We start from the raw sequence: 57671 nt of genomic DNA on the forward strand, positions 1-57671 counted from the left end.
CCGAGCTAAACGTGTCACTGCTTTTACGATTTTCTCATTCCTAATTGCTATCGTAGTTTGGGCTGCATTTCGTGACCCATACACCAGTCAGTTTGCTCGCTTAGCGGACCCTAGTTGGCAAGCGCCATTGGGTGCGGACGGCATTGGCCGAGATCTGTTAGCGAGAATCGGTTCAGGTATGGTCGCGACCTTCCAAGCCGGTATCTTGGCGACGTTTTTGAGTTTGGTGACGGGCATAATCATGGGTTTTAATACCCGCTTTAGCCAAGGCCTTATCGAGATCACTAAGGGCATTCCTTACATTATTGCAGGCCTGTTGGTTGCGGGCTTAACGGGGATGAATCCGAACAGTGCATTAATCGCGATTGTATTGGTATCTTGGGCGCCATTAGCGGCGCACTGCTCAAGCTTAATCGTGGAAGCAAAGGCTCAACCTTATACGCATCTCGCGCCATTGTGGGGTACCAGCAAGCTTCGAATCTTCCGTTTCTACTTGCTTCCTTATGTATTGCCACCTTTGCTAAGACACGCGATGTTGAGGCTGCCAGTAATCACATTGAGCCTGACCTCGCTAAGCTTCATCGGTTTAGGTGCGAAACCGCCTGCACCGGAATGGGGTTTGATGATTGCAGAAAACTTGCCCTACATTGAACGCGCGCCATTGGCAGTCATGGGGCCAATTGTTGGGTTGATTCTGTTAGGCGGGGCTATCAACATGATGTTTGATGATTAACGAAAAAGTGCAGGTTGCTTAAGTCCTTGATTGGGTGTTCGATAGAGTGTTCGATTTGGCATTTATGTTGTAACCTTGAGCCTGTTTTTTTGAATTGGCTTTCGGATCGGTTGTCGATCGGTTTTTAGCTTAGTTAAGTGTTCAGCGTTAAGGATTCAACATGTATCTTGTTTTGTATTGCCACAATATTGGTATGACTGACTTTTCTTTCTTTGAGACGGAAGATTTCGATAAAGAAGAGGGCTACATCGTGCGAGGTAAGTGGCCGAACGAGAAAGCGTTTCGTGATTACTTAACCAAAGAGTTTGGTGACATGAGCGAATTTCAAGTGATCGACTTAATCGCCAAAGGTGCAGAAGCAGAACACTACTCGCCAGAAGAGTTGATGCGCTTAGCTCTCTAACTGTTAGCTCAGTAGCACGTTTGAAATCGAATAAACAAATGGCAGCCTGATTGGGCTGCCATTTTTCGTTTTAAGCTAGAGCACGTCGCTCGCAGTATGAATGGGGCTATTGCGCCACTTCGTCAACCAAGTACAAGATTGATTGATACGGAATGCCACTGTGATGTGACAAACCGATCTCACAGGTTCGGCTGTTGCTGAATCCACGAGTGCAGTTGCTCGGCACTTGTTCTTTGAGTGGATGTACTGCCGCCTCATTTAGCTCTGGTGTGGTAAAGCCTTTATCACCTGCCCAACCACAGCATTGAATATGTTCAGGAACGATGACCTCTTCGGTACAGGCTTTAGCAAGGCTCAACATCGCGCCTTCCAAACCCATTCGACGAGAGCTACAAGTTACATGCAGCATCACGGTTTCTTGCAACGGCTCAAGTGTCAGGTGCTCAAGCAGGTATTGGTTCACAAACCCTGTCGGCTCTAGTACTTCTAATGGCTTGGTGAATTGCTCAATACTGCGTTTAGCACATGGGCTGGTATCCATTAATACTGGGTATTCACCCTGACGACTCGCTTGCCACAACACTTCTTCGAGCTGTTGAGCTTTAGATTGGGCTAAATCGGTCATCCCTTTGCTGTCGTAAGGCATGCCACAACATTGGTCGTCTAGCTTCTTCGGAAGAATCACCTCAAATCCGGCTTTGTTAAGCAAAGACATGGTCACTTCCGTTAGAGGACGTTGGTCGCCCGCATCGCTTTGTTGTCCCATGGTGCGACTTGCACAGGAAGGGAGGTAAACCACCTTCTTATGATTGCTTGAGGATTCTGCCGTCACTGGGGATGAGACTAGCGAGTGGCTATTGGATTGCGGCATCTCTGGCATCCAAACCGGTGTCGCGCCTTTAGTCATCGAGCGCAAGCCATTGGTTAGCTTACCGACGGTATTTGCGCCTAACACTTTGCTCGCCACTTGGTTGGTTTTGAGGCCAGCCTTAGTCAGCTTGGTGGTGGTCGAGAAGTGATCCGCTGTCCACTTAGCGATTGGCGTAAATTTCTCATACTTGGCAATACGAAGCTTCTTAATCAAATCACCGGTGTTGATTCCCACTGGGCAACGCTCGGCACACAGGCCGGTTGCGGCGCAGGTATCAATACCTTGATATTCAAAGGTTTTTTCTAGTTCGCTTGCTTCTATCTCTTCACCTTCAGCACGGCGGCGTTGTAACTCGCGGTACAGCACGATACGTTGGCGAGGCGATAGGGTTAAGGTACGAGACGGACAAACAGGCTCACAGAAGCCACACTCAATACAGCGGTCGACAAGGTCATCTGCCGCAGGCATTGGCTTCAAATTGGTGATGTGTGAATTCGGGTTGTCGTTGATGATAACGCCGGGGTTGAGCAGCCTTTCTGGATCGAACAGTGCTTTGATCTGTTGCATCAAGGCGTAGCCGTCTTTGCCCCATTCCAATTCCACATAAGGCGCCATGTTGCGGCCAGTGCCGTGTTCCGCTTTCAAAGAACCTTGGTATTTCACAGCGACTAGCTCGGCAACGTCATCCATGAATCCGCCGTAACGGTCGATCTCTTCTTGGCTATCAAAGCCTTGAGTAAACACAAAATGCAGGTTGCCTTCGAGGGCATGGCCGAAAATGATCGCTTCGCTGTAGTCGTATTTGTCGAACAACTCTTGCAGCTCTCGAATACCAGTAGCGAGGTTTTCGACAGGGAAAGCCACGTCTTCAATGATAACGGTCGTACCGACTTCACGAACCGCGCCAACGGCAGGGAACATGCCTTTTCGAATGCCCCATAGGGTTGCGACTGTCTTTGGATCGGAAGTGAAAGGGACAGATTCAACAATCGTGTAATCAGCTAATGCATCCAAAATTGATTTACATTGTAAATCTAAGTCCGGCTGGGAGCTGGCGTGTGATTCAACCAAAATAGCCGCAGCTTCTAAGTTTAGGCTCGACATAAAGGCAGGCATACCCGGCTTATCAGCCACTGAACGGAGTGCTCTGCCATCCATCAATTCAACGGCCGCAACCGGCGTTTTTGATAGCGTAGTCACGGCTTTACTGGCTTGTTCTATGTCGGCAAACACCAACAGAGCCGAAGCTTTGTTTGGGTGTTCGATAACCGTGTTGTAGGTGATCTCTGCGATGAAGCCTAGCGTGCCTTCAGAGCCAATCATCAAGTGTTTGATGATCTCAATTGGATCGTGGTAATCGACCAAGGCATTGAGTGCATAGCCTGTAGTGTTTTTAAGGCGGTATTTATGGCGGATTCTGTCTGCCAGTTCTTGATTCGAGCTAGTCTGTCTGTGTAAATCAACAATGCCTTCAAATAGCGCTTTGTGTGATTGCTTGAACGCCTCGACGCTAGCACTGTCTGCGGTATCAAGTAGGGAACCATCACTCAATACGATTTTCATGCTCTCGACGGTGCGATAAGAGTTTTGCGCAGTACCACAACACATGCCACTGGCGTTATTCGCCGCTATACCACCGATTTTACAAGTATTGATTGAAGCTGGATCTGGGCCGATTTTACGTTGGAAAGGGGCAAGGTATTTGTTGGCATCTGCGCCAATCACACCGGGCTGAAGAATGATCTGATTGCCGTTGTCTACGATTTCGTGGCCGCGCCAGTCGTCGGTCAGTGTGATGAGTACCGAGTCTGAAACGGCTTGTCCTGAAAGACTGGTGCCTGCTGCACGGAAAGTAAAATGGGTACCGAGTTCACGACAGCTTTGAATGGTGAATATCACTTCGTCTAAGTTCTTGAGCCTTAGAACCATTTTCGGCACCAAGCGATAAAAACTCGCATCGGTGCCGTAAGCCAAGCGCTTTGCCTCTTGCGTGACAATGCGTTCTGTTTCTATTTTTTGAGCCAGTATCGCTTCAAGCTGCTGATAAGCTTGTGCGTCTACTACTTGCTCATGGGATGTGTTTGTCTCCATCTTTGCTTCCTTGTGCTTCTTATTTGGCACTGATTAGGGCGTGTTGACCTTTCGTGGTTAAATTTTGTTCGAGATAAAAGCGTTTTAATCGCGGCGAGGGGGAAGTAGCCTAGTCACTCTAAGCAAATCCCCCTCAACAAAGAGTAAAACGCTTTTAGCCGAACCCTTCGGGCAGCGTTTGCTGGCCATTTCTACTACGTTATCGGCTTCTCATGTAGGCTAGCTACACATCGACGCCTCTGCCTTGTATAAATACCCAGCAACTCGCTGCAAAAATCAGCTCGAAAGATCAACACGCCCTAGCTTTTTATTTATTTTCCAGTGCTTAAACGGTGTCACAACGGCAGTGTAATTGCTGTGACACCGATTGAACTTCAGTCGAAGTAGACCAAAGCATTAGTCCGAATCCGAACCTAAGTCGTTGAGGTTTAATCTAGCCCCACCAGAGAATCACGGGTTAAGTCTTTGATTGTCTTGGCGCCAGTTAGAGTCATCGCAACGCGCATCTCTTTGTCGTAAAGGTCGAGTAGGTTCTCAACACCTGCTTGTCCTTGCGCTGCTAACGCGTAGACGAAAGAGCGACCAAGCAAGGTGCAGTCTGCGCCCATCGCCATCATACGAACCACATCTAAGCCAGTACGAATGCCAGAGTCGACCAGAATCTTGGTGTCGCCTTTTACTGCATCTGCAATTGCAGGCAAGGCTTTGGCACTCGATAGAACACCATCAAGCTGACGACCACCGTGGTTTGAAACCACAATGCCGTCTGCGCCAAATCTCACGGCATCTTTTGCATCTTCTTCATCAAGAATGCCTTTAATGACCATTGGGCCATCCCAGAAATCACGGATCCACTCTAGGTCTTTCCATGAAATCGACGGGTCGAAGTTGTCACCCAACCAACCGATGTAGTCTTCAAGTTTGGTTGGAGAACCGCGGTAAGTAGAGATATTGCCAAGATCGTGTGGTTTACCCAACAAACCAACATCAACAGCCCAACTAGGATGACGCATCGATTGAAATACACGACGCATCGCTGCATTTGGGCCGCTCATTCCTGAGTGCATGTCACGGTAGCGAGCACCCGGTACGGGCATATCAACCGTGAAGACTAGTGTGGTTACGCCTGCTGCTTTTGCGCGTTCAAGAACGTTCTTCATGAAGCCACGGTCTTTTAGCACGTAAAGTTGAAACCACATTGGGCGTTCAATCTTAGGTGCCACTTCTTCAATCGGGCACACCGACACGGTCGACATCGTAAAAGGGATGCCTTTATTGTCTGCGGCTTTTGCTGCTTGTACTTCACCACGTCGTGCGTACATGCCCGTTAGGCCAACCGGCGCTAAGGCAATCGGCATCGCTAGCTTTTCACCAAACAACTCGGTTTCTAAATTTAGTTCCGACATGTCATTGAGGACACGCTGCTTGAGCGCAATCTCAGCAAGGTCAGCCGTGTTACGGCGTAGGGTATGCTCTCCGTAAGAGCCGCCATCAATGTAGTGGAAAAGAAACGGAGGCAGTTTCGCTTTTGCTGCGGCGCGGTAATCAGTCGATGCGGATATGATCATAATTTCAGTCCTAAATTCTTGGGATGTTGCCCTTCTATGAGAGCTTAGCTTGGGCTGCATGTTTTCTTTATAAAATGGCGTTAATACCCGAAGGGTTGATGTGTTCTAGTGTCCATTCCGAAACTCATCAACTGTCTTATGAGACGGTGTTGCAGTCGGGGGAATTGGGTACTAACGCCAAGTGCTTTAGTAACGACTTATGGTTTACATAAGCACGTCTGTCATTTTGAATCCGTAGATAACTACGAGGCCGATGATTCCACTCATTACTAAGTAGTAGAACGTTGGGATAATTGTTTTACGCAGTGTTGCACCTTCACGCCCTAGTAGACCAACCGTTGCCGATGCGGCGACCACGTTGTGAATCGCAATCATGTTACCGGCGGCGGCACCCACGGCTTGCAGGGAGACAACTACAACGCTAGATATATTCAGAGTTTGCGCGACTTCGAACTGAAATTGGCTGAACATCATGTTCGATACTGTGTTCGAACCTGCAATGAATGCACCTAAAGCACCAACTGTTGCACTCAGCGCGGGGAATGCTCCGCCCACTAAGTCAGCCGCGAAATTCGCAGTGGTTACTGGCATACTTGCCAAATCAGCACCGTTCACGCCAGAGTTAATGAAGATACGTACCATCGGGATAGTGAACACCAGCACAAAGCCTGCACCAATCAGGGTTTTACTTGATTCACCAAAGGCTTTTACTAAAGGTGCTGCGCTGCGTGACTGTATTAGAACTGCAACTAATGCTACGAATACTAAGATACCGCCAGGTAGATATAGAGGTTGAATCGCTGTACTTACGCCTGTCTCGCCAAGGATGTTACTGAAAGAAAGGCTAACGCTCTTAAGTAGGCCTTTGAACTCAGGGCTCACACGGCTAGCAACTAGAATGACAGCGAGCAGTACATAAGGTGCCCACGCCATCGCCATGCTCATTTTTTTATGATCTTGCTTATTGTTTGAATGAGTGTCGTCTAAATCGACCTTCAAAGAACCTAGCCATTCAGCAGGCCATTTGTCTTCGCTTTCGAAATCCCACTTTGACTTTGGAACAAGGAAGCCACGTTTCGCTGCCGTTACTACAACCGCAAGGCCAACCAAACCACCAATTAGTGATGGGAACTCAGCACCTAGGAAGACACCAGTGAGTGCGTAAGGAATGGTGAAAGCAGCCCCTGCGAACAGTGCGAACGGCAGGATATCTAAACCTTCAGTCCAACTTTTGTTCTTGCCGAAGAAACGAGTCAGCATCATCGCCATCAATACAGGAATCATCACACCAACGCAGGCGTGGATGATTGCAACACTTGATGTGATCTGTTGTAGGTAAGCATCCCATGTTGAACCATTGGCAATTAGGCTTTCACCGATGTTGTGCGTATCCAAACCTTTGTTCACACCAACGATGATAGGTGTACCAACCGCGCCGAACGATACCGGTGTAGATTGGATCATCATGCCCATCAATACCGCAGCCAGCGCTGGGAAGCCGATAGCAACCAATAGTGGTGCAGCGATGGCAGCCGGTGTGCCGAAGCCAGATGCGCCCTCAATGAATGAACCAAAACACCAAGCAATGATGATTGCCTGAACACGACGGTCTGCTGATATGTCAGTAAATCCGTTGCGAATGGTGGTGATAGCTCCGGTGTGTTTCAAAGTGTTTAATAAGAAGATAGCGCCAAACACAATCCAGAGAACCGACACCGTAATGCCGAAGCCTTGGAATACGGAAGCCAGCACGCGAGTGCCAGACATATCCCAACTTAATAAGGCGATAGCAACGGTCAATGCAAATGCCACTGGCATCGCTTTTTTCGCAGGCCAATTCAGGCCAACCAGCAGAATCGCTGCAACAACTATTGGTGAAAAGGCCAATAGAGCCAGTAGAGTTTCACTCATGGGTACTTCCTCGTACTTGTTTTTCAAACGTTCATGTTTGAAGTGAATAACACGTCATTAGTTTTGTAGGTGTAATTTGAACCCTGTAGATTCAATTGTTGTAATTAGAGTGTCTTTATTTTTAATCGATCTGATTGCAAAAGCTGTTTTTGTAATTGTTTTGTTAATTTGGCGTGAATCTACCCCTTTATTTTTTATTGATATAGGGAAATAATGAAAATAATTAATTCCAAAATTGGCATAATCAGATGCGAGCAGATGATTTGATCCTGTTTTCACAGGTAGTGGAGCTGGGTAGTTTTAGTAAGGTTGCAGAGCAAAATAACCTTACAAATTCGGTAGTTAGTAAGAGAATTGCGCGTTTGGAAGAAGAGATTGGCGTGCAATTGTTATATCGAACAACACGTAAATTAACGCTTACCGAGGCGGGTAAGGCGATGTTACATAGCGCCAAAAATGTGAAGCAGGCGGCTCAAGAGGCTATGGATGCTGTTTCAGGCTTTGGTGAAAATGTCAGTGGTCACATCAAAATGTCAGTGCCTACTATCTCCGGAGATTTGATTCTCGCAGACGCTGTTGCTGAATTTTGTAATATGCACCCAGGTTTAACAGTCGACATGTCTCTTAATAATCGATTTGTTGATTTGGTCGAGGATGGCCTCGACTTGGTGATTCGAACCGGTTATTTGGAAGACTCAAGCTTAATTGCACGTCATATATTGGATTCACAATGGGTGGTGTGTGCTTCCCCATCTTATATAGCAAAAAACGGTAAGCCTATGCTGCCCAAAGAGTTAGTTGAGCACAATTGCTTGCAGTACGCTTACCAAACAACGGGTGCCAGTGAATGGCAATTTTTGCATAGTAAAGACGGTTTCACCGATAACGATAAATACATCGTGCGTGTCTCGGGCTCTTTCTCGACAGACAACGCGACCGCTTTACGCAAAGCGGCCTTGGGTGGTCACGGTATCGCGTATGTACCGCGTTGTTTGGTTTATCACGATATTCGCAACGGCCAGCTGGTGGATATCTTCCCTGACTTAGTCGGTAAAAAGCTGGGTATTTATGCGGTGTACCCATTTACTCGCCAGCCGCCAAACAAGATTAAGTTATTGATTGAACACATCAGAACTCGCTACCTGACGATTTCACACTATTTTTAAGCTATGAGTTTGAAGCTTAGGTTTCCAAAGTTACAGCTTCCAAACAACGTTATAGCGTTACCATCACTTTAAATAAGGATCACGATGAGCTATTTAAAAGAGTATCAATAATCTTGCTCAGATTTACTCGTTAAGTCGATAAACTTATTCTCCAATTATAAGAGTCCTTGAAGTTTGGCTTTTGGGGGGGAGTTTCTGCGCAAGCAATGCTGTTCATCCATGTTGTTAACTAATAATCTAGTTAACTGGAGTGGTAAATACTCGAAAGGTTCACAAAAGAAAGCTAATGCGAGTAATCGAACCTTCAATGAACACCAGTAAACTATCTACCATTCATACTTAGGTACCAAGCGACTATTAATACCAACGTTATAAGGCCTAATGTTGCAAATTGATATTTTTTTATCAGTTCTTCTGCTTTGTTCCCAGCAATATATACTACCAACGCGATACCAAAGTACCTAATGGCACGAGATAAGCCTGTAGCGAGTAGAAATAAAGGGAGTGAAAAATGAGTAGCTCCTGCTGCCAACATAGCAATTTGGAAAGGAATGGGTGCGATGCCCAAGGTCATGACAAACCAGAAACCCTCGGTTCTTATCCGTAGCATGGCAGTATCTAATTTTTGCTCTGTTACCCAATGAGTGACTACCCAGTCACGTAGTAGTTCGAAAATATAGTAACCAAACGCATACCCCAACAGTGCGCCGACAACACAGCCTAGAGTCGCCATAAGTGCAACTTGCCAAAGCTTATCGCGTCGTTTTTGCAACAACGGAATAAGCAATACTTCCAATGGAATAGGTACAATCGTAGATTCAAGAAGAGAGGCAGTGAAAACACCACTCAACATATTTTGAGACTCAATCAAGTCTTTGGCTTTTCGTTTTAGTATTTTAAGCATGAAATTTTCATCCTTCAAAGTGGTACGGATTGAGCCTTAAAAGCTAACTGCGCCTCTCTTTGTCAATAGATCATAATAACTTTCCTCTTCGTGCATCATTCAGGCTTATTTGATTAGCTTAGAAATAGCCCACCCTGCTATAAAACACATCCAGATCCTAACACCACTTTATTAAACTCAGTCTTATGAACCGCATTAGAATCGATATTCCACACCTAACGATACTTGGTTAAAATCTGTTTCTGTGCTTGCACCATTCGTAACATTCTCTGCATTGAGTTCTACGTCGTACCACATATATTCAGCATTGATTAAGAATTGATCTGTCATTTTGAAACCCACACCGGCGCCAGCGAATACACCTTCGTCGTCTTTACTGCCCCTGAAGTCCGCAATATTGTAGTCTGTCGTGTACCACATTTGACCACCTTTTGCGTAAAGATCAACACGCTTAGCAATAGGAGCTATAACTTTTAGAGCAGCGGTATAGCCGTCTGTTTCGGTATTAGCTAAATTATTACCATAGCTACCAAAATCAATATACCCCCCCTCTAACGCTAAGTAAGGGTTAAAACGATAACCGACTAAACCTTGAGTAGCATCGCTGTCATCATCAAAGTCATCTTGCCCATCAACTTTCAAATAACCATAGTTGGCACCCACATAAACACCATGCTCGTTGGAGTCCGCAGCGTGTGAAAGAGTATTAAAGGTTGTTAAAGTAAAAAGGCTAATCAAAGTAACAACATTGCTTTTCATTTCGTTCTCCTAATATAAGTTCCATTCAAATATCGATTTATATAGAGCAAAAGAAATGCCAACTTTAAAAACCACTAAAAGCATACTAAAACTAACATAACATTAACAAAATCCGGTTGAATATCGATAAAGGAACAAAAATTAATCTATTTATTACCTTATAAAAACATTTTAATATTAAGGTAAATACACATCGTGAAAAATATTCTTGTTGTTATGTAACTTTTTCAAAAAAATAATAAACATAGATTTTTCTAAACTCGATTCGAAACCACCTATTATTTAGTGAAATTTTAAAATAAATGTGATGACTCTAATTACCAGTTAAGGTGAGAGCATGAAAACGAAGCTATTAGTCGTTTGGGATAGGCTATGTTGCCCAAAGGGTTTATCATGGATACTCATTGCAAAGTACCCTCAGATAATGCGTTCACAACACAGGTATTTGCATGGTTTCATGCCTATCTTACTTCTTCGAATGGATTGAGTACTGCCGAAAACCAGAAAAGCCATCGCTTAACATCACAAGCACTGAAAATCAGGGTGATGGCAATGGCTTGGCTCAAACTGAGGTTAACAATGACAAGCAAACACCGCCAGCATCATAAGAGGCCGTGTGACGTGTGCTCATGAACAATTACATCTTAGCGACATTATTCGTTACTATGCTTGATAGGCTTTCTCCTCCTTTCTCCTCCTTTCTCCTCCTTTCGCCTCAAAGTCCAGTGTTCGGATAGGAAACGGAATCGTGATACCAGCATCCGACAGTGATTCCTTAATCGCTACAATGCTGTCATTTTGTGCTTCCATGTAACCAAAGTCGCCAGGGTAATCAATCCAAAACCATACCAACAAATTGATGCTACTATCGGCGAAACTAGCAGCATGAACCGCTGTGTCTTCGTGGTTGCTCACATAAGGTTTTTGATTAATAGCTTCTATTATTACTTTGGTCGCTAAATTAGGACAGTCCGCGTATGAGATACCGACAGGAATTTCTATTTTTCTGAGACCTTTTCGGCTGTAGTTCGTCAATATGTTACGAAAAACCATTTTATTTGGAATCATGACGTGCTGACCTGAAAACGTCTCTACAAGAGTATTGCGCAAATTAATTTGAATAACTTGCCCCATAACGCTGTTGGATTCGACAATATCGCCTATTTTAAATGGCTTGCGGATACTCATCGTGATCCCTGAAATCAGGTTTTCGGTCATATCTTGAAAAGCAAAACCAATAGCAAGCCCCAAAATACCCGCCCCTGCTAGGAGTGATGTAACCGTACCTTGCAATCCAACAAAGTCTAAAGCGACAAAAAAACCGACGGTTATAATGATCACTTTAACAATCGATGCTAATAAGTTGGTTGCTTCCTTTGAATCTACGACTCGGTTGCTCAAGTTCCTAAATAATCGACCGCCTAGGTTGGCGATAAAGATAAAAGCAAACAACGTAAAGAGCGCAACAATAAGATTAGGAATCAACTTGATGGTTTCAACAAGCCAATGCTCCAGCTTTTGCTCAATTAAATGGTTAAACTTCTCAATGTCGAAAGAGAGATTCATCTCCATGGTGATGTCCTTCATTCATGATTGGTCTTGTGATCAGTGACTATGGAATGCAAACGGATAAAGCTTGGCTTTTGATGCTTATCTCAAGTGATTCAGCGGAGAACTTTTCTCCATCAATGACATAGTGGATCGGTCGATTTGAGTCTATTTTGACTTGCTTTGCAGGCTCATAGTCAAAAAATGAGACTTGTTCTTTGAGGCCTAAGCTTGAAAGCAACACATCAGACAGCGCTAACGTTCTTTCTCCAAGCGAAGCGGTATTTTCTAAATAGGTAATATGCAATTGACCATCATCAGGTCTTGGCTCTTTCCCCCCTTGGGCAAGGACCGTGCTAAAAGGCGACGTGTTGGCAACCACTAAGCTTTGTAATTCAGCTTCTCGTGTTGGCCCCCCATCCTTAGTGACTTCAAACCACTGGCTTTCTCCTGCTACAACCGCAGAAAATAAACCCGACAAGTAAGCAAGTTGGCCATTTTTATTTTTCTGTTCACGATGAGCGTAATCAATCATCTTCTCTTCAAACCCAATACCAAGAATAAGCAGTATTGGCTGGTCGTTACAGTACGCCAAATCCATTTTTTTAGACTTGCCAGATAGAATAGCCTCGCAGGCCTTTTCAACCGGTGATACTTTTGTCGCAAAACCATAGAGCACATGGCATAAAGCATTTGCCGTACCCAATGGGATAACCCCGAGTGCCGTGTCTGTCCCCGCGATTTGTCTTGCCACCTCGCTGACGGTGCCGTCTCCGCCAGAGACGATGATATGAGAAGTATTTCGATCTTTTGCTTGTTCGGCTAGAGATTCCGCTGATACTTCTTTACTGGTGGTCACTATGTCTAAATTGAACTTTTGGGTAAGCTCTCGAATAACCTGCTGCTCACTCGTTTGCCATTTGCCTCCACCTGCAACAGGGTTAGCAATTAGGCAGCATTTGTCTTCAAGATTGAGCAGCCCCTTATCACTGATAGCATTCAGCACCTTTAGTTGCTTTTTGTTCAACTGTGCAGTGCTTCGTACATCATTGATATTTTTGAGCACTTGCTCCACGCTCAGAGATGGATTTTTCGCTAACAGGTATGCTGCAACCACAAACACAGAGCGACCACGGCCAAGTGCACAATGAACAACTACGGACCTTGATTGGCTTATCTGAGTATCTATCCAATTAAGGGCATGTTTAAGCTTGCGTAACTTAGGGGCTTGATGGTCAAGTACCGGGGTATTGAGGTAATGAAACTCTTCGCTGGTCATCGCACTCTCTAACCCCGAAAATTCTGCGGTGACATCAACAATACACGTTATGTTTTGAGATTGTAGAAATGACAAATCGGAGGGGAGTAGACGTCGAGAAACATATAAACCTTCTCCCACCTGCTGTATGGGATCGACTTTATCTCTTTTTATAGCCCAAGTATTGTATAAACGAATACCTAGAAAAAAAGGAATAAACGCCCACCTGATCCACCAGGCTATTTTGCCATCATTATTTTTTCTAAATATGGATGGCATCTCGAAGATATAAGCTGCACTAACGATAGACATCGATAGCCCTGACCAAACCAATAGTAAGCTGAATAATAAATTGGGAATAAATGCTGCTATAGAAAAACAAGCGATAGCAATGAGTATATAGTACTTAACGATAAACATAGTGAGGCCTTAATTTCTCTGTGTATAAAAAAGCGGGCCCATAAATGGGCCCAAGTTGTTAAACTAAAACCTACGCTTCACTATCCAACATAGGTGACACTTCGAATCAAGCCATCTCTTGCTCATATTTTAGAGCCAAAGTTTCTTTCTGATCTGAGTCTAAAACTTTGCCAGCCGTTTGAAAGAAATGCTGCTCTTCTTCTTCTAAATGATGCTCTACTTTGTGTTTAAGTGTCTTCATCAGTGTGAGCCAAGTTGGTGAGGACATTTCGGTGTCATCGAGCTGAGCAAGCACCTTATCAATACCGTGGTGTTCAGCAATACCGTGCCTAGTCATATCAACGGATTGATCACTCTCTATTAAAGGTGCGTAGAAGTGTCGCTCTTCCGCGACCGCATGCTTAGTTAATTCTTCTTTAAGATTGGAGTAGAACTCTTGCCTAGCCTGAGTATCTCCTGATGTTTGGAGTATCGCATCCATCAAAAGCCGTTGCTTCTCATGGCTGTCTTTAAGCACATCAAATATGTTTTTCATATCTAGCTCCTGCTTCAATTCTTTTTATGAGGATCAGATGATTTAATTCGTGAGTTAATGCCTTTTTAGCAGTCCGGATCTTCCGTACCAAGTTGCTCTTTCACGTTCTCACAGCCGTCCTCTATCTGATTTTGAGCTTCCTCTACCGCTTCATCAGCGCTTTCACCAGCTTTTTCTAAGGGGCCGTCGTCACTACATGCGGAAAGCGTAAAAGCAAAACCTGTTGCCAATAGGAAACGGAAAATAACTGTGCTTATATTCATAAAAACTCCTAACTCTTATCTTTGTTAACTAAACTCATTACCATCGATACAAGCAGCGAAATAGCAAATATATAAAACATAACTTTAGCTACTGTTGCCGCAGCGCCTGCTATACCACCAAATCCAAATAAAGCTGCTATGATGGCAAGAATAAAAAATATTAAAGTCCAGCGAAGCATAATGATCTCTCTTATATCTGTTGGTAAATTTATTATTGAATTACTTCAAGTTTATCAATGACCTTATCAACATCGGATGTATTACGAGCAATAGATAGCGCAAGGTCATGTTCCGTATCTGACGTCACTGAACCCTTTAATACCACAGTGTTTTCTTTAGTTTCCACTTCAATATCAGTACCACTGACTCCCGTATTCATTAATAGTCGAGTCTTAACAATGGTCGTTATTTTGGTATCCGTTAAGACCTGTGTTGATTCTTTATTTTTATCTTTTTCATTATCGATGACCGTAAGTTCATTCTTCACCGACTTAACATCATCAAAACTTAATACTAATTCTTCGGCAAGGGCTTTTTCTGTCTGGTTTTCAACTGAGCCCGTTAAAGTTACAACCTGGTCTTTAACATAAGTGTTAATATCAAAAGAGTTCAAATTAGAATTAAGTAATAGTGTCGTTTCTGCTTTACCATCAATCCAAGCATCTAGCGTATCTTCTTTCCACATGCTATCTGCAACCGCTGCAGAAGAAGAAGTAGCAATAACCGTTGTTAGTAGAATTTTACTTGCAAAATTTTTCATCATTTATCTCCTTTTTTGTACTTGTATTATCACTAAAGCAAACCATATGCCAAAAATTCAAGTGATTGAATTTAAAGGATTTAAATAAAAAGCAAAAATAGTCTTAATATTTTCAATGATGGAAATTGAATAATTTACAAGGAGTATTTGTAAAAAATATAAATATTTACCTCGTCCGAATTAGTGATACACCATAATAATATTGCCCGATTTTTATCTATCATTTAAAATACTCACTCAGTATTATTCACAAAAAATGCGGAAGAAAAGCAGGAAGAGGGGAAAAATATCCACAAGTGACTTAGACCAGTTTGATATGTTAGTCGGCTCATCAAAGACCAATGCATAACTTGTATCGCACCCTCAGAGCGGACGATACGATTAGAGATGAACACTCTTGAAGAAAATGAAGGCAACAAAAAAGAAACATCAGAGGATTTAGGAATAAGCGTAAAAACGCTCTACAACAAGCTGGAGAAGTATCAGAGTTAGATAAATTATTCACTGTTCTGAAGTAAAGAAAGCTCAACTCTGTTAAAGGTGGCGAGGCATATTACTTACTGCCAGATTCCATTTCCTGAATATAATTGTTGAACAAACCAAGTGCTTCTTCTCTATGCAAGCAAATTGTAGGATCTGTTCTAATAGAGTACCTGCCTGAGTCGTTTCTGCCGGGCGCTGTGATCAAAATGCCACTGCTTATGGGGTATCGAGTCTTTCTGTATGTCAAATGTGGCTGCTTGCCATACCAGTAGTTATTTACAACATTTCTTATGTTTAATTTTTCAAAACTCATTTTTGTCCAAAAACGTTTTCAAAGTTGATTAATATTTAATCCGACTTTACGTATTGGATGTCAGCTAACCCTGTTAAGAGCCGCCAATCTGAGCAAGCCTTCATAATCACGGAGTTGATTTTTCATATAAGCCAGAAACGAAAAATGTCGCATCCATGCGACATTTCTCTTTTGGCGGCCAAACCAGTTTTACTATATCCATTCTAGATTTCAATCCATTCTATTCTTCATATTTGGAGCTGCAACTCCAACTATTTTGAGTATAGATACTTATTCAGAATGTATTTATAAGACGTTGTTAATGTTGATTAGTTCCTTTTATGCGGCATTTTTTTTCGATTTATTTTCTAAGTCGAATGACGCTGCGATTAACTTCTTGGTGTAGTCGTTTTTCGGCGCATGGAAAATCTCTTCTGCAGACCCTTCTTCCATCACTTCGCCCTTCTGCATCACCAATACACGATCTGATAATGCTTTGACTACCGAAAGGTCGTGGCTGATGAACAGGAAGCCGATGTTGTGCTTGGCTTGAATGTCTTTCAGTAGGTCAATCACGGTCAGTTGTACCGATCGATCAAGTGCTGAGGTTGGTTCATCCAGCAAAATGAAAGAGGGTTCTAGAATCAGCGCGCGCGCAATCGCGATACGTTGTCTTTGCCCACCAGAGAATTCATGTGGGTAGCGGTTAATTGAATTTGGCTCTAAGCGAACCTCAATCAGTGCTTTGCGTGCTCTTTCTAAACGTTCTTGTTTTGACAAGTGAGGTTGATGCACCGTTAAGCCTTCGGTGATGATCTCCCCAACTGTCATGCGTGGTGATAAAGAACCATAAGGGTCTTGGAAAACCATCTGTACATCTTTCTTGAGTTTATGGCGTTCTTTATCGGTTAATAAGCTAACGTCTTGGCCTTTGTAGACAATACGTCCGCTACTTGGCAGCAAACCGATTAACGCTCGTCCAAGTGTTGACTTACCAGAGCCAGACTCACCCACAATGCCTAACGTTTCACCTTGTTTGAGGGTTAATGAGATGCCTTTTACGGCTTCGAAGTATTGGTTCTTGCTTTGGATGAAGTGAGATTTGATCAAGAACTTTACGCGAATATCTTCGGCACAAAGCAGCTCAGGTGCTGATGCCTCAACAGGAACTTTAGCGCCTTTCGGAATCGAGTTAATCAGCATGCGTGTGTAATCGTGTTTAGGGTGGTCAAATAATACTTGGGTCAAACCTTCTTCAACCAATTCTCCCTTACACATTACGAGTACGCGGTCAGCAAAGTGTTTCACCACACCTAAATCGTGGGTGATGAACAAAATCGCCATGCCCATTTTACCTTGAATTTCTTTGATCAAAGAAAGCACTTCAGCCTGAACGGTCACATCTAACGCTGTCGTAGGTTCGTCTGCAATCAGAATGTCGGGCTCATTGATCAGCGCCATCGCGATCATGATTCGCTGTAGTTGACCACCAGAAAACTCATGCGGGTATTTGTTGTACGCCTGCTCTGGCATTGGCAGATGAACGAGGTTGAACAGCGCTAACACACGTTGTTTTGCTTTCGATTTGGATACCTTACGATGGCACATTAGGGCTTCAGTCACTTGAATACCTACTCGCAGGTATGGATTGAGAGAAGTCATCGGCTCCTGAAAGATCATGCCGATTCTGTCACCACGAATCGACTGCATTTCTGGTTCAGTCTTGCCAAGAATCGATTGTCCCTCAAATTCGATGTCTGATTGCTCATCAATAATGGCGTTATCGGGAAGCAAGCGCATAAGTGCGTTAGAAGAGACGGATTTACCAGAACCTGATTCACCAACAATGGCTAAGGTTTCGCTTGAGTTAAGGGTAAAGTTAACCTTTTTCACCGCATCAATGATTCCATCATTGGTTCTGAAGCTAACGGAGAGGTTATTTACTTTAAGAATGGCCCGGTCCGACATGATATATCCTTATCAATTTAAGACATTAGGTGAAGATTGAACTTCTGACGTTGTTTTTAGTTGCCCAAAGTGATGATGAGCACGTTGAATTTGTTCTAGTTCGAGCATCCAGTGCGCGCTGCGCTGAGCAGTACAAAAAGCGATAAGGTGATTGAGTAGGTCTTCACTTTGTTGTTCCAATAACCCATAGGTACGTTGAATAAGTTCAGTGCTCTCAAGCGAGATAAACTGCATCAGTGCGTAAGACTGATTCAAGGTATCGAAGGCCTGTTGATGCTGCCCTAAACGGTTGAGAATCTCAGATTGAGCAACGCTCGCGTCTCTAAGCCCAGCAAGCAGGCAAGCAAACTGGCAGGGTTTGATGTCGCTTTGATATGCCGCATCTTGGATGTGATGAGGAAGAGAACTGAGAACATCACTGTAAAGACGCTGTGCTTCAGGCCAGTGACCTTGTTCCATTAACTGTTCAGCTTTTAGGTAGTGCATCCAGCATCGTTCAATTTCCATGTCCACATCCTCATTTTAGAATATTTTAAAATGTTAATGATATTTATTATCAATTGCAAATTAAAATCATTCACATGTTAAGTCGGTGAATTAAAACCCTCATTATTCTTAAAAATGCGTTAAATTGTACATTATTTGCCCGGTTGGGCGGCCGTGTAGCGTAAGTCACTAAATTTATAGGAAATTGCATCTACACTAATTTTATTTACCCCAAGTAATAAAGGACTAAGGAGGCGGCGATGGCGATGCAAAGACTTAATGCAGAACAGCTGTATCAGGTAGCAGAATTAGAGAAGCTACCATGTAAATCGACCAAAGAACTGGCTCCAATTGATGAGATTGTCGGACAGGAACGAGCACAAAAGGCCGTTGAATTCGCGATGTCAATCAAGGAAAAGGGTTACAACATTTATGCGATAGGGCGAAATGGCCTTGGTAAACGCACCATGATTTTGCGCTATCTCAACCGGCATCCTCAGAAAGCTGAAGAGCTTTTTGATTGGTGCTATATCGCGAATTTTGAAGATATCCGTACACCGAAAGTTCTCAAATTACCAACAGGCGTAGGCAGTAACTTAAAGCAAGATATTGAAAAGTTAATGCGTAAATTGCTTAAGGCAATGCCACTTGCCTTTGATAATGAGATGTACTTTAGCCGAGCGGATAGGCTTAAAAACCAGCTAGCGTCAAAGCAGCAGGCTGCGTTGGAAGCGATTAGTCAAGAAGCGAAAGACAAGGGCATCAACCTGACTATCACAACGCAGGGCGATTACCAATTCGTTGCAATGAATGGCGATGAGCTTCATACCGAAGAGAGCTTTGATTTGCTGTCGCCTGAGGAGCAGGACCAATTCGATAAAACCATCGATGCATTGGAAGTAGGATTAAGAACCATTTCTCGTGAACTGACGGAGCTTGAAGAAACCTATACAGAGAAAATTCAAAAGCTGAATGATGATACTGCGAGAGACGTCATTACGCACTTTATCAAACAGCTGAAGAAGGATTACAGTCAATATCCAGAGATCAAAAAGTACCTTACGTCACTTCGAAAAGATATTGTCGATAACGCGGATATTTTCTTAGAAGAAAGTACAGAACAAGCTGAAATAGCGACAGCATCTTTAGATAAGAAAATACCTCGCCGTTACAACGTTAACGTGATTGTTAGCCAGAAAAAGCAAACGCTACCGGTTGTAGTAGAAGAAAGCCCGAACTACCACTCTCTGTTTGGCTATGTAGAAACAGCGACTTTTAAAGGTACGGTATTTACTGACTTTTCTCTGATTCGAGCGGGTAGCTTACACCGAGCCAACGGCGGCGTATTACTGATTGATGCAGTGAAAGTATTGGAACAGCCTTATGTATGGGAAGGCTTGAAACGAGCTTTACGTTCACGTCAACTGAGCTTCACTTCGTTGGAAAAAGAGGTGACGTTGACAGGAGCGGTATCGCTTGATCCAGAACCTATTCCATTAGATGTTAAGATCATTCTTTTTGGTGATTATCGTACTTATCAACTGTTGCAGCACTACGATGCGGAGTTTGCAGAACTGTTTCGTGTAACGGCTGATTTTGAAGATGAGATGAAGCGTACCGCGGACTCGGAAATGCATTACGCGCGCTTCATTTCGAGCATCGTTCATGACAACAACATGCTGCATTGTGATCGTAAAGCGATAGCGCGAATCATAGAACATAGCTCTCGTCAGGCTGGTGACCAAGGTAAATTGTCCTTGCACTCAGCACATATTGCGAATTTGCTTCGTGAATCAAACTACGTGGCGAGAGGAGCGAAGTCGAATTTGATTCGCTCGACACATGTTGAGCAAGCGTTATCGAATCAGCAAATGCGTGTCGGCCGGTTGCAAGACAGCGTGATGGAAACGTTCATCAATGGTACGACCTTACTTCGTGTTGATGGCCTAGCGGTGGGACAGGTCAATGCTCTGTCTGTATTGAGTACGACAGATCATATGTTTGGTGCCCCGAACCGAATCACCGCAACCACGGCTTACGGTGACGGTGAAGTGGTTGATATAGAAAGAAATGTAGACCTAGGTGGCAGTATTCACTCGAAAGGGGTAATGATATTATCTGCGTATCTTTCTTCGGTCTTCGGTAAAACGGCGAAAGTTCCACTCACCACTAATATTACTTTCGAGCAATCGTACGGTGGCGTAGATGGTGACAGTGCGAGTATGGCGGAGTTTTGTGCGGTGGTGTCGGCATTTTCGAAGCAGCCAAACCGTCAAGACATTGCAATTACCGGTTCCATGAACCAGTTTGGTGAATCTCAGCCAATTGGGGGTGTGAATGAGAAAATTGAGGGGTTCTTTGATGTATGCGAGATCAAAGGACGTTCAGGTGAGCAAGGGGTGATCATCCCGCGTTCGAATGTTCATAATTTAATGCTGCGTAGCGATATCGTTAAGGCGGTTGAAAAGGGCGAGTTTAATATCTGGGCTATCGATCATGTGACGGAAGCGATTGAGTTGTTCACTGGCAAAGCGGCGGGTGAGCTTAGCGATGAGGGGAGTTATCCAATCAATACTATCTTTGGTATCGCTCAAGCTAAACTTAACGCGCTTCGTAAATAGCTTATCGCCTTACATAAATTCGCTAAACGACAGTTAACTGTAAACGAAACAGCCATCGACATTATCCGATGGCTGTTTTTTATTCTTACAATCTCGAGTGCTCAAGCATTCCGTAAACGGAGCTTAATACCGTCGAACTTCAATTTCCCGAGTAAGTTTTTGGCGTTGGCTCTACCAATATCATCAAATTCGATGCCATATCGCGCGTAATGTGTCGATTTTTGTAGATTGCAGACAATCCCTCTAAGCGGAGGGATCAATGGTCCGTTGTAGTTTTCTGGCGTGATCTCTATGGATACTCTATCGGTGATCTGAATTGGTCGAGCAGTGGGTGATGTCACAAAGCGACAACCACTTTTCGATAAATCCCTAATTTCGCAATTCATGCGTTGGTCATTTAAGATAATTCTCGAACTGAGGTTTACCTCATAACGTGTTTCTTTACGAAGCTGAGTTACTTGCATCGTACTTGGCGTGGAAAGAACCAGTAGGGGGAAGGGGTCACCAACATGATGGTGAATCTGGCACCTAAAGTGGATCAGTGCGCCTTCTCCTCTTAGAGAATATGCACGAGCTGTCATCCAAAAACCTTCTTGGAAGAAAAAATTAAGGTCGTTGTTTGAGACTTCTGGAACCTCAATAAGGATACAGTTCTCACTGTGAGTACCGATAAACTTTGTCGTGGCGAGAAACTTTGTGCCAACGGGTGTCGAGACATTCAGCGTAAGCTCACTCCCGTGTTCGATCATGGCGAGTGCATCAGTGCTGTTAATCGTGGAAACGGTACGATTACGAGGGTCTTGAAGGGCCTGATTATGCTCCAAAGGCTTCTTCAGTGGTGCGTTCATTCTCTACTCTCCATGTGCCAACATGCGTTTGTTCGTTATATGAATAACTTTCTAACAATGGGTTATTACGTGCTAGATTTTATAGGTGTACGTTACGATGATTTAGAGAGTGTTATCATTGGTTGATAATTTTATATTAAGCCGCGAACTCTAAAAACATTTGCTTTGATTGTAAGTACTTAGTTCTATTTCTATGCACTTGCGTTAGTCTATTACAAGGAACTAATACTTCAAACTTTAATTGTTTGGTGTATCAATTATTTGTTGGAGTTGAGAATGAAGACCATAAAATGGGATCAAAAAGAGAATCAGATCACAGTTGAGCTAGAGCCTAACCAATTTGCTGTTGTTAAGTATCAGAGACAGGGAGATGTGCTGCATATTACCTCGACTCGCATACCTGATGACCTACAAGGTAAGGGCTTTGGTAAGGTGATGATGGAGTACGTGTTACCTGAAATTGAGCAAGCGGGCTTCAAAATTGTCCCTGTTTGTAGCTATGTGGTGCATTACATGAATAGGCAGCAACAATGGTCACACCTTTTAGCGTCTGAGGCATAAAACAGCAGTTATGTCTCGATCAATGGTGTCTCAATCAATATCGTCAAAAAATACCGTTCAACCCGAAGTCAGTTTGAGTATCGATCAACCTGAACTCTATCAAAAAATTGCCACCTCACTTGGGTGTAATCGAGGGTTTGATACCCAAGTGATTCAACGTTTGTGGGGCGGATATGGTGAGTTGGTCCGTTTGGTTTTTTCTAAAGAAAGCAGTGCTCCATTCAATAGCCTCATCGTTAAACATGTCGCGTTGCCGGATAAAGCGAATCACCCAAAGGGTTGGAACACCAGATTATCTCACCAACGTAAAGTGAATTCTTACCAAGTGGAGACGGCTTGGTATCAATCCTTCACTCAACAGTGGGATGAACGTTGCCCTATGCCTGTAGGGTTGCATTGTGAACTAGAAGAGAACGAGTGGCTCATCGTGATGCAAGATCTAGCGGGTGTCGGCTTTCCGTTGACCTCTCAGTTTGATGTACTCTCCGTTTTTGATGAATTGGCTGCCAAAGATACTCAACCTGAGTTAGCACTCCGTTATACATCTTTGGAGGTTAAACAGCGCAACGCTTGTCTAAAGTGGCTCGCTAATTTTCACGCGAAGCACATCCATATCGATCAAGAGCAGTCTGCGTCATTATGGAAAGTTGGCACATACTGGCATTTAGACACGCGTCCTGATGAGTTAAACGCGCTGACAGACTTACCATTAAAGAACCAAGCACAACACATCGACCGTCTACTTAGAGAGTGTCCGTATCCAACTTTAGTGCATGGTGACGCTAAACTTGCCAACTTCTGTTTTGATTTAGCTGGAGAAAACGCGGCTGCCGTCGATTTTCAATATGTTGGAAACGGGTGTGCGATGAAAGACGTGGCTTTGTTCATGAGCAGCGCGATTAGGCCGCAAGATTGCGTTGAGCTTGAATCACAGCTCTTAGACATTTACTTCCAACACTTGAAAGAGGCACTGGCGCACTATCAACCACAACTCTCGTTCTATGATGTCGAAGCTGCATGGCGACCTATGTTTTATGTGGCATGGGCTGATTTCCAACGTTTCGTAAAAGGTTGGAGCCCAGAGCACTGGAAGATTAACCCGTATACTGAGCAGTTGACCTTACGAGTGCTCACTCAATTAGACGAACAGGAGTCCGTCAATGTTCGATAGAACCGCGAGCTGGAAAACGCCGCAAAATTTTTTATTACTGATTTCGATTATTGTACCTATCGCATTTTCGAGCTGGATGGTTCTGCTGAACAACTTCGTGATTGAAAAGGCGAACTTTGATGGTGCTGATATTGGGTTGCTACAAAGTGTTCGTGAGATTCCGGGCTTCTTGGCATTTACTGTCGTGTTTGTGTTGGCGTTCATTCGCGAGCAACGTTTCATGTTGGTATCGCTGGCAATGCTAACTGTGGGGACAGCAATTACCGGTCTCTTTCCGTCATTAACCGGTTTGTTGATGACCACTATTTTGATGTCGACCGGTTTCCATTATTTTGAGACGCTCAAGCAGTCTTTGTCGTTACAGTGGCTAAGCAAAGAAGAAGCACCAGAGATGCTGGGCAAAATGATCTCGGTTGGGGCGCTGGCTTCACTGATCACTTATGGCTCAATCTGGGTGATGTTGGAGCTGCTTAACTTCAGATTTTCTTGGGTGTATGGCATCACCGGAGGGATCGGTTTTATTCTTGTACTGGTAATGACCTTTGGTTTTCCTGAGTTTCAAACTAAGACCCCACAAAATAAGAAACTGGTACTTAGAAAGCGTTACTGGCTTTACTATGCGCTAACGTTTATGAGCGGAGCAAGAAGACAAATTTTTACCGTATTCGCGGGGTTTCTGATGGTCGAGAAGTTCGGCTACTCAGCCGCTGACGTAACGCTACTGTTCTTAGTTAACTACCTATTTAACTTCTTGTTCGCAAAACGTATAGGTAAATTTATTGGTGTAGTGGGCGAGCGTAAGGCATTGATTTTCGAATACGTAGGCCTAATTGGTGTGTTTGTCGGTTATGGTTTGGTACAAAGCGCCGAGTGGGCGGCTGCGCTCTATGTGGTTGATCACTTATTCTTTGCACTCGCTTTGGCAATTAAAACCTACTTTCAGAAAATTGCTGACCCAGCGGATATGGCATCAACTGCCGGTGTCTCATTCACTATTAACCATATTGCAGCGGTTGTGATTCCAGTCGTGTTTGGTGTGATTTGGTTATCATCTCCTGCAACGGTTTTCTATATTGGTGCCGTTATGGCGGCAATGTCTCTTGCACTTTCATTGAATATTCCCAAGAAGCCGGAAGAAGGAAACGAAGTTCGTGTCTTTAGCTGGCGCTAACTCGGTATCGTTCTGATGAGATACGCAAAAGCTCCAATAGTGATACTGGAGCTTTTTGTAAGTACTAGAGCGGGCTTATCAGTAAAATTTACTGTGTAACGGGCTTGACCGCTTTGGGTTGTCGGATTGCAAGAATCAACTGAGGTAGCAGTGACATCACGATCATACCTGTCATCAATGAGTATTGAACCGCAGTGAACGATTCGCCCATCAACACCATTCCTGTCACGATACCAGCCACTGGGTTGGCGATACCACCGAAGGTGAAATCAACCACTGACATACGTTGCAGTAACCACACATACATACCGTAACCCAGCGCTGTGTTTAGTCCAATTACCCAAACTAAGCCCATTGCGTTGCGAGTATCGAAATGAGTCACAGCATTCACATAAGGTTGCGGATCGATGAAGGCATGAACGCCAGACGCAACAGACAAAATCATACCACCCAGAATCAGCTGCCACGTTAATACCTTCCACCAATGCATGCGATTACCCAGTGACTTGGTAATGCTGCTGCCGATAACGATACACATGATTGCTGCAAACATGGCGCCTAAACCGATTGGGTTCAATGCTATCTGACTCGGGTTAAATAGCACCCAGGCCAGCGTGATTAAGCCAATACCTGACAAGGCTTGAATCAAATGTGGGCGTTGCTTTTTCACTACCCAGTGGAAGATCATCGCGAACACCGGTACAGAGATCATACCCACGCCAGAGATAGCCGAAGGTAGCGTTAGCGCCATCACGAAGATCAAGCCAAAGAAGGTCGCGATATTAATAAGGCCCAATGTGAAAATGATCTGCCACTCGCCTTTTTTAGGCAGCGTTGGTTTTACCGCTAGCAATAACAAACCAGCAGGCAACGCACGCAAAGCACCCAATAATAATGGTGGCCACTCCTGTAGCGTAAATTGCGTCACTGCATAGGTTGTTCCCCAAAAGAACGCGGGGATCATTGCTAATAATATGTTCATCTGAAATATCTTTACGTTAAGATAAGTGTTGTGTGAACTGTATACTGAGAACTAGTGGTTGTAAAGTATCTTTATGTTAAACTAGTTTGAAGTAATCAGACTAACAACGGAGCGAGATTGCAAATGGATGCTATCGACCGCGTAGTAGAGCAATGGGCAAAGGAAAAGCCCGAACTAGAAACTGAGCCTATGGCAATGATGGGTCGGATTATGCGTATTGCCAAGTATATGGAGACGCAAGTTGCCGAGCTTCATAAAAAATACGACATGAAACTTGGCGAGTTTGATGTGTTAGCCACCTTGCGACGTTCTGGAAAGCCTTATCGATTGACTCCCTCGGAGCTGATTGGTTCTATGATGCTAACATCGGGTGCGATGACCAACCGTCTTGATAAGCTAGAAGCTAAAGGGCTAATCAGTCGTGAACACAGTAAAGAAGACAGACGCAGCGTGAGTGTCCAGTTAACCAAAGATGGTCTTATTCTGATTGATCAAATGATGACAGAACATGTCGAAATGCAGAAAAAACTGGTTAAATCATTGTCTGCGAGTCAGAAGAAGAACACCAACCAACTTCTGAAAACATGGTTGAGCGCGTACGAGTAACGACGTGAGTTAACTCGAACTCATTTGAAAACCGAAGTGATGAGCTTCGGTTTTTTTGTGTTTGTTAAATGGGTTTACTTCTCTGACTTTTTCAAAGCAAGTGTTCAATGAATTTCAGCTAATGGTAACAGCATAGAAGCTGGTCAATCTTCGCATTTAGTCAGTAATTTGTATGCGAGTATGTCTACTAAAATTTCAAACAAGTTGTTCTATTTTTCTCGTTATCATCTTAATGCTAAGTCGAATAACCTATCGGCAATGAAACTTATCAAGGCTTAGAACTATGAACACTAGATTGAACGACACACTGATTTTTTTCGCTCGCATTTTATTGGCTTACTTGTTTATTCAAGCGGGTTGGGGAAAGCTATTTAGCTATGAAGGAACGGCAGGATACATGGCATCTCAAGGCATCAGCGTTTACTTGTTGCCTTTGGTTATCTTGCTTGAACTCGGTGGTGGACTTGCGATTTTAGCTGGATTTATGACTCGCTTTACTGCGTTGTCGATAGCGTTTTTCTCTTTGGTTTCCGGTGTTATGTTTCACTTCGACCCAAGTTCGTCTGGTCAAATGATTCATTTCTACAAAAACGTCTCAGTTGCTGGTGGGTATTTGGCGTTAGCGGTACTTGGCGCGGGGTCGTTTAGTGTTGATTACTGGCTGTCTAACAAGCTGAAGCAAGACACCAAATGGACGCGCTTAATGGTTCTTGTTCGTTAGTGCTCTTTGTCTAATCACACGTTATTCGTTAGTGTTGTTGGCGCAACTTATGAATAAAAAAACCGAAGCTCAGGCTTCGGTTTTTTATTCTTGTCTCAGAACTTCAAGTACAGCGAATTGGCGAATTAAGCTTGCAGCATCTCGTCACTGAACAGTTCTGCACAGCCAATACCATTAATGGCGCAGCTCTCATCGATGTCTGAGATGTCACCGCTGACGCCAATCGCACCAAGTACTGTTTTATCCTTATCTCGAATCAGTAGGCCCCCTGGTACTGGCACCATGTTTCCGTGTGCGAGTACGTTTACGGCGGAGATAAATGCTGGTCGGTTGTCAGCATCTTGGGCGAGTTTTCTAGAGGAACAACCCAGTGCGAGTGCTCCCCACGCTTTAGCAATCGCGATGTCTGGTCGCATCATGCTAGAGCCGTCTTGACGTTGCAAAGAAATCAGCTTGCCACCGCTGTCTAAGACGGCGACCGTCAAAGGTTCTGTGTGGATCTTGTTTCCTGCTTTTAAGGTGCCATCAATGATGGTTAACGCTTGTTGTAGAGTCAAACTTCCCATGTTATCTCCTAGTTTTTCAAGGGACTGTGTACCAAGCTAAGTCAGCCGAACATTACTCTTGTTGTGAATATCATCGACTGATTCAGCTTGGTACAAGAGTCCTAACTGGACTCTTGTAATAGCCCATAGCTGGGTAAAGTTAGGAAGGCAGCGAACTCTTCGGCTGTAGAAAGTTGATAGAAAAGATCGGCTGTCTCTTCAAATCGACCTGCTGAATAGCGCGAGTCTCCGACTTCATGTTTTATGGTGTCTAGCTCTTGGTAAAGCCAAGAGTGGAATAGTGATTTGGTAAAGGTTTGGCCATCATCGAGTGTTACTCCGTGGTGGATCCATTGCCAGATATTGGCTCTCGAGATCTCAGCGGTGGCGGCATCTTCCATAAGGCCGTAGATAGGTACACAGCCGTAGCCTTGGATCCAAGCCTCAATGTAATACAGCGCAATGCGGATATTCTTACGAACGCCTGCTTCGTCGCGGCTGCCTTCACAAGGTTTTAGCAGAGAGTCTGCATTGATCACATGGTCTGGGCTTTGGAAGTCCATTTGGTTTACTTTGCCATCGAGGTGCTTATCGAAGATCGACATCGCTAAATCAACCAGTGCAGGGTGCGCGACCCAAGTCCCATCGTGCCCGTTTTGAGATTCTCTCTGTTTGTCTTCAATGACTTTGGCCGTCACTCGCGCCATCTCTTGCGGGTCTTTCGCTGGAATAAAGGCTGACATACCACCCATCGCCAGTGCGCCACGAGCGTGACAAGTACGCACCAACAGTTGGCTATAGGCGTTGAGGAATTCTTGATCCATGCCGATGCCGTGTCGATCTGGCAGGATGCGATCTTTATGGTTCTTCAGCGTTTTGATGTAGCTGAAGATGTAATCCCAACGGCCGCAGTTCATCGCTACGATGTGATCACGCATTGCATACAAGATCTCTTCCATCTGGAACACGGCTGGTAGCGTTTCGATCAATACTGTCGCGCGAATGGTGCCTTTGGGTACTTGGAAATAGTTTTCGGTGAAGCTGAAAATATCGTCCCACCATTGTGCTTCTTCCATGCTTTCAAGTTTTGGAATGTAGTAGTAAACCCCTAAATCTTGTTGTGCACGTGATTGATAGTTGTGGAAAAAGTACAAGGCGAAGTCCATCAAGCAACCGCCGATAGGCTGATTGTTGAATTGGATGGATTGCTCAGGAAGGTGGATCCCTCGTGGGCGTGCGATCAGCAGTGCTGGATCGTCGTTTAATTGGTAACGCTTCTGCTTCTTCTCATCGAAATAACTAATGGTGCCAAGGTTGGCATCTCTTAGGTTGATTTGCCCTTCGACCATATTGGCCCAAGTAGGAGAAGACGCATCTTCAAAGCAGCACATGAAGACTTTCGCGCCTGAGTTTAGCGCGTTGATCACCATCTTTCTTTCGATAGGCCCGGTGATCTCTACTCGGCGATCGAGTAACTCTGGCGGCGGTGTTGCCACTTTCCACTCTTTATTCTGGCGAATGGAAATGGTGTCTTTTCTAAAATTGGGTAACTCACCCTCGTCATATTGAGCTTGTTTTACGTCACGGTCACTTAGCAGGGTATGACGGCGATCTCCAAACTTATTGACGAGAGCTTCTAAGAATTTTAATGCATCTTTAGACAAGATCTCTTTGTACTCGGAGTTGTCCATCTTCCCAAGTACCTGCATACATTGTACTTCTTCTTTCTCTTTTACGTCATTCATCATTGTTGTCTCCTTTAAACAATACGATATAACTTTGTATACAAAATGCTCTTTTTAAGTATATTTATATTGTAGAAATTGTAAACAAGCAAACGGTATTTAACATTTATTTATCATTTGATCTTTTTGTAATTTATTTTTACGTAAAGATATTTTATGTAAAACAATGAATTGTAAGCTTTTCAGGGTGAGTGCGTACTTAATGTGATGGGTCGATGTAACAAAATTGTTTCATTCTGGGGTTGATAAATAGCGAGGATGGTTCATAGTGCACAAAAGTTAGTTTAATTGTATACAATCTGAACTGGAGGTTCGAATGGCAATTATGAAAGCGATTGAAGCAGCGGTAGAGGTGCTTAAACGTGAAGGTGTAGACATCGCATTTGGTGTTCCCGGCGCAGCAATAAACCCTATGTATGCGGCTATGAAAAAGCTCGGAGGAATCGACCACGTCTTAGCTCGTCACGTAGAGGGTGCATCCCATATGGCTGAAGGGTACACGCGTACTAATCAAGGCAATATAGGTGTGTGTATTGGTACCTCTGGTCCTGCGGGAACGGACATGATCACGGGTCTTTATTCTGCGTCTGCTGATTCGATTCCAATTCTATGTATCACAGGCCAAGCGCCCCGATCTCGTCTTCATAAAGAAGATTTCCAAGCGGTCGACATTGAATCTATCGCTAAACCAGTCACTAAATGGGCAACCACGGTGCTGGAACCTGCACAAGTGCCACGCGCATTTCAAAAAGCCTTTCATTTAATGCGTTCGGGTCGTCCGGGTCCAATCTTGATTGATCTACCGATTGATGTTCAGCTGGCTGAGATTGAGTTTGATATCGATACCTATGAACCGCTAGAACCTTACAAACCGCAAGCAACTCGCGCGCAGGTTGAGAAAGCATTAACTATGATGTCTCAATCGGAAAAACCGCTGATTGTATCGGGTGGTGGCGTGATTAACGCTGGCGCATCTGAATTGCTCCAACAGTTTGCAGAAATCACCGGAGTTCCTGTGATTCCAACCTTGATGGGTTGGGGCTCGATCCCAGATGATCATGAATTAATGGCAGGCATGGTAGGGCTACAAACTTCCCACCGTTACGGCAACGAAACCATGCTCAACTCTGACTTTGTGTTTGGTGTCGGTAACCGATGGGCTAACCGTCATACCGGTTCTGTGGATGTTTACACTGAAGGCCGCAAGTTCGTACATGTGGACATTGAACCGACTCAAATCGGCCGTGTGTTCTGCCCTGATTTAGGCATTGTCTCAGATGCGAAAGCAGCACTAGAACTAATGGTCGAAGTGGCGCAAGAGTGGCGTGATGCAGGCAAACTGCCGAACCGAAATGCTTGGGCAAGCGAGTGTCAGGAACGCAAATCGACCATGCTGCGTAAAACCAATTTCGATGAAGCGCCAATGAAACCGATGCGTGTTTATGAAGAGATGAACAAGGCATTTGGCCGTGACACTTGCTATGTGAGCACCATTGGTTTGTCGCAAATCGCTGCCGCTCAGTTCCTGCATGTTTATAAGCCGCGTAACTGGATCAACTGTGGTCAAGCTGGCCCACTAGGTTGGACAACACCAGCCGCATTGGGTGTAAGAGCAGCTGATCCAAATCGCGATATCGTTGCCATCTCTGGTGACTACGATTTCCAATTCATGATCGAAGAACTGGCCGTTGGCGCGCAATTTAACTTGCCATACATTCATGTGTTAGTGAACAACTCCTACTTAGGATTGATTCGCCAAGCGCAGCGCCAATTTGATATCGATTATTGTGTACAACTGGCGTTTGATAACCAGAATGCGCCAGAGCTTGAAGGCTACGGTGTTGACCATGTCGCGGTTGTTGAAGGTTTAGGTTGTAAGGCGATTCGAGTTCGTGAACCAGACCAAATTGCCGCTGCGTTTGAACAAGCCAAAGAGTTGATGAATAAGCATAAAGTACCGGTTGTTGTTGAGCTGATTCTTGAGCGAGTGACCAATATTGCGATGGGCGTAGAGATCAACGCCATCAACGAATTTGAGCCACTTGCCGAAAGCCGCGGCGACGCTCCAACGGCGCTGGCGTACAAGTAATCATTAAGTAATGTGTATCCGTAGAGCTGAGGTTTAGCTCTACGGAAAGTCTCCAATAGAGCGAGGCTTTACTACAACTAACCAGATTTTTACAGATAAAGAATAAGGACAGAGTCATGGCAAAATTTGCAGCAAACTTGTCAATGTTATTCACGGAAGTTGATTTTATGGATCGCTTTGAAGCTGCCGCAGAAGCAGGTTTTCAGGGCGTAGAATATCTTTTCCCTTACGCCTTTGATGCTCAGGCAATCAAAGCAAAGCTCGACGCTAATAACCTAGAGCAAGTGCTATTTAATTTGCCCGCGGGTGATTGGGACGCTGGCGACCGTGGTATCGCGGTAGACCCAGCACGAGTTGAAGAATTTCAAGCGGGTGTACCTAAAGCCATCGCTTACGCAAAAGCACTCGGTTGTACTCAAGTGAATTGTTTAGCCGGGATTGTTCCGCAAGGTGTGACCCAACAAGATGCGCAATCGGCGTTTGTGATTAACCTGCATTACGCGGCAAACGCGCTAGCAGCAGAAGGCATCTGCCTAGTGATAGAAGCGATCAATACCCGCGATATTCCGGGCTTCTTCTTGAACACGACTGAGCAAGCTAAAGCGATCATCAAAGAGGTAGGGAGCGATAACCTTTCTATTCAATACGATATTTATCACATGCAAATTATGGAAGGCGATCTTACGCCGACCATGCAGCAGAACATTGGTCAAATCGCACACGTGCAATTGGCGGATAATCCAGGTCGACACGAACCGGGTACCGGAGAAATCAATTACCCATTCGTGCTCAACTATCTTGATGAGCTTGGTTATCAAGGCTGGGTGGGCTGTGAATACAAACCTAAAACAACAACGACAGAAGGCCTTGGTTGGCTGCACCAGTACCGTTAATTGCGTCTGGTAACCCTCAAACGTTAAGGAGAACAACATGTCTAAAATTGCATTTATCGGAACTGGTATCATGGGTAAACCTATGGCGAGTAACCTTCAAAAAGCAGGTCACGATTTGATTCTGTCGGACCACTTTAATGCAGCACCTGCCGATCTTGTGGCAGCGGGTGCAACGGTCTGCCACTCACCAGCGGAAGCGGCTGAAGCAGCAGATATCATTATCCTAATGGTGCCGGATACCCCTCAAGTTGAAGATGTCCTGTTTGGTGACAACGGTGTTGAGAAAGGCCTAATGGCAGGCGGAGCAGCTGGAAAACTGGTTATCGACATGAGTTCGATCTCGCCAATCGCGACCAAAGCAATTGCAGCGCGAATTAACGAAGGCGGCGCGTCATACCTTGATGCTCCGGTTTCGGGTGGTGAAGTAGGCGCGATTAATGCAGCGCTGACTATCATGGTGGGCGGTGAGCAAGACGCGTTTGATAAAGCTCGTCCTCTGTTCGAAATCATGGGTAAGAACATCACGCTGGTAGGTGGTAACGGTGCAGGCCAAACGTGTAAGGTCGCAAACCAAATCATCGTGGCTCTGAATATTGAAGCCGTGTCTGAAGCGTTAGTCTTTGCTTCGAAAGCCGGTGCTGATCCAGCACGCGTACGTCAGGCGCTATTAGGTGGCTTTGCTAACTCTAAGATCTTGGAAGTGCATGGCGAGCGCATGGTTGAAGGCACCTTTGATCCAGGCTTTAGAATCTCGCTTCACCAGAAAGATCTGAACTTAGCGCTAACGGGCGCACAAGAATTGGGTGTTGCACTGCCGAATACGGCTAATGCTCAGGAGTTGTTTGGCGAGTGTGCCGAAATGGGCGGCGAAGGTTGGGATCACTCTGCGCTTATCCAAGCGATAGAGAAACGTTCTGACCACTCGATTCGTTAATCTAGTTAACGGTTTGTCCGTTTAGTGGTTAATCAATCAACCGATTATCCGTTAATTAATTAGGGCTGCTATCGATTCGTAGCCCAACAGTTTCAAACAGTTTGTTTATAAATCGCGTAGTTTCGTCTCCTTTTATACGCGTTCCTGATACGAGGCAGAGGTTGAAGTTGTTCCTTTCCAACTTGATCTTAGCAGGCACCCTTTGGCCTTGTATCGGGGTTCTTTTTTTCTCCGTCAACTAAGGAGTGGCTGATGGACATTGATGCTAAGCAGTTTCTGCAAACCCTTTTCTCAAGTGCCGTTAACGAGGCGCTACCTAAAAATCACATCGAACCTTTTCTTCCTCAAGACATTTTTTATCGCTCTGCTAACCAAGCTGGGCGAACTGTGGTGATAGGAGCAGGAAAAGCAGCCGCATCAATGGCAGCAGAGCTTGAAGCGGTTTGGCAGGCAAAGAAACAACAAGACCTTGCACTGCGTGATCTTGAAGGCTTGGTGGTGACTCGTTATGAACACACCGCCCCTTGCGAACATATTGAGGTGATTGAAGCCGCGCACCCCGTGCCAGATGCGATGGGTTTAGAAGTGAGCCAACGTATGCTGCAATTGGTGAGTGGCTTGAGCGCTGACGACACAGTGATTTGCCTACTGTCTGGTGGAGGCTCTGCATTACTAAGCTTGCCCGGCGGCGACATCAGCTTGGCAGAGAAGCAACAAATCAATAAGGCGTTGCTTAAATCAGGGGCCGCTATTGATGAGATGAACTGCGTGCGTAAGCATCTATCTTCAATCAAAGGTGGGCGATTAGCGAAAGCTGCTTACCCAGCAAGAGTGGTCTCTTTGGCGATTTCAGATGTGCCGGGCGATGACATCAGTGTGATTGCATCAGGTCCGACTGTACCAGACACCACCACTCGCTTTGATGCGATGGCAATACTGGAACGCTATCGAATTGAAACACCACCTTCGGCATTCGAATGGTTGAACAACCCAGAATCAGAGACAGTGAAACCGGATGATGAGTGTTGGAAAAACGCCGAGCACCATATTATCGCCACCCCGATGTCGGCATTGGAAGCTGCGGCTGCAGAGGCTGAAGGCTTGGGTATTCCCGCTTATGTGTTGAGTGATTGCATAGAGGGGGAAGCGCGAGATGTCGCGAAGGTTCACGCTGCGCTGACTAAGCAAGTGGCCAATAATAAGCACCCATTTGAGACGCCTTGTGTATTGCTATCTGGCGGTGAAACCACGGTAACCGTTAAAGGCAATGGTCGCGGTGGGCGTAATTGTGAGTTCTTGTTGAGTTTATATAATGAGCTTAAAGGCCAAGACAATATCTTCGCTCTAGCCGCCGATACCGACGGGATTGATGGTGTGGAAGACAATGCGGGCGCGTGGTTCACACCTCAAACATGGCAACAAGGTTCGAGCCTGTCGCTTAAAGCGCAAGGCTATCTCGATGCGAATAACAGCTACGATTTCTTCAAGCAAGTCGATGTGCTTCTTACCACTGGGCCGACGTTGACCAATGTGAATGACTTTCGTGCGATATTGATTCTTTAATTTGAACAGTTCAAAAACACAGTATGGAATGGTCGCTTCTTAACAAATAGAGCGGCCATTTTATGGTTATCAATGCGGTGACCTTGAGTTCTGAAATTATCTTCTGGACTAATCAAGCACGTTGATTACTATGATTTCAGTAACGAGCTGTAAAGGGTGTAATATGTCTAGGATCAGACAAAAGAATCAAGATTTAATCATCGAAGTCGCGTGTGAACAATTCGCCACTCATGGATATGCCGCAACAAAAATGGCCGATATCGCGAAAGCGGCCGACATTCCCAAACCTAACGTATTTTATTATTTCAGCTCTAAAGATAAGCTCTACAACGCTGTGCTTGAAACCGTCACTCAACCCTTACTAGAAGCATCTCGTCCGATTGAAGAGCTGAGCGATCCTGTTGAAGCTTTATCTCAATATATTCAAACCAAACTGATTATTTCTCGTGACCATCCACATGCCTCTAAAGTATTTGCCAATGAAGTGATGTCGGGCGCGAAAGTGCTGCCGAAAGAGATTGGTGACGAGCTGTATAAGCAATCCCAGATGATCCTTGATAAGTTCTCGACATGGTCGGCGCAAGGCTTAATGGACGATGTTCCTGCACATCACTTGATGTTCACCATCTGGGCGGCCACTCAAACTTACGCCGATTTTGGCTGGCAGATTTGCAGCGTGATGCAGAAGGAACAGCTCGATGATAAAGACTATGCCGATGCCGCTGAGTTTATTACTCAATTGGTGATTAAAGGCTGTGGTGTGAAAAGCTAATGTTGTTTGAACGTTTATCTAGGTGTGTGAGTGACTATAAGCACAAAACCTCTTTTGTGACCTGTTGTGCAATAACTCATTTATCTTGAATTTGGCTCGATTAGGTATACCATTTTATTTAAAGGTAAGGTTATAGTGTCGCAAAAATTTAGTGGTGCTCTTTTTTTAAAGGAAAAGACTAACCTGCTAACAATATTACACGCACAACATATAGGTTTAGTAATGACGCTTAAAAGCTTGGCATGCACCATCAGCGCAGTTCTACTGGCTGGCTGTGGTTCGACGGTCGCGACGCAAACATACAACGCCGATCTGATCATCACCAACGGACAGGTTCTCACCATCAATTCAGAAATGGATGTCATTGAAGACGGTGTGGTAGTGGTGAAAAACGACCAGATCATCGCAGTCGGTAACGAGGATTTGATCACTCAATACCGCGCCGAAAAGGTGATTGATGCTCAAGATGGAATCGTCATGCCGGGTATGGTGAACGCGCACAACCATTTACCTATGATTGCGTTTCGAGGCTTAGGGGAAGAGGGTATTTCGAACCGCTTGTTCGCTTACTTCTTTCCTCTAGAAGCAGAAAAACTGAGTCGTGAACTGATTTACAACGCGACTAAGCTTGGCTCTATCGAATTGGCACAAAGCGGTGTGACCACTTACGCCGATATGTACTACCACATGGACGAAATGGCCAAGGCGACCAAAGAAGTTGGCTTGCGCGCCGTGCTCGGCGAAACCGTGATTAAATTCCCGGTGGTCGATGCCAAAGAACCTTACGGCGGCATTGAATACGCCAAAGGCTTTATCGAACAATACAAAAACGATGAGCTAATCACGCCAGCTTATGCGCCACATGCGGTGTACACAGTTAGCAAAGATAAGCTGCAAGAAATCAACAAGCTATCTGCTCAATACGATGTGCCGGTGTTAATTCATGTTGCTGAATTCCCGAATGAAGAAAAGCGCATCAAAGATGAAACCAAAGCGACATCGCCAGTTGAATACATGGATGAAATCGGTGTGCTAGACGAGCGCGTAGTGATTGCTCACGGTATCCACCTTTCAGAGAACGACCAAAAGCTTCTCAAGCAAGCTGACGCGGGTATCTCATACAACCCAATGGCGAACGCTAAAGGCGCGACAGGCATTGCACCTGCTTGGGAGATGTATCGTGCCGATATGCGCATTGGCTTAGGAACCGACGGCCCAATGAGCTCAAACCAAGTCGATATCATGCGTACTCTAAGTTACGCAGCTAACATGCAGCGCTTAAAGCATTCAGACCGCACCATCATGATCCCTGAACAAGTGATTGAGATGGCGACATTAGGTGGTGCAAAAGCCCTACACATGGAAGACCAAATTGGTTCTCTTGAAGTGGGTAAGAAGGCGGACATCGTGATTGTAGAGACACAATCGGCGAACATGATGCCAAGTTACGATCCATACGCGACTTTGGTTTATCAAGCGAACCCAAGCAACATCGACACCACGATTGTTAACGGCCAAATCGTAATGGAAAGCCGCGTAATGCAGACGGTTCAATTGGATGAAATCCGCCAAAGCGTCGATGAGTTTGAAGCTGACATCACTGAGTTCGCGAAAGAGCTTTCAAAGAAAGCGATTAAGTCTAAGAGCTTGATGGATTAGAGCGTAAACCGGATTCTAAAAATCGAATAGAATGAATAAACAAGAAAGGCCGACATCATGTCGGCCTTTTTGTTTTCGCTTTTCTAGTTGGCGTGTACCTAGTTATTCATCGCCAGCTTGCCGAGCTTCATTGCAGCAGCATGGTGTCGGTGCATTAATTGCTCCATGTCTACGCCAATTACAGCCCCATCATTAACTCGCCATTTTCCGGCTACCATCACCTTATCCGCTTGTTGAGCTCCACAAAGTAGTAGGGCAGCCAGTGGATCGTGGCTGCCAGAGAAACGAATATCATCGAGTTTGAACATCGCGATGTCGGCTTGTTTACCGACCTCTAGCGTACCAATGTCGGTTCTGCCCATTGCGGCGGCAGAGCCTGACGTTGCCCAGCGCAGTGCGTCAAAGTGCGACACATTCGCCGAACCATACTGTAGGCGCTGTAAGTACATTGCCATGCGCACTTCGGCAATCATATTAGAGCCATCGTTAGAAGCGGAACCATCGACACCCAGTCCGACTTTTACGCCAGCGGCTTCAAGATCGTTGTTCTTACAAATACCGGAAGCCAGCATCATGTTGGAAGTTGGGCAGTGGCTAATACCAATCCCTGCTTTACCCAAGCGTCTAATTTCTTCTATGTTGAAGTGAATACCATGAGCAAGCCAAGTGCGTTCGTTAAGCCACCCTACATCTTCTAGGTAATCGACAGGGCGTAGACCAAACTTCTCTATACAGAAATCCTCTTCATCCAGCGTTTCGCAAAGATGCGTGTGCATCATCACGTTCTCACGCTCACTGATCTTGGCGGTCTCTTTCATTAGATCGGTGGTGACCGAGAATGGCGAACAAGGCGCGAGTGCGATTTGAATCATCGCCCCTTCATCACGCTGGTGGTAATCACGAATCAAGCGTTGGCTGTCATCAATAATGGTTTGTTCGGTTTGAATGGTGTGTCGTGGCGGTAGCCCACCTTCATCTTCCCCTAGACTCATGGAACCGCGAGTGAATATCGCCCTTACACCCAGTTTCTCTGCGGCCTCGACTTGTAAATCGATGGCATGTTCTAGTCCGTTTGGCAGTAAGTAATGGTGATCTGAAGCGGTGGTACAGCCCGACATCATCAGCTCAACCAGAGCCAGTTCTGTAGCAAGACTCATCATCTCAGAATCGAGGTTTGCCCAAACCGGGTAGAGGCTTTGCAGCCAATGGAAGAGCTCTTTATTGAGCGCGCCGGGGTAGGCACGCGTTAGAGTTTGATAGAAGTGGTGGTGCGCATTGATAAGCCCAGGAATTACAACATGACGAGAGGCATCGACGCTGTAATCTACGGGCAAAGTCGGCTCTTTGTGTTTGCCAACCAATTCAATGATTGTATTACCTTTAATGACAATACCGCCTTCTGCATCAGCTAGTGAGCCAGTATAGATTGCGAGAGGATTCTTAATCCAGATGGTTTCCATTCATAGTAGTCCTTAGCCATCTCAGCCTTTTCAGGGAAGAGGGTCTTTGTTGGTATTTGCTGTTGATAGATAAATTCGAATCAGGGGCGTTAAAACGTTCAATGTTCTAATCATTCCCTGATTCTGTGAAAATCGGCTTACGTTAGTCAGTGAACCAGTTAGTTCGTTTTTGGTTCAGGGTCATCTGATGCTGCTTGAACGTCTGCTTCTGTACTTGCTTGCTGAATCTCTAATTGCTCGTCTGAGTGTCGTTCTTCTTCAGCTTGCTCTTTCATTTCTAGCTCAACTTGCGCTTGGCTTTCGGCCAGTGCTTCTTGCTCTTCTGCTCGTGAAGACTTTGGTAAAACAAGGTTCAATAGCACCGTCATGATAGTACCGGTAGTGATGCCTGAGTGAAGAAAGTTCGCTAGATCATGCGGCAAGTGTTGCAGCAATCTTGGTTCGAAAGTGACGGCTAAGCCAGACGCTAAACCAACACAGATTACCAAGGCATTTCGCTTGGTGTCTGCGGCCTTGATCAACATGCGGATACCCGCGTAGGCAATCATTCCGAACATCACAAAACCCACACCACCTAGAACAGGTTTCGGAATTGTGACGGCAATAGCGGCTAATTTCGGGAATAAACCGCCTAAAATTAGTAAACCACCGGTTGCAGCCACTACATAGCGACTTGCTACACCTGTGATACCTACAATGCCGACGTTTTGACTGAACGATGCCAGTGGCATTGCCGTTAAAATCGAGGATAAGGTACTACCAAGTCCATCGCCTAATAGACCACGTTTTAAGTCTTTACCGCTGACTTGGGTTTGGCAGTTGTTGCCTAGTGCCATGAAGTCACCTGTTGCTTCGGCGATAACCACGATGTACACCAAGCTCATGCTGATGATGGCACTTGCAGAAAAGGTAAAGCCATATTTGAAGGGCTCAGGTCCGCCAACCCAAGCGGCAGAGCTGATTTGCTCAAGGTCGACCATGCCGAGTGATAGCGCCACAATATAACCGCCCGCTAAACCAATCACGATGGCCGAAGCGGCAACCGCGCCTTTACAGTAAACCGATACGCCAACCACGATCCCCAAAGAGACCAGTGCTAGAAACAGTTTAGGTAAGGTGGCGAATTGCTCTGTGTTGGCTGGAGCGTCGCCGATCCAATTCATGGCAACCGGTAAAATGGTTAAGCCGATTAAGGTAACCACCACACCACTTACCACGGTTGGGAACAGAGTACGCACCTTGTCCATGTAGAAGCTGGCACCTATCACCACAAACGAGCCGATTAGCGCTGAGCCCATGATCGCGGCGACACCGCCTTCGTTGCCGATTGAAATGGCGACGCCCAAAAAGGCAAAGCTCGAACCCATCACAACGGGCAGTCGAATACCAACAGGGCCAAAGCCGAGACACTGAGCGACGGTCACGATGCCTGAGGCTAATAGTGCCGCATTGATCAGTGAAACGATTTCCGTGTTAGGCAGGCCAATCGATGCTCCAACAATAAGGGGTACTGCGACAATGCCACCGATTGAGGCGAGCATATGCTGCAGCGCGAGTAGGAGGGTTAAGCTATGCGGCGGTCTTTCATTAAGGGTGTAAAGAAGTTTCATTTGATATTCCTTTGCCTGTGTTTCCGTTTACAGGCGATTGGCGGTCAAACATTGACTTCTACAAACTGCGTAGGGTCATAAAAATGGTGTTGTAACCTGTTTCTTGATAGCTCGGCCTGCGAGCAGGCCAAGCGATAGTTACGTTTGGTGATTAGCCGATGAATACGAGCTTGGCGATGAAGATAGCCGCTAGGAAGTACATCGAAATTGAAACGTCTTTTGTTTTACCTGTTGCCAGCTTCAGCACTGTGTAGGTAATGAAACCCAGTGCGATACCATTGGCGATAGAGAACGTTAGGGGCATCATTAGCGCCGTAATGGCAGCAGGAGCACCGTTTGTGAAGTCTTTCCAGTCGATGTGCTGCATGCTGCTCATCATCACGAACGCTACATAGATGAGTGCTCCAGAAGTTGCGTAAGCTGGGATCATGCCTGCAAGTGGTGATAGAAAAATCGCCGCTAAGAACAATACGCCAACCACAATCGCAGATAGGCCTGTTCGTGCGCCTGCTGCAACACCGGCGGCACTTTCTACATAACTGGTGACTGGCGGACAACCCACACACGCACCTGCCACACTTGAGATACTGTCGGCTTTAAGCGCTTTGCTCAGGCCTTCAATTTTTCCCGTTTCAGGATTGGTTAGGTTTGCACGCTCAGCCACGCCCATCAAAGTACCAGCGGTATCGAACATGTTTACAAAAAGGAAGGCCAAGATAACGCTGATCATTGAAACATCGAGAGCGCCCATAATGTCCATTTTTAGGAACGTAGGCGCTAAACTTGGTGGCGCAGCAAAGAAACCGTTGTAATGCACTAAGCCAAGCATCATGCCGACCAAAGTCACACTCAAAATACCAATTAACACTGCACCAAATACTTTGCGCTCACTCAGAACCGAAATAATGAGGAAAGCAATAGCGGCCAGTAGCGCTTCAGGTTTGGTGAAGTCACCTAAAGAAACCAATGTTGCTGGATTTTCCACTACAATACCTGCCGTTTTTAAGCCAATCAGACCCAAGAACAAACCAACACCCGCTGTCATGGAATAACGCAGACTCACTGGGATACTTTCAATTATCCATTGGCGTACTTTGTAAAAACTCATCCCGACAAACAAAATACCGGAGATAAACACCGCACCCAGTGCCACTTCCCAGCTATAACCCATTTCACTCACAACAGTGAACGAGAAGAAGGCGTTCAAACCCATGCCCGGTGCAAGTCCAACTGGCCAGTTGGCAAATAGCCCCATTAACAAACAGCCGATCGCAGCACCAATACAGGTTGCGACGAATACCGCACCTGAATCCATGCCTGAAGCGGCCATGATTTGTGGGTTAACGAAGATGATGTAAGCCATGGTTGCGAAGGTAGTGACACCGCCGACTAACTCATTTTTTACGCTACTTCCGTGGGCCTTAATTTTAAAAACTTCTCTAAAATTCCGTTGTTCGCATCTTGGTTGAGTATTTCTGTTTTACTCTCACTCATGTCAGCAAGTCCTTTTATGTTGTGATCCATTTATTGAATACAGCGAGATTTCAATATTAAGTTTTAAGGTTTTTTCCTAGCCGCTATTTCTTTAGTTATCTGTTGTTTAGTCATCAACTTCTAACTAATAACGTTGTTAGTATTTTTATATGAGCGTGTTTAGTGGGTGCACACCTTTTGGGGTGTACACGTGAATCTGTTCAATATTTGTCGGTTGAGCCTAGTTCGAAGTTCTAGGTCACGGGACTAACTGCCCCGATAGGTTGAGAAACTGTAAGGCGAGACGAGAAGAGGAACGTGATAATGCGCGTCTGGATTATCTAGACCAAAGCGAATAACCACATCATCTAGGAAGGGCACGCCATCCAGCTCCACGCCTTTGCTTCTGTAGTAATCAGCGACGTAAAACACCAATTGGTATTTCCCCGGTCGGAAATCATTCCCTGCCAGTATCGGTGCATCGGTTCGGCCATCGGAGTTAGTGACTACAGTCGCCAGCTTTTCTGTTGAGTCTTCATTGACCTTATAAAGCTCTACCTTGATCTCTGCACCCGGTAAGCCGTGAGTTGTGTCTAATACGTGTGTTGTTAGTCTTCCCATAGTCCTTTAATAGCGCTTTTGGCGCTCCTCTGTTCCGTGGTTTATCTGTGTAATTCGACCTTGCAAAGAATGCAACTGGTCACTTTGTTATCACTAACTATGTACGAACTGTACACAATTAGTAAAGTTAATTGTTATAAAAATGTTGGTTAATCTGTCGTTTTTTCTGACTTTATAGATCTTTATTATCGTTTTTTAGTGAGCTTGGGTTTTATTAACCTGTTGTTTTTAAATGGTTTAAATAAGAGAAATTAACTTGAATAACAAAATCTTTACATTGAGATAAATAATTGTATACAATAAATGTACAGGGGTAAGGTTGCTCGGTTTTTGGAAAATCCATTCACTGATTCATTTTGATGAACCAGTGAAAGAGCGGCTAAGCCAACCACTTATGTTAGGAGTACTTGGATGAATAAGGATTATTCAAGAAATTTGATCGGTTACGGAGCTAACCCTCCAAACCCTCAATGGCCAGGTAATGCGCGCGTCGCGGTTTCTTTTGTATTGAACTATGAAGAGGGCGGTGAGCGTTGTTTGTTACATGGAGACGACGAGTCTGAAGCTTTTCTTTCAGAGATCCCGTCAGCACAGCCGATCAAAGGCGAACGTCACATGAGCATGGAATCCATTTATGAATATGGCAGCCGTGCGGGTGTATGGCGTGTTCTTCGCTTGTTCGATGAATATGAAATCCCACTGACCGTCTTTGCGGTCGCAATGGCGATTGAGCGTCACCCAGACGTTGCCAAAGCTATGGTCGAAGCGGGGCATGAAATCTGTAGCCACGGTTATCGCTGGATCGACTATCAATACATTGATGAGTCTGAAGAGCGCGATCACATGACCAAAGCGATTGAGATCATCCAACAAGTGACGGGTCAGCGCCCACAAGGTTGGTACACAGGACGAACGGGTCCAAATACGCGTCGCTTGGTTGCTGAAGAGGGCGGTTTTCTTTACGACTCTGATGCCTATGATGATGACCTACCTTATTGGCACACCGAGACTGGCCATCCGCAATTGGTGATCCCATACACACTCGATGTGAACGACATGCGCTTTTCAACCGCGCAAGGCTTCAACTCGGGTGAGCAGTTCTTCCAATACCTAAAAGACACGTTTGACACCCTTTATATGGAAGGCGAAACCGCACCGAAAATGATGTCGGTTGGGCTGCATTGTCGTCTGATTGGTCGCCCCGGTCGTATTGCTGCATTGAGACGTTTTTTAGATTACGTAAAACAGCACGACAGCGTGTGGTTATGTCGTCGAATCGATATTGCCAACCACTGGCACCAACACCACCCATACCATCCAAATAACGCTAACCATCAACAGCGGAAGTAGCAGTGAAGCAAGGAGGCTTAACGTGACTGAATTTCGATCTTGCCAACCAACAACCATGAGCCGCGATACTTTTGTCGCGCACTTTGCTGATGTTTACGAACACAGCCCATGGGTTGCTGAAGCGGTCTATGACCAAGGTTTGAATGCCGAAGATGACCATATCGAGAATCTTCATTTAAAAATGGCATCGACCTTGTTAAGTGCAGACCAAGGCAAACAGTTGGCTTTGATCAATGCTCACCCGGATTTAGCCGGTCGAGCTGCAGTAAACGGCGAACTTACCGAGTCGTCGACCAAAGAACAAGCGGGGGCGGGCATTGAAAAGTGCAGCGCCGAAGAATTTGAAAAATTCACTTCTTACAACAACAGCTACAAAAGTCGCTTCAATTTCCCTTTTATTATGGCGGTGAAGGGAGCCAATCGTTACCAAATTCTTGAGTCGTTCGAGATGCGATTAGGAAATGATAGTGAAACTGAGTTTGCTACGGCGATTCAAGAGATCAACAAGATCGCGATGTTTCGTCTCTGGGATATGTAAGTTAACGGAGTTAACAGCTATCTCAGTCCAGTCTTAGTGCGCTAAGAGCATGCTTTATAAGCGAATAAGCCACTAAGTTCTCATTTTATTATTACTTGATTAATTGGATAGGATTACACGGACATGACCCAAACATTTGAACAATACATAAACCTTGCAGACGAAAAACTCGGCGCAGAAGCTATCTTCGTAACAGACGATTTTTTTGCAGATAAAAGCCGTCTGCTTAGCCATGCAGCACCAGAGTGGAAAGATGACTTCTTCGACGACAACGGTAAGTGGATGGACGGCTGGGAAAGTAGACGTAAACGCGGTGAAGGTTACGACTACTGCGTGGTTCGCCTTGGATTAGCTGGCACCATTGCTGGTGTTGATATTGATACTTCATTCTTCACAGGTAACTTCCCACCTTCGGCATCCATTGACGCGTGTTATTCACCACAAGGTGAGCCAACAGACTCAACAGAGTGGCAAGAAATCCTGCCTTCAATGGCACTACAAGGTGATCACCATCATCTTGAAGCAATCGAAAGTGACCAAGTATTTACGCACCTACGTTTGAACATCTACCCAGACGGCGGTGTTGCACGCTTACGTGTTTATGGCCGACCAAGTGTTGATTGGGACGCGATAGATTCTCAACAACAAGTTGATCTAGCAGCCGTTGAACACGGTGGTCGAGCGTTGGCGTGTAGTGACGAACACTACGGCAATAAAGCCAACATTTTAGGTCCAGGCCGCGGTGAAAACATGGGTGATGGTTGGGAAACCGCGCGTCGTCGTACACCGGGTAACGACTGGGTAATTGTGGCACTCGGCCACCCTGGCAACATCGAGCGTATCATAGTTGATACGGCACACTTCAAAGGTAACTATCCAGACAGCTGCTCAATTCAAGCGGCTTACGTGAAAGGCGGTACCGACGACCAAGTAGAAACACAAAGTCTCTTCTGGCGTGAACTGTTGCCTGCACAAAAGCTGCAAGCGCACGAGATTCACGAATTCATTTCTGAGGTTAACGACCTTGGTGCGATTACCCACGTACGTGCAAACATATTCCCAGATGGCGGTATCAGCCGTTTGCGTTTGTTTGGTACGAAAGCGAAATAGGTAAGGAAATGAGTATGAGTAATGGAATACGTCGTTTATCCATCGAACCGTTAACCAAGCAGGCTTTTGCAGAGTTTGGCGATGTTATCGAGTCCGATAATAGTGATTTCTTCATGATCAACAGTGGATCAACACGTCGCTACCACAAGCTAGCGACAACGGATGTACAAGACCAAGACGGAGAAGCCATCATCAGCATCTTCCAAGCCACACCGTTAAGCTACCCACTGACCATCAAAATGTTAGAGCGTCATCCACTTGGCTCTCAGGCATTCATTCCATTACTCGGTCAACCCTATTTAATTGTTGTGGCGCCAAAAGGCGATGACCCAGCGCTAGCTCAGAGTCGAGCCTTCTTGAGTAACGGCCGTCAAGGAGTGAACTATCACAAAGGGGTGTGGCATCACCCTGTTCTTGCCCTCACCGATCAAGACCAGTTCTTGATCGTCGATAGAGGCGGCGAAGGGCACAACTGTGATGAAGTTTATTTCGACAACGATCGAGTGGCATTGCATTTGGACGATCTGCCAACGGACGACAATAAGGAAGAGCAATGCTTAGCTAAAGTGTTGTGATACAGGAGTTTATTATGGATCCGCATATTACAGAGTGGTTGAATTTAGCGATTCGCTGGATTCACATGATTGTTGGTGTTGCGTGGATAGGCGCATCATTTTACTTTGTTTGGTTAGAGAACAACCTTAACCGAGTTAACCCTAAAACTGGCCTTTCAGGCGACTTATGGGCGATTCACGGCGGTGGTATTTATCACCTAGAGAAGTACAAACTCGCGCCACCAGAAATGCCAGAGCATCTGCACTGGTTCAAGTGGGAAGCCTACTTCACGTGGATCACCGGTGTGTGTCTACTGGGTGTGGTTTACTACCTTAACGCTGAAATTTACCTGATTGCACCGGGTTCTGGCCTTGATTCAACCACCGCAATCGCGATTGGTATTGGTTCATTTGTTGCCGGTTGGTTTATCTACGACTTACTGTGTGATTCGCCATTGGGTAAAACGGCCGTGTTGCTTGGCGTTGTGCTGTTTGTGCTGCTGGTCGCTGCTACCTATGGCTTAACTCAAGTGTTCAGTGGTCGTGGTGCTTACATCCACGTGGGTGCCATCATTGGTACCATCATGGTGGGTAACGTATTCCGCGTAATCATGCCTGCGCAGCGTAACTTGGTGAAAGCGATTGAAGAGAAGCGCGAACCGGATCCGGCATTGCCAGCGAAGGGTTTATTGCGTTCTCGTCATAATAACTACATGACACTGCCAGTGCTGTTCATCATGATCAGTAACCACTTTCCAAGCACTTATGGCTCGGAATACAACTGGTTGATCCTTGCTGGCCTAGCGATCTTCAGCATCTTGGTACGTCACTATTTCAACACGCGTCATGGTAGTCAGAAGTTCGCATGGACAGTGCCAGTAGCAGCATTAGGGATGATCACGCTTGCGTTTGTTACCTCGCCTTACGCCAAAAAGCAGATGACTCCGGTTGTACAAGCGCCAGTGGTTCAAGAAGTGCAAGTCAGTGCAACTGAATTAGCGACAGAAGAACTTGCTGCAAACGACACCGTTTCAACGACTAGTTCTCAAGCTGCACCTGAAGACCACGCAATGCAAACGGCTAGCGCAGGCGTAAGCTTTGAAACCATCAATAAAGTCATTCAAGAGCGCTGTTCTGTGTGTCACTCATCAACCCCGAGCCACGCCGCGTTTGCTGCTGCGCCAGCCGGTGTGATGTTTGATACCCCAGAAGAGATTAAAGCCAACGTCCCAAGGATTGTTGCTCAAACCGTCACAACCAAGGTGATGCCGCTTGGTAACATGACTCAAATGACCGACGAAGAACGCGCACTCATCGGCACTTGGGTAGAACAAGGCGCTACGCTCCAATAATGATGTGAATCCTTTACCTAAGAGCATGAGTCTTAGGTGAGGCTTGGGGAGAGTTTGGTTTACGGGCACGCGCCAAACTCATCCCACCCTGTTTCCCCGGTTCCTATAACCGGGGCTTTTTGTTTTTGGACAATATGAATTTATAAATATCATTTTATCGATTGAATGAGTATGCATGTCTGTTTAATGTTGTTGGGTCTAAATTTACCAACACTGATGATTCTATTTGGTAGTGGTAGGTGACCTCGAGATACAGCGCAAGGCGCCACGCCAATTCTTGGTGCTGTTTTTACTTTCCTCTTACACTCTTTTCTAATATCGAACCTAGTATCAAATTTCTCTTTGTTATACAGGCAAGTCTCTCATTATGAAGAACTTCTTTGATAGCGAACTCATGCTCTCTAGCTCCTTTAATTTCGTTTTGCTATCACTAGGGCTAACGCTCATCTTACATATTCCAATTTGGTGTGGGTTCAACTTGAGCCGACGCAAATGGAAGCTTATGGATTATTTATGGCCGCTGTTGGCGGGTATCGGCATGCTGGGTGCGGTTTCTGAAATTCGTGCATCGGTGGCGGGTGATTGGGTTGAGACTGAACAAACTAGAGCGGTCACTATTTTAGAGTCGATTCAGCAGTTCTCTTTGGATAAATTAAGAAGTGATATGTGTACCGGTCAGCCGTCTTTAGACACTCATGGTCAGCATCATGAAGCGTGTTTGTGGTATTTGAACACGGCCATTACGTTTAAAAATGTGGATTTCACTCTGTTGCCCAACGCCGCCGACTTTACGGTTCCTGCGCCTAGCGTATCGTTGGTGGAAAACGATGCAGTGTGGGTGGATGGTATGTTGAGTCAGTATGAGAAGCAGAAAAACCAATACATAAAAACCAGAGAAGCGCAGGTGAAGCAGCCATTAGAAAGCCTCTTCTGGTATGTGAGTCCTTACTTAGTGTGTTTTGCTATTGCTTTGCGTTTGACGAAAGTGACCGCAGAGCTCAAATTAGATAAGTGCGGATAGTTTGAGTTCCTAGTACTTATACCCAGATAGAAAAGGTGAAGTAATGAATGTGAGTGAGTTTTCTCGGTTGGTGGGTTTGTCAGCCCATACGCTTCGCTACTATGAAAAAATCGGCTTGTTGAAAAATGTTCAGCGAAACAGTAGCGGCCATCGAGTCTATACATCGAAGGACGTTACCTGGATTGAGTTTGTGAAGCGTCTAAAAGACACCGCAATGCCACTGGATGAGATTTTAGAATACGCAAAGTTGAGGGAGTTAGGGCCAGATTCGACTTCTCAGCGGCAAGCGTTGCTGGAACAGCATCAACAAAATTTGTGTTCCCATATTGAAGAGCAGCAAAAGCATCTGGCTGCGCTAGAGCAAAAAATTAGTTTGTATCGAGATGGAAAAGTCCGTTGACTTAGAGTCGACTCTAACTTGTAAGGTGTTCCTGTAAATCACAAAAAGGAGCAAACCTATGAATCAATCGCGTTTCGACATTGGCTTAGAAAGGCTTAATCATATCGACGGAGAAGCAGGGCAACAGGTTATCGAAAGCCTGCAAGATATCTGTCCTGATCTTGCCAAATATACTATCGAGTATCCCTTTGGTGACATCTATTCGCGCACCGGTTTGGATTTGAAATCGCGAGAGATTGCGACCGTGGCAGCTCTCACTGCACTTGGCAATTGTGCGCCTCAGCTTAAGGTGCATTTGAATGCGGCACTCAACGTCGGATGCAGCAAGGAAGAGATCAAAGAAGTGATATTGCAGATGTCGGTGTATGCGGGTTTCCCTGCAGCGTTAAATGGCATGTTCGCATTTAAAGAGGTGCTTGCGGAGAGACCCACAGTGTAGAGAAACAATAAATATATTCTTAATAGGGAGCCTCAACTTTGCTAAGTTGCGCTCCCTTTTTATTGATTGGCTAAGTTTTAAAGGTTGTAAACCTGAAGGTTCGCGATTCTTTAAGACGACATAGACAGCGCGAAGGACAGCAAGATCGGCAAGGTAACCACGCTCAGGAAGTTGCCGAACAACACCATAGATGCGACCTTGGGCGGCTCGACATTGAACCTTTCTGCGAACAGGTAGTTCATCACGGCAGGTGGCAGCATGGTAAACAGCACCATCATCTGAAGATGCAGCGTAGGCAGCGGGATAAAGAAATAGATGATGGCAAAGGCGATGGCCCCTGTGAACAGCGATTGAGCCGTACACAGCAAGCCAACTTTTAATCCACTTAGCTTCAAGTTCACCATTTGCGAACCCAGTGACAACAGCATGATAGGCACGGCTGCTTGGCCGAGTAGTGAGGTGGCTTCGTAGATTGGATTCCATACTGCAATACCAGATAGGTTTAGCGTCATCGCCAACGCAGCGGCTAAGAATATCGGCATTTTGAGGATCTGTTTGATCGGGTTACCTTCACTCAGCAGTGCTAAACCAACACTAATGTGCACGCAAGCCGACACCACAAACAGCAGTACTGCAGGGGCTAATGCGCTCTCACCAAAGGTATACGTGAATAGAGGAATCGCAAGGTTACCACTGTTGCGGAACATGTGTGGCGGAGCCCAAGCTTTGAAGTTGAGTTTAAATATCTTACAGATAGGAATCATCAATAAAGCAGGCACCAACACCGCAACCAAAGAAGCGGTGATGAGTGGCAGTTGTTCGGTGTCGAGAGGCATGGTGGTCAGCGATGCAAACACTAGCGCAGGAATACACACATCCATGTTAATGCGATTGATCGGTTTGAAATCGGGCTTGAGCCAACGACCTACCGCAAAGCCAGCACTGGCTAAAGCAAAAACGGGAAACAGAATGCTGACGACCTGTTCGAACATAGAATTCCTTTCTAGATTGAGTGCTTCCATTTAGCTGAGAAACGAATGTTTTAGAGAGACGCTAAAGTGAAGCATAAAGTCGATATGTATAAACATTAACCTATCAATATAATGACTTGGCGTCACCGAAGATCGTTGTCTGTGAGCGGTTAATTTATATTTCTTTGAATGAAGTACAAAAAAGACCAGTGGCATCGGCAACTGGTCTTTAAAGGCTAGATAAATCTGGACGGATTTCTAATTAACGACGGCTGTCGCTGTCTAGCGATTGTTACTCGGTTTTAAGCTTAACTAACAAGCTTTTGGTAATCTTTGAAATTCACATCGTAGGCCTTTTCGCCATAGATGTAAGTCTCGCTAACGGTTCTGTCGTCACCCAAACTCATCAGTACAAACAGCTTCTCTTCAAGCTTGGTGGCTTGTTCCATTCTAAAGCGCATCAGCTGAGTTGCGTGTAGATCCAACACCACGAAATCCGCTTCTTTTCCGACTTCCAAGTTACCAATCTTGTCTTCTAAATGCAGCGAGCGAGCACCGCCTAGTGTTGCCAAGAACAGTGACTTAGCCGGGTGCAGCTTCTTATGCTGTAACTGCATGATCTTATACGCTTCACTCATGGTTTGAAGAATTGAGAAGCTGGTGCCTGCGCCAACATCAGTACCCACGCCGACACGAATACCGTGCTCTTCCATCTCAGGTAATCGGAACAGACCAGAGCCTAAGAAAAGGTTAGAGGTTGGGCAAAATGCGATTGCCGAATCGGTATCCGCTAGGCGTTTACATTCACAATCTGATAGGTGAATACCATGAGCAAATACCGAACGCTTATGAAGTAGTCCGTAATGGTCATAGACATCGAGATAACTGTCGCGCTCTGGGAACAGCGATTTCACCCACTCGATCTCTTTCTCATTTTCAGAAAGGTGAGTGTGCATGTACACGTCTGGATATTCTTCTAGCAGTTTACCGACAGTAGCAAGTTGCTCTGGAGTACTGGTTGGCGCAAAACGAGGTGTCACCGCGTAAAGCAAACGGCTGCGGTTATGCCATTTCTCAATCAGTTCCTTGGAGTCTGCGTAGCCAGATTCTGGTGTGTCGGTGAGGTAATCAGGCGCATTGCGATCCATTAAAACCTTGCCCGCAATCATACGTAGATTACGCTTCTCAGCTTCTTCAAAGAATACATTTACCGACTCTTTGTGTACCGTGCCGAATACGAGTGCTGTAGTTGTCCCATTGCTGGCTAGTTCGTCAAGAAACAGCTTGGCTACTTTTTGTGCGTAGACGGGGTTTTTAAAGCGCTTTTCTTCTGGGAAGGTGTAGTTCTCTAACCAATCAAGAAGCTGCTCACCGTAAGACGCGATCATCCCTGTTTGAGGGTAATGGATGTGCGTATCAATAAAGCCAGAGGTGATCAGCTTGTTTTTGTATTCTTTTACTTCGAGTGTTTTGGGTTGGCGAGCCAATACCTCGTCGGCATGACCTAAGTCGACGACATGGCCGTTCTCAACCACTAAAACACCATCTTCAAAATAGTCGTAAGACTCATCGATACCGACGTCTTTTGGGTCGGCGACGCTGTGTAAAATGCTGGCGCGATAGGCTTTGCGTTGCGTTGTCATGTTTACTTCCTTTTAATGACTTCAGCGACGTTATGGCCGCTAAAGCTTTGCGACTTGTGTTAGGCGATCTTCTCTTCCAATGGTGGTTCGCCTACGTCGCTTGGTTGACTGTGTTGATCGGTCAAATCCTGATTTCGATATTGTTTGGTTGGGCGCTTTTGTTCAAGGGCTTGGCCTTGATAGTGTGCGATCAGTTCACCCGCAACCGATACCGCAATTTCAGCGGGATGTTTGCCATTCACCGCACTAATGCCAATCGGGCAAAGCATAGTTTCTATCTGTTCTTGGCTGTAACCACGTTGCTCTAAGCGGAAATCGAACTTCTTGCGCTTAGTGATCGATCCAATCATGCCAAAGTAACGACTGTCTTCACGGTCGATAATGGCTTTGGTTAGGTCGAAATCGAGCTGGTGGTTATGGGTCATCACTAGGTAATAGCTGTTCGGCGGCATGTGTTTTACTTCACCGACTGGGTCGTCTGAGATAAGCTTCTTCACACCGTGTGGCAGCGTTTCAGGGAACACTTCTTCGCGTTCATCAATCCAGGTCACACGGAAGGGCAGGGTCGCGACAATGTGCAGCAGCGCTTTGGCAACGTGGCCAGCGCCAAACAGCACAAGCTGATTCTGCTGAGTGCCAATCGGCTCAAAGCTTAACGTCGCCATTCCGCCACAACATTGGCCTAGACGAGCACCTAGGTTGAAGCGTTCTACTTTGAGTGATTTTTCGCTGGCAATCAGCATCTCGCGAGCCATTTTAGTGGCCACATGTTCAAGGTGACCACCACCAATCGTAGCGATGATTCGGTCACGAGTGACAAGCATCTTGGTACCCGCATCGCGTGGAACGGAACCTCTGTCTTCAAGAACCGTCACCATCACACACGGTTCGTAGTTCTCTTCCAGTTTTGCCAGTTCGTGAATCCAATTATCCTTAAACATATGTCCTCCTAAATCCCTTTTTATGCTTCCCAAGCTAAACGATCGATATGAGCCCTAAGCCGTTTCTGATTGTGCATCGACCGAAGTCGGAGCGGTTTCAGTGACTTCCTGAATCGCCATCAGAATGCGCTCTGGCGTTGCAGGTGTGTTGAGCTTAGGAATCGCGCCATCAACAGCTACATAGCTTATTGCGTCTTTCAGTGCGCTCCATACCGACATACCCAACATGAAAGGGGGCTCACCCACGGCTTTCGAGTTGAAGACGGTGTCTTCTGGGTTGCTGCGGTTTTCTAAAAGGTGCGTTCTGAAATCAATTGGCATATCGGCAATCGCAGGGATCTTGTAACTTGCCGGGCCATTGGTCATTAAGCGGCCTTGTTGGTTCCAAACCAACTCTTCCGTGGTTAACCAACCGACACCTTGCACAAAGCCACCTTCGACTTGGCCGATATCAATCGCAGGGTTCAGTGAAGCGCCCACGTCATGCAAAATATCAACACGCAGAATCTTGTTTTCGCCGGTTAGGGTATCGATGATAACTTCTGAGCAAGAGGCACCATACGCGTAGTAGTAGAACGGACGACCGCGTGCTTTCTCGTGATCGTAATAGATCTTCGGAGTGCGGTAGAAACCGGTGCTCGATAGCGAGATTTGGTTAAACCAAGCCAGTTCAACAAATGAGTTGAAGGTCATGATCTCATCGCGGATCTGCACCATGCCGTTCTTAAATACCACCTCTTCAGGCCACACTTTGAAGTGCGAAGAAGCGAAGTCGATCAGGCGCTGCTTAATGGTTATTGCGGCGTTTTGCGCGGCCTTACCGTTGAGGTCGGCGCCCGATGAGGCTGCGGTTGGTGATGTGTTCGGAACTTTGTCTGTGTTTGTAGCTGTGATCTGGATACGTTCGACATCGACTTGGAACTCCTGTGCAACGATTTGTGCCACTTTGATGTTCAAGCCTTGCCCCATTTCCGTACCACCGTGATTCAAATGAATACTGCCATCGGTATAGATATGGATGAGCGCACCTGCTTGGTTCAAGAAAGTCGCAGTAAACGAGATGCCGAATTTCACTGGTGTGATCGCAAGGCCTTTCTTCAAGATAGGGCTCTGCTTGTTGAACTCAGCGATTTCTTTACGACGTGCGTGATAGTCACTGCTGCGTTCAAGCTGTTCGGTTATCTCAGGTAAAAAGTTGTCTTCAACGGTTTGGTAGTAATGGGTCACGTTACGGCCTTCTTCGCCGTAGTAGTTCGCCTTACGTACTTCCAAAGGATCTTTTTTCAGGTAACGCGCAATCTCGTCCATGATGTGTTCAATGGTCATCATGCCTTGCGGGCCACCAAAGCCACGATAAGCGGTATTCGATGCGGTGTTGGTTTTGCATCGATGACCGACTACAGTTGCATCACCTAGATAATAGGCGTTGTCTGAGTGGAACATTGCGCGGTCGACGATAGAACTTGATAAGTCTGGCGAGTAACCACAGTTACCTGCAACGGTAATGTCGGCACCTTGAATCACACCATTGTCGTCAAAACCGACCGTATATTGGTTGTAGAACGGGTGGCGTTTACCAGTTTGCTGCATGTCTTCGTTACGTAGCAGACGCATTTTGGTTGGTCGTCCGGTGAGGTGAGCAATCACCGCGGCCATACATGCTGGAGAGGCTGCTTGAGTCTCTTTACCACCGAAACCACCACCCATACGACGCATATCAATCACGACTTTGTGCATCGGTACGCCAATCACTTCCGCAACCAACTTTTGAACTTCGGTCGGGTTTTGGGTCGAGGTGTACACGATCATGCCGCCATCTTCAGTTGGCATCACGCTACTGATTTGAGTTTCTAGGTAAAAGTGTTCTTGGCCACCGATCTCTAGGTCACCAGAAATTACGTGTTTTGCTTTTGCTAGTGCTGCTTTAGAGTCACCACGCTGTTGAGTGTGGCTCTCTGTGACGAAGTGTTCTTTCTCTAGCGCTTCTTTTACGTCAAGAATTGCAGGAAGCTCTTCGTATTCAATGATTGCAGCGTGTGCAGCTTTGCGCGCGGTTTCTAAATCGTTGGCTGCCACGGCAATCACAGGTTGGCCGTAGTATTCTACTTTGCCATCGGCAAGCAGTGGGTCACCAGGAAGAATCGCACCAATATCCAATTCACCCGGTACGTCTTTGGCTTGAATGGCAATTGCCACGCCTTCAAATTCGTAACACGGTGATAAATCTATTTTGGTGATGTTGGCGTGTGCTTGAGTGCTCAGGCGTGCATATACGTGCAGCTGATTTGGGAACTCTAGGCGGTCATCAATGTATACCGCTTCACCCGTGACTTGCTTGGCTGCGCTGTCGTGTTTAACGCTTTTACCTACGCCAGTTTTTAGGTCTTGTTTCGCAATGGTAACCATCTCTTCGTAGGTCATCGCATTGCTCTTGTGAACAGAGGAATTTGATTTAGACATAAGACGTTACCCTTGTTTCGATTTGGTTGTTTTTGTTCTGCTGTTCAATGAAGTAACGACGCAACATATTTGCTGCTGACAATGAACGATATTCTTGGCTTGCACGGAAATCAGATAGTGGCTCAAAGTCGTTATACAGTTCCTGCATTGCTAACTTAATATTAGCGTCTGTCCACGGTTTGCCTAATAACGTATTTTCACAACGCGCCGCGCGCTTAGGTGTTGCAGCCATACCGCCAAAGGCGATACGAGCGTAAGACACCTTGCCGTCTTCGATTTGAATATCAAATGCACCACACACTGCAGAGATGTCATCATCTAAACGCTTAGACAGTTTGTAAGCTCGGAAGCTATCGTTAGTTGGTTTAGGAATGATGATCTGTTCAATGAATTCACTCTCTTTTTGCGCCGTCACTTTGTAGCTGATGAAGTAGTCTTCAATCGGCATGGTGCGTGACTCGTCTCCGCAGCGAAGTTTGATTTTCGCGTCGAGAGCAATCAGCAGAGGAGGGGTATCTCCGATAGGTGAGGCATTGGCAACGTTACCGCCGATGGTGCCTTGGTTACGCACTTGCAGTGACGCAAAGCGATGCAGCAGTTCACCAAAATCTGGGTAGTGTTTTTTCAGTAGTGAGTAAGAATCACTGATAGGTAGGTTGGCACCAATGATTAAATCGGTGTCGGTCTCTTCACATACCTTCATGTCTTCAACTAGGTTTACGCTGATCAGCGTTTCAATCTCACGATGGAATTGAGTCACTTCCAGTGCTAAATCCGTGCCGCCAGCAACCAGCTTAGCGTTCGGATGTGCTTGAAAAAGCTTGGCCAGCTCATCAGTGCTTTTCGGGGAAAAAGCGGTGAGGTGACCAAGGCGTAAGTTGGCCTCGGTGTCTTGAATATTTTCTAGCTTCTTGATGGTATTGCGTTCAAGTTCAGCGAATTGGTCGATCAAAGTTTGGTCTGTTGAAAGCGACATCGCAGCATCAACAATTGGTCGGTAGCCCGTACAGCGACATAGGTTACCCGCCAGTGATTCCATGACGTCTTCTTTGCTCGCATCGGGTTTGTTCTTGCCTAGCGCAAACATCGACATGATGAAGCCAGGTGTGCAGTAACCACACTGTGAACCGTGAAAATCCACCACTGCTTTCTGCACTGGGTGCAAAGAGCGATCTCGGTTTTGTAGATCTTCTACTGTGATCAGTTGCTTTCCATGCAGCGCTGAAACGAACGTCAGGCAAGAGTTCACCGAGCGGTATTGCAGTTGTCCATCAACCACTTCACCCAGAACTACCGTACATGCACCACAGTCACCCGACCCACAACCTTCTTTTGTACCGGTTTTATTAACCTTGGTACGAAGGTAGTTGAGCACTGTCATATTCGGCGACAGATTATCTTCACATCTTATTTCCTGATTGAGCAAAAAAGTAATCAAGAGACCTCCTTGTAAATCGACATATTTCCATGTGTATTCTTTTTGACTTCTAACTCAATAATTATCCATCCTGACCCCCTGGTCAACTATTTATTTACAAAAATGCAACAAAGTCATTTGGTGTGAAATTGTATACAATTGATTTTGGGTTTTATTTATTTGTTTTATATGAGGTTTGCTGAGTTCTATAAGTTTTGAGGGATGAATATATTTTTAAGTATGTATACAAAAATATAGAATGTTTTGTTGAGGTGGGGCTCCTGTGCTATGTGCTTCTATAGACTTACTCAGGCTAGTAATAGCAAGGCGAACAAGGAAGTTAGGCATGATTTCTAACGATGGAGGAGGGTTTCACGTATAAAAAAGAGAAGTAAACGTTGAGGCTTACTTCTCTCCTGTTTTGTAAACAAAAGTTGTTAATCGCTTGTTGAATCTTCTATGACTTGCTCTTAAGCAGATCAGAGAACACCACATGCAGGTCACTAGAAGCCGTACTGCTGTCTAGGTTGAGTTTAGAACGAATGTGGCTTAGGTGCTCGTGCATCAATTCTACCGCTTGTTGTTCGTTACCAGACTCAATCGCATCCAGTAACCCTGAGTGTTCGTCTAGAGAACAGTTTGAGTGGTTACCTGTTTCGTATTGAGCGATCAGCAGTGATGTTTGCGACACTAAACTGCGTTGGAAAGCGAGCAGAGGTGCGTTTTCTGCCATTTCTGCCAGTTTAATGTGGAACTCACCAGACAATCGTAAACCAGAGCCATAGTCGCCTTGGTCGAAGGCGCAGTTCTCTTTCGCGACCAACTTTCTGCACTCTTCTATCTGTGTTTTGGTCGCGTTTTTCACAGCAAGTTCAGTGATCGCTATCTCCATCACTTCACGTGCTTTAAATATCTGTTTGGCTTCGTCTACTGTGGGGGCTGCAATCACGGCACCTCGGTTAGGGCGGATCACGACAACTTGCTCTAACGAGAGACGTAGCAAGGCACGAC

The 57671-nt window shown here is 45.5% G+C and carries 50 protein-coding genes and 2 pseudogenes (2 of these 52 running past the window's edge); 25 read left to right on the plus strand and 27 right to left on the minus strand.

Annotated elements, in window-relative coordinates; translation table 11 throughout:
* Nucleotides 1-733, plus strand: partial view of an ABC transporter permease subunit gene (locus WR49_RS03115; protein WP_046223023.1) — the 3' end only. It extends 1004 nt beyond the left edge of the window; only the last 733 of its 1737 coding nucleotides appear in the window; the start codon falls outside the window, past its left edge; it ends in the stop codon at nt 731-733.
* A gap of 160 nt (nt 734-893) precedes the next feature.
* On the plus strand, nt 894-1136 hold the full coding sequence (locus tag WR49_RS03120) for a hypothetical protein (RefSeq protein WP_012601190.1): 243 nt from the start codon (nt 894-896) through the stop codon (nt 1134-1136).
* A gap of 106 nt (nt 1137-1242) precedes the next feature.
* Here WR49_RS03120 and WR49_RS03125 read toward each other — a convergent pair whose 3' ends face one another.
* The 3 genes from WR49_RS03125 to WR49_RS03135 form a co-directional block, all read right to left on the minus strand.
* Nucleotides 1243-4098 (minus strand): FAD-binding and (Fe-S)-binding domain-containing protein, encoded by a 2856-nt coding sequence (locus WR49_RS03125; protein ID WP_046223024.1) that lies wholly within the window; start codon nt 4096-4098, stop codon nt 1243-1245.
* 428 nt (nt 4099-4526) lie between these two features.
* Nucleotides 4527-5666, minus strand: a complete 1140-nt coding sequence (lldD, locus tag WR49_RS03130) for an FMN-dependent L-lactate dehydrogenase LldD (RefSeq protein ID WP_017054952.1) — start codon at nt 5664-5666, stop codon at nt 4527-4529.
* Between the two features lie 204 nt (nt 5667-5870).
* Nucleotides 5871-7577, minus strand: a complete 1707-nt coding sequence (locus tag WR49_RS03135; RefSeq protein WP_046223025.1) for an L-lactate permease — start codon at nt 7575-7577, stop codon at nt 5871-5873.
* Nucleotides 7578-7825: 248 nt separating this feature from the next.
* On the opposite strand from WR49_RS03135, the gene WR49_RS03140 reads away from it, so the two are divergent.
* The gene (locus WR49_RS03140; RefSeq protein ID WP_017054950.1) at nt 7826-8743 is read left to right on the plus strand and encodes a LysR family transcriptional regulator; all 918 of its coding nucleotides are present in this window, start codon (nt 7826-7828) and stop codon (nt 8741-8743) included.
* Between the two features lie 322 nt (nt 8744-9065).
* Here the strand turns inward: WR49_RS03140 and WR49_RS03145 are convergent, their stop codons facing one another.
* Together WR49_RS03145 and WR49_RS03150 are read right to left on the minus strand one after the other, a co-directional pair.
* The gene (locus tag WR49_RS03145; RefSeq protein WP_017054949.1) at nt 9066-9647 is read right to left on the minus strand and encodes a YqaA family protein; all 582 of its coding nucleotides are present in this window, start codon (nt 9645-9647) and stop codon (nt 9066-9068) included.
* Nucleotides 9648-9842: 195 nt separating this feature from the next.
* Nucleotides 9843-10406: a porin family protein gene (locus tag WR49_RS03150; protein WP_017054948.1), complete on the minus strand. Its 564-nt coding sequence runs from the start codon at nt 10404-10406 to the stop codon at nt 9843-9845.
* Between the two features lie 449 nt (nt 10407-10855).
* On the opposite strand from WR49_RS03150, the gene WR49_RS21290 reads away from it, so the two are divergent.
* Nucleotides 10856-11014: a hypothetical protein gene (locus WR49_RS21290; protein ID WP_017054947.1), complete on the plus strand. Its 159-nt coding sequence runs from the start codon at nt 10856-10858 to the stop codon at nt 11012-11014.
* A 55-nt stretch (nt 11015-11069) separates the two neighbouring features.
* Here WR49_RS21290 and WR49_RS03155 read toward each other — a convergent pair whose 3' ends face one another.
* From WR49_RS03155 to WR49_RS03180, 6 genes are all read right to left on the minus strand, one after another.
* Nucleotides 11070-11978, minus strand: coding sequence for a mechanosensitive ion channel family protein (locus tag WR49_RS03155; RefSeq protein ID WP_046223026.1), 909 nt, complete (start codon nt 11976-11978; stop codon nt 11070-11072).
* 40 nt (nt 11979-12018) lie between these two features.
* On the minus strand, nt 12019-13632 hold the full coding sequence (locus WR49_RS03160; RefSeq protein WP_046223027.1) for a diacylglycerol kinase family protein: 1614 nt from the start codon (nt 13630-13632) through the stop codon (nt 12019-12021).
* A gap of 106 nt (nt 13633-13738) precedes the next feature.
* Nucleotides 13739-14167: a hemerythrin domain-containing protein gene (locus tag WR49_RS03165; RefSeq protein ID WP_017054944.1), complete on the minus strand. Its 429-nt coding sequence runs from the start codon at nt 14165-14167 to the stop codon at nt 13739-13741.
* 65 nt (nt 14168-14232) lie between these two features.
* Nucleotides 14233-14430: a hypothetical protein gene (locus WR49_RS03170; RefSeq protein WP_017054943.1), complete on the minus strand. Its 198-nt coding sequence runs from the start codon at nt 14428-14430 to the stop codon at nt 14233-14235.
* 8 nt (nt 14431-14438) lie between these two features.
* Nucleotides 14439-14609 carry a DUF1328 domain-containing protein gene (locus tag WR49_RS20900; protein ID WP_017054942.1) on the minus strand — a complete coding sequence of 57 codons (171 nt, stop codon included), beginning with the start codon at nt 14607-14609 and terminating at the stop codon, nt 14439-14441.
* A 32-nt stretch (nt 14610-14641) separates the two neighbouring features.
* Nucleotides 14642-15190, minus strand: a complete 549-nt coding sequence (locus WR49_RS03180) for a BON domain-containing protein (RefSeq protein ID WP_046223028.1) — start codon at nt 15188-15190, stop codon at nt 14642-14644.
* Between the two features lie 387 nt (nt 15191-15577).
* On the opposite strand from WR49_RS03180, the pseudogene WR49_RS20905 reads away from it, so the two are divergent.
* Nucleotides 15578-15682, plus strand: a pseudogene (locus tag WR49_RS20905) (helix-turn-helix domain-containing protein); the annotation flags it as partial.
* A 622-nt stretch (nt 15683-16304) separates the two neighbouring features.
* Here WR49_RS20905 and WR49_RS03185 read toward each other — a convergent pair.
* Complete coding sequence (locus tag WR49_RS03185) at nt 16305-17933, minus strand: ABC transporter ATP-binding protein (RefSeq protein ID WP_046223029.1); 1629 nt, start codon at nt 17931-17933, stop codon at nt 16305-16307.
* Between the two features lie 12 nt (nt 17934-17945).
* Nucleotides 17946-18440, minus strand: coding sequence for a hypothetical protein (locus WR49_RS03190; protein ID WP_046223030.1), 495 nt, complete (start codon nt 18438-18440; stop codon nt 17946-17948).
* Between the two features lie 239 nt (nt 18441-18679).
* Between WR49_RS03190 and WR49_RS03195 the strand changes: the two genes are divergently transcribed.
* Nucleotides 18680-21040 (plus strand): Lon protease family protein, encoded by a 2361-nt coding sequence (locus WR49_RS03195; protein WP_017054938.1) that lies wholly within the window; start codon nt 18680-18682, stop codon nt 21038-21040.
* Nucleotides 21041-21141: 101 nt separating this feature from the next.
* Here the strand turns inward: WR49_RS03195 and WR49_RS03200 are convergent, their stop codons facing one another.
* Entirely contained in the window at nt 21142-21888 is a 747-nt protein-coding gene (locus WR49_RS03200; RefSeq protein WP_046223031.1) for a flagellar brake protein, read from the minus strand.
* Nucleotides 21889-22164: 276 nt separating this feature from the next.
* Between WR49_RS03200 and WR49_RS03205 the strand changes: the two genes are divergently transcribed.
* From WR49_RS03205 to WR49_RS03215, 3 genes are read left to right on the plus strand one after another with little or no spacing between them, the layout of a single operon-like run.
* A complete protein-coding gene (locus WR49_RS03205) occupies nt 22165-22449 on the plus strand; it encodes a GNAT family N-acetyltransferase (RefSeq protein WP_046223032.1) in 285 nt (94 codons plus the stop codon).
* A 10-nt stretch (nt 22450-22459) separates the two neighbouring features.
* Nucleotides 22460-23620 (plus strand): phosphotransferase, encoded by a 1161-nt coding sequence (locus WR49_RS03210; RefSeq protein WP_046223033.1) that lies wholly within the window; start codon nt 22460-22462, stop codon nt 23618-23620.
* Nucleotides 23610-24791, plus strand: a complete 1182-nt coding sequence (locus WR49_RS03215; protein ID WP_046223034.1) for an MFS transporter — start codon at nt 23610-23612, stop codon at nt 24789-24791. The genes WR49_RS03210 and WR49_RS03215 overlap by 11 nt, the downstream gene beginning before the upstream one ends.
* A gap of 88 nt (nt 24792-24879) precedes the next feature.
* Here the strand turns inward: WR49_RS03215 and WR49_RS03220 are convergent, their stop codons facing one another.
* Complete coding sequence (locus WR49_RS03220; protein ID WP_046223035.1) at nt 24880-25773, minus strand: DMT family transporter; 894 nt, start codon at nt 25771-25773, stop codon at nt 24880-24882.
* A gap of 123 nt (nt 25774-25896) precedes the next feature.
* Here WR49_RS03220 and WR49_RS03225 point away from each other — a divergent pair, with 123 nt between their 5' ends.
* Together WR49_RS03225 and WR49_RS03230 are read left to right on the plus strand one after the other, a co-directional pair.
* Nucleotides 25897-26379 (plus strand): MarR family winged helix-turn-helix transcriptional regulator, encoded by a 483-nt coding sequence (locus WR49_RS03225; RefSeq protein WP_017054932.1) that lies wholly within the window; start codon nt 25897-25899, stop codon nt 26377-26379.
* A gap of 283 nt (nt 26380-26662) precedes the next feature.
* Nucleotides 26663-27100, plus strand: a complete 438-nt coding sequence (locus WR49_RS03230) for a DoxX family protein (protein ID WP_017054931.1) — start codon at nt 26663-26665, stop codon at nt 27098-27100.
* Between the two features lie 125 nt (nt 27101-27225).
* Here the strand turns inward: WR49_RS03230 and WR49_RS03235 are convergent, their stop codons facing one another.
* Complete coding sequence (locus WR49_RS03235; RefSeq protein ID WP_008220964.1) at nt 27226-27666, minus strand: GlcG/HbpS family heme-binding protein; 441 nt, start codon at nt 27664-27666, stop codon at nt 27226-27228.
* A gap of 101 nt (nt 27667-27767) precedes the next feature.
* Nucleotides 27768-29393, minus strand: coding sequence for a malate synthase A (aceB, locus tag WR49_RS03240; RefSeq protein ID WP_046223036.1), 1626 nt, complete (start codon nt 29391-29393; stop codon nt 27768-27770).
* A 313-nt stretch (nt 29394-29706) separates the two neighbouring features.
* On the opposite strand from aceB, the gene gcl reads away from it, so the two are divergent.
* The 6 genes from gcl (at nt 29707) to WR49_RS03270 (ending at nt 37300) form a co-directional block, all read left to right on the plus strand.
* The gene (gene gcl / locus WR49_RS03245; protein WP_046223037.1) at nt 29707-31479 is read left to right on the plus strand and encodes a glyoxylate carboligase; all 1773 of its coding nucleotides are present in this window, start codon (nt 29707-29709) and stop codon (nt 31477-31479) included.
* Nucleotides 31480-31595: 116 nt separating this feature from the next.
* Nucleotides 31596-32372, plus strand: a complete 777-nt coding sequence (gene hyi / locus WR49_RS03250) for a hydroxypyruvate isomerase (protein WP_046223038.1) — start codon at nt 31596-31598, stop codon at nt 32370-32372.
* 37 nt (nt 32373-32409) lie between these two features.
* A complete protein-coding gene (locus tag WR49_RS03255; RefSeq protein WP_046223039.1) occupies nt 32410-33306 on the plus strand; it encodes a 2-hydroxy-3-oxopropionate reductase in 897 nt (298 codons plus the stop codon).
* A 252-nt stretch (nt 33307-33558) separates the two neighbouring features.
* Nucleotides 33559-34869 carry a glycerate kinase type-2 family protein gene (locus tag WR49_RS03260; protein ID WP_046223040.1) on the plus strand — a complete coding sequence of 437 codons (1311 nt, stop codon included), beginning with the start codon at nt 33559-33561 and terminating at the stop codon, nt 34867-34869.
* A 163-nt stretch (nt 34870-35032) separates the two neighbouring features.
* Entirely contained in the window at nt 35033-35641 is a 609-nt protein-coding gene (locus tag WR49_RS03265) for a TetR/AcrR family transcriptional regulator (RefSeq protein ID WP_046223041.1), read from the plus strand.
* 222 nt (nt 35642-35863) lie between these two features.
* On the plus strand, nt 35864-37300 hold the full coding sequence (locus WR49_RS03270; protein ID WP_046223042.1) for an amidohydrolase: 1437 nt from the start codon (nt 35864-35866) through the stop codon (nt 37298-37300).
* Between the two features lie 98 nt (nt 37301-37398).
* Here WR49_RS03270 and WR49_RS03275 read toward each other — a convergent pair whose 3' ends face one another.
* From WR49_RS03275 to uraH, 4 genes and pseudogenes are all read right to left on the minus strand, one after another.
* Nucleotides 37399-38760 carry an 8-oxoguanine deaminase gene (locus tag WR49_RS03275; RefSeq protein WP_046223043.1) on the minus strand — a complete coding sequence of 454 codons (1362 nt, stop codon included), beginning with the start codon at nt 38758-38760 and terminating at the stop codon, nt 37399-37401.
* 158 nt (nt 38761-38918) lie between these two features.
* Entirely contained in the window at nt 38919-40370 is a 1452-nt protein-coding gene (locus WR49_RS03280; protein WP_046223044.1) for a nucleobase:cation symporter-2 family protein, read from the minus strand.
* A 151-nt stretch (nt 40371-40521) separates the two neighbouring features.
* Nucleotides 40522-41864 (minus strand): annotated as a pseudogene (locus tag WR49_RS03285) (NCS2 family permease).
* A 246-nt stretch (nt 41865-42110) separates the two neighbouring features.
* The gene (gene uraH / locus WR49_RS03290; protein WP_046223045.1) at nt 42111-42464 is read right to left on the minus strand and encodes a hydroxyisourate hydrolase; all 354 of its coding nucleotides are present in this window, start codon (nt 42462-42464) and stop codon (nt 42111-42113) included.
* 411 nt (nt 42465-42875) lie between these two features.
* On the opposite strand from uraH, the gene puuE reads away from it, so the two are divergent.
* From puuE to WR49_RS03330, 8 genes are all read left to right on the plus strand, one after another.
* Entirely contained in the window at nt 42876-43814 is a 939-nt protein-coding gene (gene puuE, locus WR49_RS03295; protein ID WP_046223046.1) for an allantoinase PuuE, read from the plus strand.
* A 22-nt stretch (nt 43815-43836) separates the two neighbouring features.
* Complete coding sequence (uraD, locus tag WR49_RS03300; protein WP_046223047.1) at nt 43837-44352, plus strand: 2-oxo-4-hydroxy-4-carboxy-5-ureidoimidazoline decarboxylase; 516 nt, start codon at nt 43837-43839, stop codon at nt 44350-44352.
* A gap of 123 nt (nt 44353-44475) precedes the next feature.
* Nucleotides 44476-45462 (plus strand): allantoicase, encoded by a 987-nt coding sequence (gene alc / locus WR49_RS03305; RefSeq protein ID WP_046223048.1) that lies wholly within the window; start codon nt 44476-44478, stop codon nt 45460-45462.
* Nucleotides 45463-45476: 14 nt separating this feature from the next.
* The gene (locus tag WR49_RS03310; protein ID WP_017054907.1) at nt 45477-46037 is read left to right on the plus strand and encodes an ureidoglycolate lyase; all 561 of its coding nucleotides are present in this window, start codon (nt 45477-45479) and stop codon (nt 46035-46037) included.
* 14 nt (nt 46038-46051) lie between these two features.
* On the plus strand, nt 46052-47368 hold the full coding sequence (locus tag WR49_RS03315; protein ID WP_046223049.1) for a urate hydroxylase PuuD: 1317 nt from the start codon (nt 46052-46054) through the stop codon (nt 47366-47368).
* Between the two features lie 502 nt (nt 47369-47870).
* Nucleotides 47871-48389, plus strand: coding sequence for a hypothetical protein (locus WR49_RS03320; protein WP_017054905.1), 519 nt, complete (start codon nt 47871-47873; stop codon nt 48387-48389).
* Between the two features lie 43 nt (nt 48390-48432).
* On the plus strand, nt 48433-48789 hold the full coding sequence (locus WR49_RS03325; RefSeq protein WP_017054904.1) for a MerR family transcriptional regulator: 357 nt from the start codon (nt 48433-48435) through the stop codon (nt 48787-48789).
* A gap of 58 nt (nt 48790-48847) precedes the next feature.
* Nucleotides 48848-49228, plus strand: coding sequence for a carboxymuconolactone decarboxylase family protein (locus WR49_RS03330; RefSeq protein WP_046223050.1), 381 nt, complete (start codon nt 48848-48850; stop codon nt 49226-49228).
* Nucleotides 49229-49338: 110 nt separating this feature from the next.
* Here the strand turns inward: WR49_RS03330 and WR49_RS03335 are convergent, their stop codons facing one another.
* From WR49_RS03335 to WR49_RS03360, 6 genes are all read right to left on the minus strand, one after another.
* A complete protein-coding gene (locus WR49_RS03335) occupies nt 49339-50220 on the minus strand; it encodes an AEC family transporter (RefSeq protein WP_004732869.1) in 882 nt (293 codons plus the stop codon).
* Between the two features lie 287 nt (nt 50221-50507).
* Nucleotides 50508-51842 (minus strand): guanine deaminase, encoded by a 1335-nt coding sequence (gene guaD / locus WR49_RS03340; RefSeq protein WP_046223051.1) that lies wholly within the window; start codon nt 51840-51842, stop codon nt 50508-50510.
* Between the two features lie 59 nt (nt 51843-51901).
* A complete protein-coding gene (xdhC, locus tag WR49_RS03345) occupies nt 51902-52783 on the minus strand; it encodes a xanthine dehydrogenase accessory protein XdhC (RefSeq protein ID WP_046223052.1) in 882 nt (293 codons plus the stop codon).
* A 54-nt stretch (nt 52784-52837) separates the two neighbouring features.
* A complete protein-coding gene (gene xdhB / locus WR49_RS03350) occupies nt 52838-55243 on the minus strand; it encodes a xanthine dehydrogenase molybdopterin binding subunit (protein ID WP_046223053.1) in 2406 nt (801 codons plus the stop codon).
* Nucleotides 55236-56681 (minus strand): xanthine dehydrogenase small subunit, encoded by a 1446-nt coding sequence (gene xdhA / locus WR49_RS03355; protein WP_046223054.1) that lies wholly within the window; start codon nt 56679-56681, stop codon nt 55236-55238. The genes xdhB and xdhA overlap by 8 nt, the downstream gene beginning before the upstream one ends.
* Nucleotides 56682-57117: 436 nt before the next feature.
* A protein-coding gene (locus WR49_RS03360; protein WP_017054897.1) for a GntR family transcriptional regulator crosses the window boundary here: on the minus strand, nt 57118-57671 show its 3' portion. The gene runs 181 nt beyond the window's last position; the window shows 554 of its 735 coding nt (coding positions 182-735); its start codon lies off the right edge, out of view; its stop codon occupies nt 57118-57120.

The sequence above is a fragment of the Vibrio sp. ECSMB14106 genome, from assembly GCF_000972265.1.
GTDB classification, from domain to species: domain Bacteria; phylum Pseudomonadota; class Gammaproteobacteria; order Enterobacterales; family Vibrionaceae; genus Vibrio; species Vibrio kanaloae.

Bases quoted from the DNA above. Each gene is read 5' to 3' on its own strand.
- WR49_RS03120 (WP_012601190.1), top strand. From the start codon at position 894: ATGTATCTTGTTTTGTATTGCCACAATATTGGTATGACTGACTTTTCT.
- WR49_RS03125 (WP_046223024.1), bottom strand. From the start codon at position 4,098: ATGGAGACAAACACATCCCATGAGCAAGTAGTAGACGCACAAGCTTAT.
- lldD (WP_017054952.1), bottom strand. From the start codon at position 5,666: ATGATCATATCCGCATCGACTGATTACCGCGCCGCAGCAAAAGCGAAA.
- WR49_RS03135 (WP_046223025.1), bottom strand. From the start codon at position 7,577: ATGAGTGAAACTCTACTGGCTCTATTGGCCTTTTCACCAATAGTTGTT.
- WR49_RS03140 (WP_017054950.1), top strand. From the start codon at position 7,826: ATGCGAGCAGATGATTTGATCCTGTTTTCACAGGTAGTGGAGCTGGGT.
- WR49_RS03145 (WP_017054949.1), bottom strand. From the start codon at position 9,647: ATGCTTAAAATACTAAAACGAAAAGCCAAAGACTTGATTGAGTCTCAA.
- WR49_RS03150 (WP_017054948.1), bottom strand. From the start codon at position 10,406: ATGAAAAGCAATGTTGTTACTTTGATTAGCCTTTTTACTTTAACAACC.
- WR49_RS21290 (WP_017054947.1), top strand. From the start codon at position 10,856: ATGGTTTCATGCCTATCTTACTTCTTCGAATGGATTGAGTACTGCCGA.
- WR49_RS03155 (WP_046223026.1), bottom strand. From the start codon at position 11,978: ATGGAGATGAATCTCTCTTTCGACATTGAGAAGTTTAACCATTTAATT.
- WR49_RS03160 (WP_046223027.1), bottom strand. From the start codon at position 13,632: ATGTTTATCGTTAAGTACTATATACTCATTGCTATCGCTTGTTTTTCT.
- WR49_RS03165 (WP_017054944.1), bottom strand. From the start codon at position 14,167: ATGAAAAACATATTTGATGTGCTTAAAGACAGCCATGAGAAGCAACGG.
- WR49_RS03170 (WP_017054943.1), bottom strand. From the start codon at position 14,430: ATGAATATAAGCACAGTTATTTTCCGTTTCCTATTGGCAACAGGTTTT.
- WR49_RS20900 (WP_017054942.1), bottom strand. From the start codon at position 14,609: ATGCTTCGCTGGACTTTAATATTTTTTATTCTTGCCATCATAGCAGCT.
- WR49_RS03180 (WP_046223028.1), bottom strand. From the start codon at position 15,190: ATGAAAAATTTTGCAAGTAAAATTCTACTAACAACGGTTATTGCTACT.
- WR49_RS03185 (WP_046223029.1), bottom strand. From the start codon at position 17,933: ATGTCGGACCGGGCCATTCTTAAAGTAAATAACCTCTCCGTTAGCTTC.
- WR49_RS03190 (WP_046223030.1), bottom strand. From the start codon at position 18,440: ATGGAAATTGAACGATGCTGGATGCACTACCTAAAAGCTGAACAGTTA.
- WR49_RS03195 (WP_017054938.1), top strand. From the start codon at position 18,680: ATGGCGATGCAAAGACTTAATGCAGAACAGCTGTATCAGGTAGCAGAA.
- WR49_RS03200 (WP_046223031.1), bottom strand. From the start codon at position 21,888: ATGAACGCACCACTGAAGAAGCCTTTGGAGCATAATCAGGCCCTTCAA.
- WR49_RS03205 (WP_046223032.1), top strand. From the start codon at position 22,165: ATGAAGACCATAAAATGGGATCAAAAAGAGAATCAGATCACAGTTGAG.
- WR49_RS03210 (WP_046223033.1), top strand. From the start codon at position 22,460: ATGTCTCGATCAATGGTGTCTCAATCAATATCGTCAAAAAATACCGTT.
- WR49_RS03215 (WP_046223034.1), top strand. From the start codon at position 23,610: ATGTTCGATAGAACCGCGAGCTGGAAAACGCCGCAAAATTTTTTATTA.
- WR49_RS03220 (WP_046223035.1), bottom strand. From the start codon at position 25,773: ATGAACATATTATTAGCAATGATCCCCGCGTTCTTTTGGGGAACAACC.
- WR49_RS03225 (WP_017054932.1), top strand. From the start codon at position 25,897: ATGGATGCTATCGACCGCGTAGTAGAGCAATGGGCAAAGGAAAAGCCC.
- WR49_RS03230 (WP_017054931.1), top strand. From the start codon at position 26,663: ATGAACACTAGATTGAACGACACACTGATTTTTTTCGCTCGCATTTTA.
- WR49_RS03235 (WP_008220964.1), bottom strand. From the start codon at position 27,666: ATGGGAAGTTTGACTCTACAACAAGCGTTAACCATCATTGATGGCACC.
- aceB (WP_046223036.1), bottom strand. From the start codon at position 29,393: ATGATGAATGACGTAAAAGAGAAAGAAGAAGTACAATGTATGCAGGTA.
- gcl (WP_046223037.1), top strand. From the start codon at position 29,707: ATGGCAATTATGAAAGCGATTGAAGCAGCGGTAGAGGTGCTTAAACGT.
- hyi (WP_046223038.1), top strand. From the start codon at position 31,596: ATGGCAAAATTTGCAGCAAACTTGTCAATGTTATTCACGGAAGTTGAT.
- WR49_RS03255 (WP_046223039.1), top strand. From the start codon at position 32,410: ATGTCTAAAATTGCATTTATCGGAACTGGTATCATGGGTAAACCTATG.
- WR49_RS03260 (WP_046223040.1), top strand. From the start codon at position 33,559: ATGGACATTGATGCTAAGCAGTTTCTGCAAACCCTTTTCTCAAGTGCC.
- WR49_RS03265 (WP_046223041.1), top strand. From the start codon at position 35,033: ATGTCTAGGATCAGACAAAAGAATCAAGATTTAATCATCGAAGTCGCG.
- WR49_RS03270 (WP_046223042.1), top strand. From the start codon at position 35,864: ATGACGCTTAAAAGCTTGGCATGCACCATCAGCGCAGTTCTACTGGCT.
- WR49_RS03275 (WP_046223043.1), bottom strand. From the start codon at position 38,760: ATGGAAACCATCTGGATTAAGAATCCTCTCGCAATCTATACTGGCTCA.
- WR49_RS03280 (WP_046223044.1), bottom strand. From the start codon at position 40,370: ATGAAACTTCTTTACACCCTTAATGAAAGACCGCCGCATAGCTTAACC.
- uraH (WP_046223045.1), bottom strand. From the start codon at position 42,464: ATGGGAAGACTAACAACACACGTATTAGACACAACTCACGGCTTACCG.
- puuE (WP_046223046.1), top strand. From the start codon at position 42,876: ATGAATAAGGATTATTCAAGAAATTTGATCGGTTACGGAGCTAACCCT.
- alc (WP_046223048.1), top strand. From the start codon at position 44,476: ATGACCCAAACATTTGAACAATACATAAACCTTGCAGACGAAAAACTC.
- WR49_RS03310 (WP_017054907.1), top strand. From the start codon at position 45,477: ATGAGTAATGGAATACGTCGTTTATCCATCGAACCGTTAACCAAGCAG.
- WR49_RS03315 (WP_046223049.1), top strand. From the start codon at position 46,052: ATGGATCCGCATATTACAGAGTGGTTGAATTTAGCGATTCGCTGGATT.
- WR49_RS03320 (WP_017054905.1), top strand. From the start codon at position 47,871: ATGGATTATTTATGGCCGCTGTTGGCGGGTATCGGCATGCTGGGTGCG.
- WR49_RS03325 (WP_017054904.1), top strand. From the start codon at position 48,433: ATGAATGTGAGTGAGTTTTCTCGGTTGGTGGGTTTGTCAGCCCATACG.
- WR49_RS03330 (WP_046223050.1), top strand. From the start codon at position 48,848: ATGAATCAATCGCGTTTCGACATTGGCTTAGAAAGGCTTAATCATATC.
- WR49_RS03335 (WP_004732869.1), bottom strand. From the start codon at position 50,220: ATGTTCGAACAGGTCGTCAGCATTCTGTTTCCCGTTTTTGCTTTAGCC.
- guaD (WP_046223051.1), bottom strand. From the start codon at position 51,842: ATGACAACGCAACGCAAAGCCTATCGCGCCAGCATTTTACACAGCGTC.
- xdhC (WP_046223052.1), bottom strand. From the start codon at position 52,783: ATGTTTAAGGATAATTGGATTCACGAACTGGCAAAACTGGAAGAGAAC.
- xdhB (WP_046223053.1), bottom strand. From the start codon at position 55,243: ATGTCTAAATCAAATTCCTCTGTTCACAAGAGCAATGCGATGACCTAC.